Here is a 57,671-nt window from a genome sequence, read left to right on the forward strand (position 1 = left end):
TGTATAACTAGGATGAGTGATCATTTGAGGAAGATTATAAACAAATTGTTCTATGCCTTGAAGGGCATCGAGTGGATCATTGCCATTTCTTAAAATGATATTTTTAAAAGTTTCTGCTAGTTTATGATTGATTTTTAAAACATCTTCATGAAATCTTTCATAATAATTACTCATCAGTTCTAAAAAATAAATTCTAGAAAATTGAAAGAAAGGTTTGCTAGAACAAAAATCAGAAAAAAATTCTATATCTAAAGAACTAGTTTCTAAAATCATCAATCTTGAATTTTGTAATTCATTTGAAAAATCTAAGATATGAAACATCATCCAAATGATCTCTATATCTTTTTCAAAAACAACAATATGCTGATGATTTTTATTTTGTAATAAAGCTTTAAATAAAATTCCATTTCCAAAACCATAAAAATATAATACAGGATAAAGTAGATATTTATCATTATAAGTGTTTAGCATAGTGTTTAATTCATCAATAACATTTTCATAAAGAAAAGTATTATCACTTGTATCTTTTAGATTGATATCTAGATTATCTTTACCTAAGATAAGTTCAAATTTACTAGATTTGATTTCTTTTAAACTTTCTTTTAAAAGAATATTACCTAAAGCTTCAATGTTTTTATTAAAGAGTTCTTTTTGGGTAGGGGTGAAAGTCATCATAAACCCCATCCATCATCTACTACTAAGGTTTGTCCTGTGATAAATTTACTCTCATCACTAAGCAAAAATACCAAAGTTCCGCATACATCATCTGCATCTAGCATACCCTTACTCGCACAACAATTTCTATAAGCTTTTAAAAAAAGTTCGTTTTGATTGTCTAAAATTCCCCCGCTTGCTAGGGTATTAACACGTATGTTTTGATTAAAAAGCTCTTTAGCTAGCCAAGCGCCCATGTGATTAATCCCTGCTTTTATCACGCTATATTCTAAAGAGCTTTGCATAGAAGTGCCTTTATAGTTTTCAAATTTTGGCGCATAAACTCCCATGATGGAGCTAAGATTGATGATATTGCCATGACCTTGTTTTTTAAAAAATTTCACAAATTCTTGAGCTGCCAGCATAAAACCTGCTAAATGTAAATTTAAACTTTCACAAATTTGTTCGTATTTGAGTTCATAATAAGGCGTTTTACCCCAATCTTTACCAAAAGGATAGCTTGAATTGACAAAAGCATCGATTTTACCGTATCTTTCATGGCTTTTTTGAAGGGCGGTTTGTAAGCTTTCTTGTTTGGTGATGTCAAGTTCTAAGCTTAAAAGTTTTGTTTTAAAATTTGTTTCTAAATTTTCTTGCAGTTCTTTTAAGCGTTCTTTGTTGATATCTGCGAGTATAGGGATACCTTTGCTAAGAAGTATTTTTTGACAAAGCGCTTTACCTATGCGTCCACAAGCTCCTGCTACAAAGATGATCTTATTTTCAAGCATTAAAAATCCTTTGGCGATAAATTTTTTAAAGAGATCAAAAACTCTACGATTTTAAAATCAAGTTCACTATCTACATCAAAAGCCGTGCTTTCATCCATCACAAAAAGCCCTGTTTTTTCTCCAAAAACACTATCATTTTCTAAAAGATAATCCCTTTTGAAGATATAAATACTAGCGTTCATATCGTAGCATTTTGGGGCACTTTGGCGGGTAGTAAAATTTCCTTCTTTGGATTTTACTACCTTGTTATTTTGTATTTCTATGAGATTAAAATAAGGATTGCGTCTAGCTGGAACTGCGGTAATGAGATTGGAATTATCATTTTTAACAAAACTTTCATAAGCTTTTTTTATATCAAGGCTTGAGCGTAGTGGAGCTGAAGCATCTAAGTCTATGAGAGTTTCAAAACGCGTTTTAAAGTGCTCTTCACTTCTTAGCAAGGCATCACGCATAACAGGAAGTTTTGCGGCCTGATCATTGGCAAGATGAGCTTCTCTTTTAAAAAAAACTTCAGCACCGTATTTTTGAGCTACACTTGCGATTTCATCACTATCAGTACTTATGACTATGTGTTTAAAAAGTTTTGAATTTTGAGCTTGTATGATGCTATAAGCTATCATTTCAATTTCGTTAATCTTTCTAATATTTTTGTTTTTAACGCCTTTACTTCCACCTCTAGCACAAATGGTGCATAAAATTTCAGCCATTTTTTTTCCTTACTTCATCGCAAAGTTCAAGTACTTTTAAAGCTTGCTTAAGATCGCAAAGTTCTTTGTCTTTTTCAAAGATTGCTTGATGTAAATTTTGAAGAGTTTTTATCGTATCGTTTTCAAAATTTAAGATTTTTTGACTTTGATCTTTGTGATAAATTTCGATTTTATTGTTTATTAAATCGGCTTTAAAGCTTTTTTCTAAAGTATGAATGGTAATTTCTCTTTTGTTAAATTTAGAAAAATAGCCTAATTCTATATGAATTTTAGCTTCTTGTGAATTTTTTAAAACCAAAAAGGCAAAATCATCGCTTGTTATGTCAAGCTCTGAAATTTTAGCATTTTGGGAGTACTCAAGCTCTAAGTTTCCAAAAAGAAAAAAGGCTAGATCGATTTCATGAGAAAGATCGAGTAAAACCCCACCACCTAGCTCTTTTTTAGCGCTGTAATTTTGCCTGTAGTCTAAAGCCCTCCAATGGGGCAAATAAGAATTACAAACCAAACTAGCAAAATAATTTTTTTCCTCTTTTAAAAGCTTTTTTAAAGCCACAATCACAGGATGAAAACGTAGTAAATACGCCACATAAATGTGATTTTTTGAGCTTGTGAAATTTTGCACCTTTTCAAATAAAGGTTTTTCTACGAGTATGATTTTATCTTTTACAAGCTCATTTAAAGTTTTTAAGGTGTTAAAATGCTCTGTAGTGATATTTGCGATGATAAAAAGATCAAATTCGTTTAAATCACATTCTTTTAAAGAGCGATAAATTGGAGTTTTTTCAAACTCTTCTTTTTTAGCACTTAAAGAAAGCAAACTTACTTTATACTTTAAATTTTTTAAGGCTAAAAAATGCTTTTTTCCTATGCTTCCAAGGCCTATGATTAAGATTTTCATTTAAAATCCTCATTGGCTTTTAAAAACTCATCTGGCCTTCCAATGTCAATCCAATAATCATTGATGATATAGGTATTTACCTTGCCTTTTTGTAGAGCGAGTTTGATGAGTTCGGGCATGTCTAGGTATTCGTTTTTAGTAATTAAATTTAAAATTTCATTTTCAAGTACATAAATTCCTGCACTTACTAGAAATTTTTGAGTAGGTTTTTCTTCTATATTTTCTATAAAACCTTGCTTTTGAGTGATCACTCCATAAGGAATTTGTTGCTCAAACTCACGCACGCAAACGCTCATTAAAGCTTTTGATTTTTTATGCGCTTTTAAAAGATCATTAAAATCAAGCTCGGTTAAAATGTCTGCATTCATAACAATAAAGCTTTCTTTAAATTCTTGTTTTATAAGGCTTAAAGCTCCTGCTGTGCCTAGTTTTTTACGCTCTTTAATATAAGAAATTTTAACCCCAAATTTTTGTCCTTTTTGAAAATAATTTTCTATGATTTGTTTTTTATAATTCACACAAAAGATAAAATTTTCAAAATTTTGATTTTTAAATCTTTGGACTATGCTTTCTAAAATGGGTTTTTTGCCTACTTTTAACATAGGTTTTGGAGTATCTTTAGTCAGCTCTTTTAAGCGAGATCCTAAGCCTCCAGCCATGATGATAATGAAGTTTGGATTGGATTTTAAAAGTGATGAGATAGATTTTATAGAAAGGATTTGCTCTTTTTCATCTAAAACAGGAAAGTCATAAATATCGGTTTTAGCAGAAATTTTTAAAAGCTGTTCTTTGCTTGTGTTTTCTTTTATGGTGATGGGATTTTTAGTGTAAATATCCTTGATACTATCTTTTAAAGTTTTGCCACCAATTAAAGCTTTTCTGATGTTTGAATCACTAATGACTCCTAAAAATTTATCCTTTTTATCAACTATAATGCCTAGTCTAACACGTTCTTGCCCGACTATTTTTAAAGCTTCTTCTATGCTTGAATCAGGGGTGAGTTTGAGTTTGTTTATATTCATACTAAGCCTTATAAATCGATGAAATTTTTATGTAAAATTGTATCTAAATTTACATTTTTTAGGTAAGTTTTTATGATTTTATTGGGATTTTTATTATTATCATAAGGGTTTTTGAAATTTTTTAATTTTTGCTTAAATTCTTTGCTTTCTAATTTTTCAAAAGCTTGATCAAGAGCATTAATTTCACAATCAATGATATTTTGAGTTCTTAAACGCCCTTTTTGTCTATCGCCTATATTAATGCAAGGAGTTTTAAAAAAAGGGCTTTCGCTAATACCACTTGAAGAATTGCCTATCATGGCCTTGGCTATTTTCATAAGACTTAGGTATTTTTGTGAGCCAAGATTGTCAAAAATTTTAGCCTTGTGTGAGTTTTTTTGGCAGTAATTTTGCAAAATTTCATTGATTAAAAGTCCATTTTCATCGGCATTTGCTTTGGTAAAAATCAAACTTGCGTTTTTAAGGGTATCAAGTTTTTTAAGCAAGGTTTTAATCTCTTTTTGAGTGTTTTTTACATTTAAGGTTAAAGGATGATAAGTGATTAAGTAAAGTTCTTTATCTAATTTCATTTCTAAGGCTTTTTCTAAGTCTTTTTTGTTTAAAAAACTCATATTTTTTATGATAGTAGAAGCTAAAGAGCCTATGTTAAAAACCCTTTTTTCTTCTTCTCCAAGTTGTAAAAGCCTTTTTTTATAAATTTCATGACTTACAAAATGTAAATGTGACATTTTTGAAATGCTGTGTCTTATACTATCATCAATGGCTCCTAAAGTAAGCTCCCCACCACATAAATGCACTAAGGGTATGTGCATCAAAAGACACACACTTGCTACGCTAAGCATTTCATAACGATCACCTAAAATCACCACCATATCAGGTTTTAAGTCTTCAAAAGCTTGACTAAAAGCACTAAAGGCTAAGCTCATGCTTTTACAAAGGCTTATTTTATCATCACTTGCGAGTAATATAGGAATTTTTTTAGTGATTTTAAATTCTTTTTCTATTTCTTTATAAGTGAGTCCAAACTCAGGACTTAAATGTGCTCCTGTAGCGATGATTTGAAGGCTTAAATCTTTATCATTTTGAATTTCATGACATAAATTTCTTAAAAGATACCATTCAGCCCTTGTTGCACTGACTATACAAATCTTTCTTTTACTCACGGATAAGCTCATCTTCTTTGTAGTTTTTAGTAGCAATCTTACCCAAAAACTCTTCATATCTCATAGCACTTATACCATTTGCGGGACGTTTGGTAGTAAGATTTTCTTCGCTAAAAATTTCTCCTTTTTGTATATCTTTTTTGGCCACTAAACTTTTTCTTACTATGTTGATATTTTTTTGTTCGCTTTTACTTGCTTTTTTTATGCCATCACCCATAGCCTTTTGTATTTGTCTTATTTGAGTGCAAAGCATTTTAAGTTCATGAGGTTCTAGGCTTGCTTTATGATCAGGCCCTGGCATATTTTTATCTAGAGTGAAATGCTTTTCTATCACACAAGCTCCTAAGGCCACAGCAGCTAGAGAAATGTGTATGCCTTGAGTGTGATCAGAATAACCCACATCAAGCTTAAAAGCGTCTTTTAAGCTTTGCATGGCTTTAAGATTGACTTCATCAAAAGGGGTAGGGTATTCTGTAGTGCAGTGCAAAAGAGTGATATTTTGGCGTTTAGCGCCATTTTTGCAAAGCACATTTAAAGCTTCTTCTATCTCGCCTAAATTTGCCATGCCTGTTGAAAGTATGATTTTTTTATTAAGCTTTGCAATTTTTTTAAGATAGGGTAGATTGGTGATTTCTCCGCTTGGAATTTTAAAGATTTTTAAGCCTAACTCATTTAAAAGATCTACACTTTCAAGATCAAAAGGAGTAGAAAGAAAGGCAATATTGCATTTTTTTGCGTGTAGGATAAGCTCTTTATGAGCTTTAAGATCGAGTTCGAGTTTTTGTACCATTTGAAGCTGACTCTCATCACTAGCTGTGGTTTTAAGCTGATAGGGTGCTTTTTTAGCCTTTGTGCTGATACAGTTTTTGGCTTTAAAACTTTGAAATTTAACAAAATCAGCCCCTGAATCTGCTGCGATTTCTATTAACTTTTTAGCTAAATTTAAATCACCATTGTGATTGACTCCTGCTTCTGCGATGATTAAAGTTTTTTTCATGATTTTTTCCAAAAATTTTTTCTTTAATTATAGCATTAAAGCAAGAGTTGTTCCAAATTATTTTAAAGGATTTTTTAGCTTAAATTCTCCAAAATCATTTTTATAAAATAAATCCATATTATAGTGTTTTTCTACTATTTTCCAAAATGTAGTTTTACTAATATCTATGAAGTTGCAAAAATCTTCAACGCATTTATTGTCAAGCTTATGATCTCTTTTTTGTACAAGTTCAATAGCTTCTTTTCTGCCTAAAAGTCCATAACGCACGAAACGAGCTGTGTAATCACTCGCACAAGCATGACCAAATTTAGGGTATTTCATCCAAGCATGTAGGATATAACCTATACTATCAACTTGATCAAAATTTTCTGCACACATTGTTCTATCCCATTCGCCTTCTAGATCAGTAAAACCACGACTTTTAGCAAAAATATAATTGCTATAAGAATTCCATTTTACAAAATAACTTAGATAAATAGGGTCAAGTTTATCGAGCTTATCTTTGTTTGGATTGAAAAAGAGTTGCAAATTTTCTTCTTTGATTTCATCATCTATAAATTCATTTATATCTAAATCACTAGCTGTACCATTTAAAAATATTTCTTTGGCACTAGGAGTTTCTTTGGCATCACTACCTCCATATTCAAAGCTAACATTTTCCCCATAAACCAATAAAGGTGTATTAAATTTTAAAGCCATAGCAAAAGGATAGCTGTAAATCAACCTATCAATAAACCAAGTAGGTTTTCCATATTTTTCAAAGGTTTTTAGCATAACTTTTTTTTGAGTTTTGATATCGGGTTTTAAGCTAATGATATGACAACCAAAAGTTTCACTTAAATTTTTAAGATTTTTCTTACCCGCTTCAGTCATAGTGAAATTATCTTCAACACTAAAAAGAATAGGATTCATTCCAAGTTTTTCTTTCATAATATGCACTTGAAAATGCGAATCCTTACCTCCACTCACAGCAATAGCGCAATCATATTCAAATTTTCCATTCATTCTGCGGTATTTATCGCATAAGGCTTCAAGCTCTTTAAATCTTGCTTTATAGTCAATATTTTCTTTATTTTTATGATTGATACAAGCTGAACAGATATTTTTACCTTCTTTATCTTTTGTAAAATTAATACCAGGTCTAGTATTTGGCATCACGCAGTGATCACAATAAATCATTTCCACCCCTTCAATTTAATAAAAAGGTTAGATTATATAAAATATTAAATTAATATTTACTTATTTTATAAGATATCACTTATTTTTGTTTTATTTTTTCTACCTAAAATTCCTTTTTCTAAGGCCTTTTTAAAGATTTTTGGATGGTAAAAATTTTCATCTTCTTCTTTTAAATTCTTACAAATTTTATCACAAAGTTCTATGCCTATAGTGTCGATAATATTTAACAAATTTCTTTTTTCATAAAGCAAATCATAAACTGTTTGACATTCTTTGAAATTGTAATTGTATTTTTCTATAATTTTAAAAAACGATGAAATTTCATTGAATAAAAGTAAATTTGCTAAAGCTCCTCGATTGCCTTTGCCGTGAATGATATGAAATCCTAATTTTTTAAGATCTTTCAATGGGGTAAATCGTTCTAAATTAGAACCACAAAGTTCTATTAATTTGATATAAATAGGATTGAAAAAATGTATAAAATCGCAGTTTAAATCATCCATACCCAAAGAACTTGAATTTGAAAAAACTATATTATTATTGTCTCTAAGAATTTGTATGATTTCTTTTTTTAAATTTAAATCTTCATTTAAGCTTTCTATAGTCAAGCTATTTTTAAGATCTTCTATATGTTGGTAAATATTTATTTTTCCGGAGTTAAAATTAGAAAAATCTATTTTTCTTTGTAGAAGTTTTATTTGTTTTTCAAATTCGTATATATTGGGCTTGCTTTTACTATAAACACCTATTTCATAACCCAATAAATAAAATAAAGCACTTATTTGCCTACCCATTAAACCAAAGCCTATGATATTAATTTCTTTCATTGTTTTTTCCTTGTTTTAATTATATTTTTATGAAAAATAAGTTGATTGGATGTGTAGTTTTTGCTAATAATGCTACCTGCGCTTACTATGCAGTTATCTTCTAAGTTTACGCAAGGCAACAGGCTAACTCTAGTAGCTAAAAAACAATTTTTTCCTATGCTTGAATTTCCATTGAGTGTAGCATAAGGGCTTAAAATACTTCCTTCTCCCACCTTGCAATCATGAGCTATGCTTGAATAAATATTACAAAGCACAAAATCTCCTATATTTGAATTAGCATTAATGGTTGCAAAAGGACACACTATAACCCCTTGTCCTATTTTAGCTTCTTTTGAAATAAAAGATTGAGGATGTATAAAAGTGATAAAATTACATGATTTTTTTGAAAGTTTTAAAAGGATTTTTTTTCTTAAATTGATTTGTCCTACACCTAAAGCAAAAGATGCTTTTTGAATCAACTTTTTATCGAAATTATCTTCATTGCCTAGGTATTTTAAGTCAAAAAAATTATTTTCTTGTATATCGATATAGCCTATAATTTCGTAATTTGCATCTTTTAAATAAGAATAAAGCTCTCTAGCAAAGCCACCCGATCCTATGATGATGACATTTTTCACGCACTTCTCCTAAAAGAAGAAGTAAAAAAATCAAATCCCCCCCCCCGCTACTCTCATATTTTTTCTTATTAAAATTTTTTTAATGCTTTGAATTAAATTTTGCAACGCATCATTCCTTTTTATTTGCTATTCTAACGCTACTAGGTAAATTAACCAAGTGTTTTTCTAAATTTTTAGTGTTTATAAGCTCATCGCTTTGACAGTTTTGAAAAGCTTTTAAACTCGGTAAGCTTTTCCATACAGGACGGACGAAAATATTATTTTTCAAGCATTCTTCTAAAAAGATATTTCTTAAATTCTCATCCTTAAAAAGCAAGGTATTGAGCCAAAAATTGCTTTTTTCATTGCTTTTTTCGTCAACAAATTTGCATTTATCGTGATTTTTAAAAAAATCCTTGTAAATTTTAGCAAGTTCTCTTTTATTTTCTAAAAAAAGTTCCAAATTTTCAAGTCCTGCAAGCAAGATCGCTGCGTTTATATTGCAAAGACGGTAATTATAAGCCACCCTATCATGATCGTATTCGTAAGGATGAGAGATTTTGGCTGTAGTGCTAAGGTGTCTTGCAAGCTTGGCTAAATTTTCATCATCGCTTAATATCGCTCCACCGCATCCGCCTGTGATAATTTTATTGCCATTAAAACTTAAAATTCCACACTGTCCAAAAGTGCCTAAGGCCTTATTTTCATAAGTGCTTCCTAAGGCTTCTGCAGCATCTTCGATTAAAAGGATGTGATATTTTTCACAAAGCTCTTTGATGGCTTTTATATGAGCACTTAAACCAAAGGTATGCATGATAACACAAGCTTTGATGGGTTTGTGTGTAGTTTTGTTATAGCTAAGATTATCTTTTTGATAAGTTTGATTTTCTAAAAAATGCTCTAAAGCCTTAGGACTTAAACTCAGAGTGTTTTCATCTATATCTAAAAAAACGGGCTTTGCACCTGTATAAGTGATAGCATTGGCCGTGGCGACAAAACTTATGCTTTGAGTGATGACTTCGCAGTTTTCATCGATACCATTAGCTAGTAAAGCGATATGAAGGGCTGCTGTGCCTGTATTTGTAGCGACAACAAAGCGTGTTTTAGTTTTTTCTTTTAAAGCTTCTTCAAAACGCGTTACAAATTCTCCCATGCTTGAAACAAAACCACTATCGATACACTCTAAGAGATATTTTTTCTCATTGCCTATAAAACAAGGCTCATGTAGGGCGATATTTTCTTTATTAAAAAGACTTTTTATAAAAGAAATTTCTTTTTCAAACATTATAAAGCTCACTTTTATAATTTTCTAAATTTTCTTTAAAATACTCTATGCTTTGTCTTAAGCCTTCTTCTAGACTTATTTTGCTTTGCCAATTTGTAGTTTTTTTGAGCTTGCTTGCATCGCAACAAAGTCTAAAAACTTCGCTATTTTTAGGACGCAATCTTTGTTCATCTTGGATGATTTTTACTTTAGAATCTAAAATTTTTTGTATGAGATCAAGTACTTCTTGCATGGAGTATTCCGCTCCTGAGCCTATATTATAAACTTCTCCAAAATGTTTTAAGTTTAAAAGAGAGATAAAACCCTCGCAAGTATCTAGCACAAAATTTAAATCTCTTTTAGGGCTTAAATCTCCTAGTTTGATTTCCTTTGCTCCGCTTAAAATTTGTGTGATAATGGTAGGTATGATGGCTCTTGCGCTTTGTCTTGGACCATAGGTGTTAAAAGGGCGTGCGATATTGAGATTTAAATTAAAAGAATTATAATAACTCAGTGCCATCATATCTGCAGCGATTTTGCTTGCAGAATAAGGGCTTTGAGGTTGCAAAGGGTGTTTTTCATCGATAGGTGCATAAAAGGCTGTGCCATAAACTTCGCTTGTTGAGGTGTGGATAAAATGTGAAATTTCATTTTTTTTAGCTGCTTCGAGCATATTTAAAGTGCCATTGACATTGGTATCCACATAGCTTTGTGGGGCTGCGTAGGAGTAGGGGATAGCAATTAAAGCGCCAAGATGAAAGATCGCATCTATATTTTTGGTGATTTTTTCGCAAAAAAAACTATCTCTTAAATCCCCACTTATAACTTCCATGTCTTTTAAAAAAGGACTTTTTTCTAAATGTCCCCAAAAATTAAAAGAATTATACTGACTTAAAGCTCTGACTTTAAAACCTTTTTTGACTAAACTTTCGCAAAGATGAGAACCTATAAAACCATCAGCACCTGTAACTAAGATATTTTTCATTCAAAATCTCCTTGTTTTAAAGCATCGCCAAATTTTATATCTTTAGTAGCTTTTTTTCCTAGAATTTCTTGATAAAATTTAGGATGTAGTCCAAAAGAAGGACGCACGGATTTTACATTTTCTTCGCTGAACATTTCACCTTTTTTGATATCTTTGCTTGCATACAAGCTTCTTGCAAAAACACGGTTTTTAAGCACCTTTTCATCTAAGTCCAACTTACCATTGCCTAAAGCACTTTCGGTCTGTCTAACCGCATCTACCATAGCTTTAAATTCACCAAAATCAAGACTAAATTTACTATCTTCACTTTCTATGCTTTTATCTAACATAAAATGCTTTTCTATCACTCTAGCACCTAAGCTTACTGCTATAATAGGGGCTAAAGAGCCAAAACTATGATCGCTTAATCCTACTTCAACATTAAATTTTTCTTTTAAACTCACCATAGCTTTTAAATTCATATCTTCTATGGTGGCAGGATAAGCTGAAGTGCATTTTAAAAAGATCAAATCAGGATTTTTTTCTTCTTTAAAAATTTCACATATCCTAAAAAGCTCTCCTTCTGTAGCAATGCCCGTTGAAACGATGGTAGGTTTTTTTTCTTTGGCGATTAAACGCACGAAATTTTCATCATTGGCTTCAAAAGAAGCGATTTTATAAGCCATAGGATCAAAGCGTTTTAGAAATTCTAAATCTTCTTTGGCAAAAGGACTTGAAAAACAAAGTATGCCTTCATTTTGTGCGGTTTCAAAGATTTGAGAATGCCACTCATAAGGGGTTTTTGCACTTTCGTAAAGCTCATAAAGTTTTCTTTTATCCCAAAGCCCTCCTTTGACGATAAAATCTTCTTTGTCACTATTTAGCGTAAGGCTATCTGCAGTGTAAGTTTGGATTTTTATCGCATCAGCACCTGCTTTTTTGGCTGCTTTTATGCTTTTAAGTGCCATTTCAAGACTTCCTGCGTGATTTGCACTCAGTTCTGCGATGATAAAAACTTTTTTATCGGTGTCAAAATTTCCTATTTGCATGATTTTCTTTCTTTTAATAAATTTCCTAAACTAAAATAATATATAATTATATTATATATTTACTCAAATTTTGAATATTTATATAATATAAATATATAAAATCATAAAATAAAATTTAATTATAACGATATATATATTTAAGACTAATTAAAGGAAATTTATGAAATTTTGTAAAAAATGTGTGATGCCAGATACTAAGCCTGATTTACATTTTGATGAAGAAGGTGTTTGTGATGCTTGCCGTTCTCAAGAAGTTAAAAATCAAAATATTAATTGGCAAGAAAGAGAAAAAGAATTTTTTGAGCTTATAAAAAAATACAAAAAACATCCCGCTTATGATTGTGTTATCGGAGTAAGTGGCGGAAAAGATTCTACTTTTCAAGTGGTTAAAATGCTTGAACTTGGACTTAATCCTTTGTGTGTGTGTTTTGAGCCTAGCGTACCTACGAAAATAGGGCGCAAAAATTTAGACAATTTAAATCATCTTGGCGTGGATTTGATCCATATCAAGCGTGATCCAAAAGTTTATCAAAAACTTGCCCGTGAAGCTTTTATAAGAACAGGGGATAATGAGTGGCAAAACCATTTGGGAATTTTTACTTCTGTTCCACGCATAGCGGTAAATTTTGGAGTGCCTTTGATCATCTGGGGAGAAAGTCCGCAGATAGAGTATGGCGGTCCTGCGAGTAGTAAAAATAAGAATATTTTAGGCAGAGAGTGGCTTGAAGAATTTGGCGGACTTTTAGGAAACCGTCCTTCTGATATGCTTGGGGTAAATGGCATCACTGAAAAAGATTTGTTTTTATATACTTATCCAAGTGATGAAGAACTTCAAAGAGTAGGGGTTACTGGGCTATTTTTAGGGTATTATTTTAAATGGGATTATAAAAAAATTCTTGAAATTTCTAAAAAATATGGTTTTTTAACTCTAGATCATCCTGTTGAGACTACTTATGAAAATTTTGAAAATTTAGATTGTTATTCTAATCATGTGCATGATTATTTAAAATACTGCAAATACGGCTTTGGTAGAGCAACGGATAATGCTTGTTTGGATATTCGTTTAGGTTATATCAGCCGTGAAGAAGGGGTGCGTTTGGTACAAAAATACGATGGCAAGCCCCCTAAAAAGGCTATTAAAAAATACCTTGAATTCAGTGGTTTTAGCGAGGAAGAATTTCAAAAAATAGTAGATTCTTTTACCAATAAAAAAATTTTTAAACGTGATGAAAATGGCAAATTTTTAAGAGATTATGATGGTTCTTTGGTAAGAAAAGACGAGTGTGTTTTAAAATGATAGCGCTCATTGATTACAAGGCGGGAAATTTAAACTCTGTTGCTAAGGCTTTTGAAAAAATAGGAGCTATAAATTTCATAGCTAAAAATCCAAAAGATTTGCAAAAAGCAGATAAATTGCTTTTACCTGGAGTGGGATCTTTTAAAGAAGCGATGAAAAATTTAAAAGAACTTGGTTTTATAGAAGCTTTAAAAGAGCAAGTTTTAGTACAAAAAAAACCTATTTTAGGCATTTGTTTAGGAATGCAGCTTTTTTTAGAAAGGGGCTATGAAGGTGGAGTTTGTGAAGGACTTGGTTTTATAGAAGGTGAAGTAGTCAAATTTGAAGAGGATTTAAATTTAAAAATCCCACACATGGGTTGGAATGAACTTGAAATTTTAAAACAAGAACCTTTGTATCAAGGCATAGAAGATAAGAGTGATTTTTATTTTGTGCATTCTTTTTATGTGAAATGCAAAGATGAGTTTGTAAGTGCTAAAGCACAATACGGACATAAATTTGTCGCATCTTTGCAAAAAGATCATATTTTTGCGACGCAGTTTCATCCTGAAAAAAGTCAAAATTTAGGCTTAAAACTTTTAGAAAATTTTATAAGGCTTTAAATGTTAAAAACTAGAATTATCCCTTGTGTGTTATTAAAAAATTCTCAACTTGTTAAAAGTATAGAATTTAAAGATTTTCGCACTATAGGGCATTTAACTTCAACAATGAGAATTTATAATGCACGCAATGTTGATGAGCTTATTATCTTAGATATAGATGCTTCAAAAAGTGGAGAAATAGATTTTGAAAGTATAGAAGATCTTGCTAAAGAATGTTTTATGCCTTTAACTATAGGTGGCGGGATAAAAACCCTTGAAGATATACAAAAGATTTTAAATTTAGGTGCGGATAAAATTTCTATCAATTCTAAGGCCTTAGAAGATATGGATTTTATAAGTAAAGCGGCTAATCGTTTTGGTTCTCAATGTATAGTTTGTTCTATAGATGTTAAAAGAAAAGGAGAGCAATTTTGTGTTTATGACAGGGGAAATTTACTTGAAAAAAGTCCTTTAGAACTTGCTTTAGAATATGAAAAAAAAGGTGCCGGAGAGCTTCTTTTAACTTCTGTGGATTTTGAGGGAAAAGCAAAGGGTTATGATTTAGAACTTTTAAAGATCTTTCAAAATAAACTTAAAATTCCTCTTATTATTAATGGAGGACTTAGCAATCCAAGTGATGGAGTTAAGGCTTTAAATTTGGGTGCTGATGCTTTAGCAGGGGCTTATATTTTTCATTTTTCTAAGTACACCCCTAAAGATGTAAAAGAAGAATTAGCTAAGCAAGGTTTTGCAGTTAGGATTATCTAATACAATATAAAAAAAATCTCCATCTTCTTTTGTGATGATAAAATTATTATTCTTATAAAGTTTTAAAGCCTTTTCATTATCTTTAAAAACACAAGCTTTTAGGGTTTTTATCTTTAAAATTTCAAAGGCGTATTTTTTGATTTCATTCATTAAAATTTGTCCTACGCCTTTTAAATCAGGTTTTGTATAAAGTCCAAATTCACAAGATTTAGTTGTGATATTGACAAAATTAATCACACCAATAATCTGCTCATCTTGAAAAACTAAAAAATATTTTTTGCTAGAATCTTGATGTAAATTTTTTAAAAATCTTAAATGTTCTTCAAAATCGATATGTTTTGTTTTCATAAATTGACTGATATCGGGGTGATTACGCCATTTAAAAATCAGCTCTATTTCTTGAGAATTGAGTTCTGTGAAATTTTTAAGTTTTATCAATGCCTATACTCCACTTCATAGCCTTTTTGAGCTAGCCAATTGGCTAGTTTTTCTTGATTTTTAGCAACACAGATGGTTTTAAAATTTGCTTTTAAAAGTAAGGCTTCATTGACTAAAGAACTTGCACTGATGATGAGTTTATTGCTTTCATTCATCAATTTTGCAATATTTTCATGATCGATAAATAATCTAATATTGCTATGCAATTTTGTAAATTTTTGCAATTTTTTAAGATTAGAATTAGAAGAGCTGGTTGCAATGCTGATGATTTTTGTTTTAGGTAATTCGCTAGCAATTTGTAAAGAAAGGTTTTTTATATCAGTTCCACCCATACAAATGAAAAAATCATATTTTTTTTCTCTATTTTCTTTGGCCTCTTGATAAAATTCTTCCCTGATTAAAGCATAAGAAAAACCACATCTTACTTCGCATTTAAAAGGCACTAAACCTTCATAATCACTTGCTTTTGCATAGGCATTGACATTGAGTAAAATATCACAATGATGAGGCTTTATTTCATCATCAAAGCTTAGAATTTTCACCCCTGTTTCAAGCTTGATCAGTTTTTCATCATCTACGCTGATGCCATAGTGATCAATGATAAGAAGTTCAAATTTTTCTTCTTTGATGAGATTGATAAGCTCGTAGATACTTTCGCTACTAAGCTCATAAACAGGATAAGGAATTTCATCGATCAAAGAGCCTTCTAAAGGCAAGCAAGCAAAACTTACATCATCATATTGTTTAGCTAAGACTAGATCGCGTTTAATGTGTCCAAAGCCTATTTGACTGGAGCTATCGCTTCTAAAAAGCACTTTCATGATTTACCTTATAAAGTATTTTTGCAAATTCCAAATCTTGTATGGTGTCTATATCGCAAACTAAATTTCTTGGTAATACAAATACGCTAGAATGAGGTTTAAACATAAAATCTTCTTCAAGCCAAGCTTTACTTGTGCCAAAATAAAAAGCCCCTGCATCATGATAAGCTTTTGTTAAGTCTTGTGAGCGGCTTTTATAATGTTTTTCATCAAACATATAAACTTGATTGTTCTCATTTAAATGAAAAGCCCTTTGTATAGGATACTCAAACTCAGTGGCGGCAAATAAAAACTTGCTTTCATTTTCTAAAAATTTCTCAAAAGCTTTTTTTAAAATTTCACTGCTAATTAATGGAGCAGTAGCATAAAGACAACAGACATGATTATAAATTTGATCTTGACTTTGTAAAATTTCTATGGCATTTTGCACCACAGCGGTACTTGATGTATAATCATCACTTAAATTTTCATCACGCACAAATGGAGCTTTTGCACCGTATTTTAAAGCTACTTCTATGATTTCTTCATCATCGCTTGAAAGCACTACTTCATCAAAAATACCTGAATTTAAAGCATTTTCTATGCTATAAGCGATTAAAGGTTTTCCTAGAAAATCAATGATATTTTTTCTAGGAATTCTTTTTGATCCACCGCGTGCAGGGATGATGCAAAGATTTTTCATAGCTAAGCCTTGTTTTTTGTGTTTTATTTTACTGAAATTTAAGTATAATTGTCTTTAAAATACAATAAAATAATGTAAATAGGGTGGAATAATGCTCATAAATCAAACCTTTGAAATCGATTCTTGTGATGATGTAGAATTAGGTATTAAAAGAACTAGTAAGCTTGAATACCGTATAAGTTATGATGATGAAAAAGATATCAAAGCTATAGTTTTTATAGTGGGTGGTTTTGGAGCTAATGCAAATATTTCTTTTTTAGATTTTGATAGAGAATATATTGCTAAAAATTTTGATGTTGTAGCAGTGCATGTTTTTTATCATTGTTTTTGTGCAAGACAAAGTATCGATCAAAAGTACAATCCAAAGCTTATTCCTAATCAAGATGATTTAGAGCGTATCAACGGTATTTTAAAAAATATTAATTTAGGGCATTTGTTGGCTAATGAAGATAATTTTGAACAAATTATTCCTCTTATAGAGCAAAAAGTTAATGAAATGAAACAAGCAGGTTTGGTTGATGAAAGCCAAAAAATAGAACTTTTTTGCGATTTTGTCCCACCTAATGGAGACTATCAAAACTATGGCATTATGGCAGCTATTGATCATATCAATGCTTTAAAAGATTTAGTTAAACGCTTTCCAAAATTTGCAGATTTACCAAAAATTTATGGGGGGGGGTCATACGGAGGATACCTATCTTTACTCATAGCAAAAATAGCTCCTTGGTATGTGGATGGCGTGATTGATAATTCGGGTGTTTGCTTGCCATTTTTGGCGTGCATTTTAGGAAGAGAAATGAATCAATGTGAATTTTATTTCGAAGAAAGTGGTCATAGGCTTTATTGTTTTGTGTATAAATATTGGACTAGGAATATAAATTCTTTTTATTATTTTGGGGATGAGAATTATTTAATCAGAGCAATTTTAAATTCAAATCATCTTAAAATTCAAGCAAATATTGATAGTGATATCGTTTTTTCGAGTTATCATAGTTTGCAAGATATAGGTGCGCCAGTGCAAAACAAAATAGAGCTTTATAAGTGTTATCAAGAATTAGGCTATGATGCCACTTTACATTTGATAAAAGATGAAAGTGATGTAGATGGTAGATTTATAAAAAGTTTAGAACATGGGCTTAGAATGACTGATAGAGCTTTATTTAGAAAAGAACTTCCTTTAATGCTTGAAAAATTGCAAGGAAGAAAATCTTTTATGCAAGAAAATTCCATCTCTTATCCTTGTGGAAACAAAGTGTTTACTTTTAAAGATGTGGGAGATAAAATTGAATTAGAGATAATAAACTAAAATAAAGACAAAGGATATATAAAATGACAGCATATTTACATATAGGAACTACCAATACAGGAAATCAAGAAAAACAAGGTTTTTTGATGCAAAATGAAGAAAAGCTTTTGCAAAAAGGTTATATTTACCCAAAAAGTCTTAGAGTGGCAAATAGACACTGGGCTTTGGTGGATATGGTTTTAGAGTTGGTTCAAAAGGAAAATATTTTAAAAGAGAAAAGTGTTTTAAGTCATATCACAAATGAAAGACTTCTTAGAACTATAGAAAATTTTAAAAGTGAAAGTGCTTTACATAAAGATAAAAAATTTATTTTTTCAGCTGAGGGTATAGTTTGGGATTTTTCTACCAAAAAACATGTAGAAATTTTAGAAAAGATTATGAGAGAGTTAGGTTTTACTCAAGTTTATATTATTGTATATTTTAGGGATACTTTGGGTTATTTAAACTCACATTGTTCTCAAGATCATAAAAACAATATGGGATATTATTCTGCTGATTTTGCCCCACAAGATCATCCTAGAAAATATATTTTTGACTATGAATGGATTTGTAAAACTCATACTGAGGTATTTGGAGAAGAAAATTTGATAGTAAGACTTCTAAGGGAGGATTATGTAGGAGGGACTTTGCTCAAGGATTTTGTTTATCATTTAGGACTTGAATGGGATGAGAGTTTTGTTTTAAAACAAACCAAAAATGAAAGTTTTAATCTTTTAGGAATGGAGCTTATGTCAAGATTAAATCAAAAAGATTTAAAGCAGGATAATCTTAATTCTTTGCTTTTTATGGCAAGAAGAAAATTTGAAGGCAGTAAAGAAAAAAGATTAAAATTTGCAGTGCAAAAAGATATTGCCAAAGCTTATGTGGATTATTTTGCTTCTTCGCTTGAATGGGTAAAAAACAAATATTTCCCGCATAAAAATTCTCTTTTTGCTCCTATAAATTGGGAAGAATACGAACAAAATTATACTTTAACTCACACACTAAGTAAAGATTGGGATGATGTGGCGGATTTTATAGCACAAATTATTGTTTCTAAAAATGAAATCATCAGTTCTTTAAAAGAACAGCTTAAACTTGCAAGGAAAGATTAGTCTTTCATTGCAGTTTCAAGCATTTTTTTGATATTTTCAAAGCTTTCAAAATTTTCAGGTGTGATAAATTCTGCTTTTAAGGGTTTTTTGTAAAATTTTTCTATTTCAGCAACCAAAGCCATGATATCGATACTATCGATAAAATCTTCACTTACTAGATTTTCCATACTCTCATTGATATCTGTTCTTTCTATATTGATAAAAAATTGTTTGATTTCTTGCATTTTTACTCCTTTGGTTTTTTGAAATTATAAAATATTTATTTAAACAAGTTCTTTTAAGGATTTCCTATCGATTTTACCATTTTGATTAAGCTTAAATTTTTCGATTTTAATAAAATTTTTTGGGATCATATAAGAAGGTAATTTGTCTTTTAAAAAAGCTTTAAAATTAATCTCTTTTTCACTTTCATAAAAACAAATAATATCTTCTTTAAAAATACAAGTGCTGTTTTTTACACTTGTATGAGAATTTATCACGCTTTCTATTTCTCCAAGTTCTATCCTATGCCCCATATATTTGATCTGATTATCTGCTCTTCCATAGCATAAAAGCTCTCCAAATTCATTATAAGAAACAATATCTCCTGTTTTATAGAGTAAATCTAAATAATTATCATGCAAAGGATTTTGTATAAAAGCTTGTTTGCTTTTTTCTTTGTCATTATAATACCCTAAAGACAAAGAAGTTCCACGCACGTAAAGCTCCCCTTTAACACCTATTTGTTTAGGACTTATGAAATTCATATTTTCATCAAAAACTAAAAGTTCTGTGTTTTTACATGCTTTACCTATAGGTAGAAGTTCTTCATCTTTAAAAGCGCGATTGATGATATAAAAAGAACACACATCAGTGATTTCTGTTGGGCCATAAAGGTTGGCAAATAAAGCATTGGGTAAGTGTTTACGCCAAATATTTAGCTGTTTATTAGGCATGATTTCACCACAAAAAAGTATCTTTTTTAAGGCGTTTAAACTAAAATTATTTAAAGCTTCAGTATTTGCAAAATAAATCAGCACTGAAGGCACCCAAAATATAGTGCTTACTTTTTCTTTTTCAAGGCATTCTAAAATTTTATTTGGAAAGGCAAAAAGATGATTAGGTAAAAGATGTAAAGTCGCTCCTGATTTTACACTTGAAAAAATATCTAAAATGCTATTGTCAAAATAAAACGGTGCTTGATTGGCTAAAATTTCATTCTCATCAAATTTAAAAGTCTCACATACCCAAAAAGTATAATCAATCACACTCTTATGAGCTATACTTACTCCTTTAGGAATGCCTGTGCTCCCGCTAGTAAAGAAAACATAGAGTAAATTAGTATCTATATGTTTTTCTTTTGCAATTTTTATTAAACTCTCATCTATATTAAAACTTTCAAAGTCTTGTGTATAAAGCGTAGGCAAATCTAAGTTAAAATTTAAGTCCTTTGAAGTGATAAAAAGTTTAGGTTTTAAAACTTCTATAACTTTTTCTATTCTTTCTTTAGGACTTTTCTCATCTAAAAGGGTATAAAAATTTCCACTTAATGCCACTCCAAAAAATGAAATCAAACAATCAATCCCTTTGGGTAAGATGATTAAAATAGGAGCTTGAGCAGGATTATCATTTCCTAGGTTTCTTAAAATTTCACTGGCTAGTTTTTTAGAAAAAAGATCAAAGTCTTTGTAAGTGATTTCTTTTCTTTCCTTGGCAAAAGGTTCTATAAAAGCAGTTTTTTCGCTAAAGTTTTCAAGGCTTTTTTCTAGGAAGTTATAGATGTGGGTTGTCATGATTTGCCTTTTTAGTTTTTTGTAATATAATATCGATAAATTAATAAAAAAGGCCTTTATATGCTCATAAACCAAACCTTTGAAATTGATTCTTGTGATGATGTAGAATTAAATATAAAAAGAACCAGTAAACTTGAATATCGCATCAGTTATGATGATGAAAAAGATCTCAAAGCTATAGTTTTTGTCATAGGAGGTTATGGAGCTAATGCAAATATATATTTTTTAGACTCTTATAGAAATTATATTGCTAAAAATTTTGATGTTGTAGCAGTGCATGTTTTTTATCATTGTTTTTGCCAAAGGCGTTCAGATGTTTTAAAATACGATGCAAGTGCAAAATTTTTAGAAGAAGATCTGGAAAATTTTTCTAAAGTATTGAATGATTTTAACATTGATGGTAGAAATTTAAATTCTAATAATGCTTTAGAATATTATCATCATTTAGATCATTGTATTGCTACTTTAAAATCACAAGGAAAACTAGTACAAAATTATCAAGCGAAATTTACTTCAACTTTTATCCCGCCTAATGGAGATTATCAAAATTTTGGCATTATGGCAGCTATTGATCATATCAATGCTTTAAAAGATTTAGTTAAGCGCTTTCCAAAATTTGCAGATTTACCAAAAATTTATGGGGGGGGGTCTTATGGAGGATACCTATCTTTACTCATAGCAAAGATAGCTCCTTGGTATGTGGATGGCGTGATTGATAATTCAGGTTCGGCTTTGCCACCTTTAAATTATATTTTAGGAAGAGAAATGGAGGACGGTTGCGATTATGTTTTAAATAGTTCGCATATTTTAATAGAATGTTTTGTAAAAACCCATTGGACACGTAAAGAAAATTCACCTTATTTTTTTAATAATGAAAATTATTTTATTAGAACATTGTTAAATAAAGATCATTTGATTTTACAAAGTCAAAAAAATAAAAATATTATTTATGTGAGTTATCATAGTAAAGAAGATCCTTTAACTCCAGCAAATTTTAAAGAACAAACCATGCAAATATTAAAAATTTTAGGTTACGATGTAACCTTAAATTTGATAGATGAAAATAAAATTGATGGAAAATTTATTAAAAATTTAGATCATGGTTGTGGTATACCTGATAAAGCCTTATTTAGAAAAGAACTTCCTTTAATGCTTGAAAAACTACAAGGAAAAAAATCTTTTATGCGAGAAAATTCCATTTCTTATCCTTGTGGAAATAAAGTGTTTATATTTAAAGATGCGGGAGATAAATTTGAATTAGAGATAAAAGATTAAAACCTTAAAGGTTTTAATCAAGCTTTGCTAAATTGATTAAATCACTCACTTTTTGACAATTTTTCAAGTCCTCGGCTGTGATTTTTAAAGCAAAAAGATTTTTATAAAGCACCATCACAGATACAAAAGCCAAACTATCCCATTCATCTATATCATCAAGTAGTATATCTTCATTTAAGTCTTCATCTCTATGCATAGCTTCTTTAAGCTCTTCTAAAAATTCAGTTTTTGTCATTATTTCTCCTTTGTGTAAATTAAAATATCTTTTGTGTATAAATCCTTGAAATTTAGCACCGCACTTCCCCAACTAAGCCCTGCGCCAAAAGCACTTAAGCTCGCTTTAAATTCTTTTGGAGTATCTAACTCGCAAAGTAGGGCAGGTAGTGAACAAGCGCTTAGATTAGCGTATTTTTCCATGATGAAATTAGGAACTTTATCATCATTAAGTTTTAATTCTTCTTTAATACAATCAACCAAATACGCATTAGATTGATGAAAAAGATGAAAAGCAATGTCTTTTTCTTCTACCTTGGAAAATTCTAAAATTTCTTTAAAGCTTTTAGGTTCGCATTCTAAAGCCATATTAAAAATATTTGCTCCGTCCATGTAAAGATTTTCTAATTGTCTAAACTCCTCAGTTTGCATGAGCGAATCGTCGTTAAAAATATCTATTCTAGGTATTCTCATCGCACCTTTTGGAATAATGAGTTTATCAAAATGTCTTCCATCGCTTCCAAGTTCAAAAAAGGCTTCATTAAAATCCGTTTTTTCAATCAAAGTTGCACTTACTCCATCGCCAAAAATAGGGGATAAATTCATATTTTTAGGATGGATGAATTTGCTTAAAGTATCCCCACAAATGAGTAAAATTTTACCTAAGCCACTTTGTATCAAAGAATGAGCGACAAATAAGCCGTATAAATATCCTGCACAAGCTTGTCCTAAATCAAAAGCTATGGTTTTAGAGCTTAAATTTAAAAGCTGATGCAAATAACAAGCCGTAGAAGGCATGAAAAAATCAGGACTTTGAGTTACTACGATGAGTGCATCAAGGCTATTTTTATCTATATTTAAACCTTGTAAAAGTGTATTGGCTGCGTGTTTTCCAAGATCGCTTACGCAAGTGTTTTCATCGCAAATATAACGCGTGTTTAAACCTATGACTTTTTTCATTCTTTTAAGGGTTTTAATATCATTTGAAAAAACGCTTTCTAACTCATCATCAATGCAAATTTTATGTTCAGGTACGCTTACGCAAATGCCTGAAATTTTGGCTTTATCAAATCTAGTTTTCATGGATTATAAGTCCTTTAAAGTTTAAATTTTGAAATGAAACAAGGGCTGAGTTTTTTTCAATTTCTTTAGAAATTTGTTCTAAAAAGCTTAAAAATGGCATATTTCTTTCGCCTTTTTGATAGTAAAGCCTTGCATTATTGTTTTTAAGATCAAAGAAATGTAAAGCTAGCTCAAAGGCTTTAAAAAACATTCTAGTTTCAAGTTTTCTACCTAAAGCCCTACAAGAAATACAAAGATCATCGATAAATAAATTTCCTTCTTTGCAAGAAAAAACAAAAATAGCGATAATCCCACTATCGTTTAATTTATCACTCATGCTCACACTTACAATGAGCTCTTTTTGCATGTGTTGTGCGACTTTTTCTTGATTTAAGCGTGTGTAATTAGCGATAAATTGATTGGTTTTGCCTAAAAGTTCGCTAATGCGAGGGATATTTTGCAGATCATTTTTGCTAAAATTTAAGCTGATTTCAAGATTTTGAAAATATTCTTCATCACTTAAGCTTTTAAGCTCTTCTCTTAAAGCATTGGCTGCTATATCTTTGGCACGAATTTGATCTTCTTTGGTATTTGAAAGTTTTAAAAGATTAGGAAAAAGTTTGATTTTATAAAGTATATTTTCATCGCATAAAAGTGTTTTAACGCCTGTAAATTTGGTATTTTCAAGCTCGGCGATATTATCATCTATAAAAAGCATAGCGTTAGTATTTATATTAAATTTTTTAGCAATTTTTAAGATATTTTCACCCTTTGGCTCCCAATTGATCATTCTAGCATCAAAATCATCCCATTGCAAGATGAAATCTTTCCTTATTTCAAAAAGTTTTTTTGTGTCTTTTTCTTCATTTTTTGAAGCTAGGGCAAGTAAAAATCCTTGTTTTTTAAAAGTTTTAATTTTTTCTTGTAAGGTTTTGTGCAAAGGACTTAAATTAAGATTATCTATACCCTCTTCACCTAAAATTCCTTGATACAAGGTATTATCAAGATCAAGTACAAGAGCTTTAAGAGCAGGTTTTATGAGTGCAGGGATGAGGCTAAGTCCTAAAATTTGTGCTAAAAAAATCAAGGCTTTATTATTAAGTTTAGAGCCTGTAAGTTCTTCTTTAGCTAAGTCTAAAATATCTTCTTCATCAAAATACTCTTTTATGAGTTTTTCCACATTAAAAATTTCGCAATTTAAAATTTTTTTATCTGTTTTAAATTCTCCTAAACTAAGGACTAAAATAGGGCTTTGTGAAATTTTTCTTAATGCTAAAAGTCTTTCTTTTAGAAAATTTTGCACATTATTTTTATAGCGGGTTAAATCCAGCCATAAAAGTTCCAAATTAGCTTCTTTAAAATTATCAAAACTTAAACTATCATCATAAGAGCTGAAATTAAACTCAGCTTTTAAATTGGCAAAATGTAAAAAAGGAGTAATGATACTTTGCACTCCTTCAAAAGCATGATTTCTATGGATATTGATAAGAAGATCTTGACTTTTACTAAAGTCTAATTCTTTGGCAAATTTTATAAGCTCATTGCGTTTTAAATGGGGTGAGAAAAGATTCATTATTTTTCCAAAACCACTGCCATAACAATAGCATTTTTTGTTTTTAATGCTTTTTCTAAAGAATAATTATTTGCCATAAAATATTCACATTCTTTGATTTTTAAACCTGCATTTTTAAGCAAATCTTTAACTTCATCAGGATGGGAAAATAAATAAATATGGTCAATAGCAGGAGCGTTGATAGGGATGGTTGCAAAAATTTCTCCACCATCATTAAGTAAAGTTTTCACATCTTTCATAAACTGTAAAGGTTGCTCTACGTGCTCCAAAACTTCTCCCATTACAACTAAATCTGCTTTATTGTTGAAATTGCATTTAGTGAAATCTTTACATATAAAATCACATTTAAAATTATTTTGATTAATTGCTCCAAATTGATTTTCTACCATATCTTTGCTCATTTGACAACTTATAGGAGAAATATCTATTCCATAATATTCTATAAATTTTTGACTTCTTAGTGCTTTAACAAAAAATTCTCCATGACCAGGACCGATTTCAAGATAAGTGCTTTTTCGATCTTGTTTTTTATCTATATATTTAGCAAAATATCTTCTAACTTCAATATGAGCATTCCAAATAAAAGAAGATATAGCAAGTCCCACCATGTATTGCTTCATATAATTTTCATTGAAATATACCATATTTTCTACTTCTGCTAAAGTGCTATATCTATATTTTCCAAATTCTATAAAATATTTAGTTTCTTCTAGAGTGTCATTGAGTACAACTATATAACTTTTAGCTTGTTCTTCTAGATTGATGTTCAATGTATCTTTATAATAGATGATAAGTTTTTCTAAATCATTATACTCTTCATCTGAAAGTTGTAATCCATCTAAACATTTTTTATGCAAAGCATTTTTTTCTTCTATGAGTTTAAATAGTTTTTTAGTATTTTTTAACATAATTTTTCCTTAATAGCTTTTAAAAGTTCATTTTGAGATTTTAAGAGGCTTAAATCTTCTTTGTTAAATTTGATTTCAAATTCTTCTTCTAGGCTCATAATGATATCAATATGAGCTAAAGAAGTCCAGTTTTTACAATTTTCCATGCTTAAATTTGTATTTTCATCTACTTTGATTTCAAGGATATTTTCTAAAATTCCATAAAATTGTTTTTCCATTGTATAGCACTTTCTTAAGAATGTTGAAAATTAATATATTGTATCATAAAATTTTTCATTAATTATAAAATATTTTATTTAGGTTTTAACATGGAAAAGATAATACGATTTATAAATTTCTTAGAGTTAAATAAAGATGATTTTATTTTATTTACAGGGAATTTAATGCAATTTTTGCAAAATATAGATGGAGATAATAGAAAAAAATTAAATTTTTTATTAGATTGTATGAAAGATAATGTAGATACATTAGCTATTCATACTTTTAATTGGGATTTTTGTAAAGGTTTGGCATATGATATTTTAAATTCTAAATCACAAACTGGAGCTTTAGGTAATATAGCTCTTAAAAGAGATGATTTTAGAAGAACAAAACACCCTATTTATTCTTTTGCGGTTACTGGAAAATTTCAAAAAGAACTTGTTGCACTTGAGAATAAAGGAGCTTTTGATAATAATTCTCCCTTTGCTTTTATGTATAAAAATAATACAAAAATGATTATTGTAAATTTGCCTTTGCAAGATTCTTTTACCTTTGTGCATTATGTGGAAGAATGTTTAAAAGTGGATTATCGCTTTAACAAAAGTTTTGAGGCTTTATATACAGATGAAAAGGGATTTACGCAATTAAAAACTTATGATATGTTTGTTCGCAAAGATGGAGTTTTAACGGATGTTAATGGTTTGGAAGATCTTTTTATAAAAGAAAATGTGATGGAACTTAAAAAATTTGAAAATCTTTGCATTAAGAAAATTGATTTATCTAGGGCATATGACATAATTGTTAAGGATATTAAAGATAATCATGCTAAAAATTTAATGAGTTATGCTTAAAAGTTTATATTCTAAGATTTTTACCAAAAGCTCTTTAAATTCATAAGCTTGCATATTTAAGATATTGGCTATATCGATGATATCATTTTCCCCATCACAGTAAGCCAAAAAATTACAAGCCAAAGGAATGTCATTGGCAGTGCTAAGGGTATGATATAGTCCTCTTTTGCCAAGATTAGGTTCGCATACTATGGTGTTTTCATATACAGCGTTGATTTCTAGATTTAAAATCATTTCTTGTATGCTTGAAAGTCCACCCATTAAGCCTTTTTCAGAGATAAAATTGAGATCATCTTTTGAGTTATGATATCCATCATAGTCACCGTATCTTGTGCGACATACCCCTACTATGCCAAGATTTACAAGCGGAGCATTGTATTGTCTTTCATCGCTTCCACGATCTAGAAAACTAAAAGCTTTGAAATTTTTTTTATTTTTAAGCGTATGCAAGGCAACTTTATCACTTAGAGTGTTTTTTTTGGGTGTGTGTATGAGTGAGTAAGCATGATCATCGCCTAAGCAAGAAAGCACAAAGCCTGCTTTAACATGTTTTTTTAAATGCTCTAAATGTTTGCTAAGATAGACTATAGAGCCTATGGTTTCAGGGATGATTACAAAGCGGTAATTATATCTTCTTTCTTTTAAACTCAAAAGCCATTTTGCTAAAAAAATAGCCACCACAGGACCACTAAGCTCGTTATTTGCCATGGAAGGATGACAAAGATAAGTTGAAATTAAAATTTCATCTTTTGAATTTTGTGTGCTAGGTAGGATAAAATCAGCATAGTCCAAAACCCCATTTTCATCATGTTTTGCATCGATATAGACCTTGTATTTGCCTTTTTTAAGTTTTTTTCTTTCATTGTGCGTGAGACAAAATCCCCAACGCCTTTTGTAATAACTCGTTACATAAGGAATAGCATCAGGCATTTCTTCTATGGAGTAAAGATGATCTTGAAGTTCTTCTAGTTCGATTTCTTGATCGATGGCTTCGCTATAGTTTAGAAGGTGTAGATTATGCTTTTTAAAATCACAAATTTTTTCTCCTTCTGGAGTAATGATATAGGCTTCTTTGGCGTTCCATTCATCAGGGACTATCCAGTCAAAAACCTTTGTACCACTTTTAATAGAGTGAAATTTGAGTATACCCCCCCCCCAGAGTTTTATTTAAAATTTTTAAGCTAGCTCTAAAACCTTGCCCTGTGATGCTTCTAGGGATAGGAAAAAGTTCACAAGCTAGTTCATACATAGCCTTTCCAGTTTGGCCAAAATCTTGACTTCTAAAGTCTAGCTTATCCACAATATCCCTTTTTAACTTTTTCAAGAGTGCTAAATAAAGTATCTTTTACAAATTTTGCATCTTTTAGATTCATTTCTTGATGACAAGGTATGCTAAGCTCGGCTTTGTAAAAATTATCCGCATTTTGAAGTTTTATTTCTCCTAAGAGTTTTTTATAAAAACTAAACTCATAAGTCGGTTTATAATGCACCTGTACACCAACTCCTGCATGAAGTAAGTTTTCAAAAAGTTCTTCTTTTTGACAATAAAATTCAGGAAAAAGCAAAATAGGATACAAATGTCTCGAGCTTTTTTTATAATCTTTGATTTTTATCGTGGAGAAATACGGATTTCTTTCAAATTCCTTATCGTAAAAGCTTGCGATTTCTTCTCTTTTTTCAAGATTGCGATCGAGTTTTTTAAGCTGGTTTATCCCTAAAGCACAAGCAACATCACTTAAGCGGTAATTATAGCCAAGTTCTACCATATCACTATCCCAAAGTCTTTTTTTAACAATACCATGACTTCTTAAAAGCTTGATTTTAGCGATAAGCTCTTCATTATCACTCACCACAGCCCCACCTTCAAAAGTAGTGATAGGCTTAACAGGGTGAAAAGAAAAGATAGAAAGATCGGCTTTTTTTCCCACTTTTTCACTTTTATATAAGGCACCTAAAGCATGGCTTGCATCATCGATTAAAGGGATATTGTATTTTTTAGCAAGGCTTGAAATTTCATCTATTTCAACGCTATTTCCCCCAAAATCCACCACGCTAATAGCTCCTATATTTTTACTATCTTTTAAAAGTCTTGCTTCTAGTTTTTTTTCGTCAATATTGCCATCGTTTTTAATGTCGATAAACTCTACCTTAGCTCCAGCTATTAAGGCTGCATTAGCCGTAGCAGCGAAGGTTAAAGGAGTGGTTAAAACGATTTTTTCTTGGACACCTAATGCTGTGTAGGCAAGATGAAGAGCTGAAGTAGCTGAGTTTAATACACAAGCGTGTTTTACGCCCACATATTCGCAAAGGGCTTCTTCAAATTCATCTACCTTTTTACCTCCAGTTAAAATTTCATCTTTTAAAGCTTTTGTAAGCGTATCTATATCGCTTTGATCGATGTTTTGATGAGAATAAGTAAGCATTTTAAAAACCTTCAGTATGATTGATGATTTCTAAAAGTTCTTTTTCGCTTGCCCATAAAGGATTATTATCCGAGCTATAAGAAAAACCATCTTTTACTTTTTGTCCTTTTTCGCCTATGGCATTGATACTAAAGTCATTATCTTTATCTACAAATTTAATACTCGGGCTTATAGCATAGTAGTTTTCAAATTCATAGGTTAAATGACTATCATCGCTTGAAATCATGATTTCATGTAGTTTTTCTCCTGCTCTTATGCCTATGATTTTATGGCTTAAATTAGGAGCTAGAGCATGGGCTAGATCGGTGATTTTCATCGAAGGAATTTTAGGGATAAAGATTTCTCCTCCATGCATTCTTTCAAAATTACTCAGTACAAATTTTACTCCATCTTCAAGGCTGATCCAAAAACGAGTCATTCTCGTATCGGTGATAGGAAGTTCTTTAGCTCCTTCGCTGATGAGTTTTTTAAAGAAAGGCACCACTGAACCTCTTGAACCTACAACATTGCCATATCTTGTAACACCAAAGCGTGTTTGCTTGTTACCTGCTATGTTGTTTGCAGCGACAAAAAGCTTATCGCTTGCAAGTTTGGTTGCACCGTATAAATTTACAGGATTACAAGCCTTATCCGTACTAAGAGCGATACATTTTTTAACCCCATTTTCAAAACAAGCATCTATGACATTTTGCGCGCCGTGGATGTTTGTTTTTATACATTCCATAGGGTTATATTCAGCAATAGGCACATGCTTCATCGCAGCAGCATGTATAACAAAATCCACATCACGCATAGCAGTACTTAAGCGCTCTTTATCTCTTACATCTCCTATGAAATAACGCATACAAGGAGCATTAAAAACGCTTGCCATTTCAAATTGTTTGAGCTCATCACGAGAATAAATGATGATTTTATTAGGTTTATAGTTTTCTAGTAAAACCTTAGTGTAGGTTTTTCCAAAAGAGCCTGTTCCGCCTGTGATTAAGATATTTTTTTTGTTAAACATTTTGCCTTCCTTTGTTTAAGTTTTTTTAAAATTAAAGCAACAAGTGTTCCTATTTTAAAATTCTTGGCAAGGTTATGCCAGTTTGGGCTTGATACTTGCCTTTTTTGTCTTTATAAGTGGTGTCGCATTTTTCATCGCCTTGCAAAAACAACACTTGTGCTATGCCTTCATTGGCATAAATTTTTGCAGGTAAAGGCGTAGTGTTTGAAATCTCTATAGTGATATGTCCTTCAAAACCTGGTTCAAAAGGAGTAACATTGACGATGATACCACATCTTGCATAAGTGCTTTTGCCAAGACAAATAGCTAAAACATCATCAGGCATTTTAAAATACTCTATAGTTCTAGCTAGGGCAAAAGAATTTGCAGGAACTATACATACATCACCTTCAAAATCTACTACATTTTCTTCTACGAAATTTTTTGGATCTACTACAGTTGAATTAACATTGGTAAAAATTTTAAACTCACGCCCTACGCGTATATCATAGCCATAACTTGAAAGTCCATAGCTTATCACTCCTTTTCCTATATTTGCTTCGCAAAATGGCTCGATCATCTTGTATTCTAATGCCATTTTTCTTATCCAGTTATCTGCTTTTAAGCCCATTTTTAACCTTTTAATATTTGTAATTTTTTATAAGGATTATAACCTAAAAAATCTATATTTTTTATGATTTTTTTCTTTTTTAAAGTTAAATTTTAAGTTTTTTTATATAATACAAGATTAAGTTCTTAAATTTTAGGAGAATTTTATGACAAAAGAAGAAATTAAAGAGTTAGTAAACCTTTTTGCTGAAGCAAATATTAGTAAAATTAAGATCAAAGAACAAGATGGTTTTGAAATAGAACTTGAAAGAGATATGTGTTGCGACGTTCCAGCTCCTGTTTGTCCTCCAGTTCCAGCTCCACAACCTATCAATGTAAGTGTTGTAAATGAAGCTCAACCTAGCCAAAATGCAAAATCAAACAAGCCAAGTATAAACAGCCCTATGGTAGGAACTTTCTATCAAGCTCCAAGCCCAGGTGCAGCACCTTTTGTAAAAGCGGGTAGCACAGTTAAAAAAGGCGATACTATAGCTATTATCGAAGCGATGAAAATCATGAATGAAATTGAAGCGGAATTTGATTGCAGGATCGCTGAAATTTTAGTTGCTGATGGTCAGCCTGTAGAATTTGGAATGCCTTTATTTGCGGTGGAGAAATTATAAAATGGAAATTAAAAGCATATTAATTGCTAATCGTGGAGAAATAGCACTACGCGCTTTAAGAACGATTAAAGAAATGGGTAAAAAAGCAATTTGTGTGTATTCTGAAGCAGATAAAGATGCTTTATATTTAAAATACGCTGATGCAAGCATTTGTATAGGAAAAGCAAGAAGTTCTGAAAGTTATTTAAATATCCCAGCTATTATTACAGCAGCTGAAATTGCTGAAGCAGATGCGATTTTTCCAGGATATGGATTTTTAAGTGAAAATCAAAATTTTGTTGAAATTTGTGCTAAACATAACATCAAATTTATAGGTCCTTCTGTAGAAGCTATGAATTTAATGAGTAATAAATCAAAAGCTAAACAAGTAATGCAAAGAGCAGGCGTGCCTGTAATCCCAGGAAGCGATGGGGCTTTAGCAGGAGCTGAAGCAGCTAAAAAACTTGCTAAAGAAATAGGCTATCCTGTGATTTTAAAAGCAGCTGCTGGCGGTGGCGGCCGTGGCATGCGTGTGGTGGAAAATGAAAAAGATCTTGAAAAAGCGTATTGGTCAGCTGAAAGCGAGGCTATGACAGCTTTTGGTGATGGAACTATGTATATGGAAAAATACATTCAAAATCCACGCCATATAGAAGTGCAGGTTATAGGAGATAGTTTTGGTAATGTGATTCATGTGGGTGAAAGAGATTGTTCTATGCAAAGACGCCATCAAAAACTTATCGAAGAATCTCCCGCGATTTTGCTTGATGAAAAAACACGCACTAAGCTTCATGAAACTGCTATTAAGGCAGCCAAAGCTATAGGATATGAAGGTGCGGGAACTTTTGAGTTTTTAGTTGATAAAAATTTAGACTTTTATTTTATAGAAATGAATACACGTTTGCAAGTTGAACACTGTGTAAGTGAAATGGTAAGTGGGATTGATATCATAGAACAAATGATTAAGGTAGCAGAAGGTTATGCCTTACCATCTCAAGAAAGTATTAAATTAAATGGGCATTCTATAGAATGTAGAATCACGGCAGAAGATTCTAAAACTTTCTTGCCAAGTCCAGGCAAGATTACTAAATACATTCCACCCACAGGACGCAATGTCAGAATGGAAAGTCATTGTTATCAAGATTATAGCGTACCTCCTTATTATGATTCTATGATAGGTAAGCTTGTAGTTTGGGCAGAAGATCGCAATAAAGCTATTGCAAAAATGAAAGTAGCTTTAGATGAGTTACTTATAAGTGGGATAAAAACAACCAAAGATTTCCATCTTTCTATGATGGAAAATCCTGATTTTATTAACAATAACTACGATACAAATTATCTTGCAAGACATTAAAATTTCCCTATTAAAGGGAAATTTTAATTGTAATTTTTATCTTAAATATTCTATATTGATTTTAGAGCGGAGTTTATCAAAATAATCCTGTATGAAATTTTGTCTTTGTTCGCTTACATAAGCGTTTAAAACTTCATTTTTAACTTGCTCATATTCAGGAGTTTGTGCTCCATCTTTGCTTTTAACTTCATAAAGTTCATAGCCATTTTTTCCATTTAAAACAGGGGAAAAGCCTCCAACAGGAATTTGCGATAAAAGCCCTAAAAGTCTTGGATCGGCATTGCTTGTGTTTAAAGATGCATTTTGTGGTTTAAGGATTGTTTTTTTTGTATTTTTGATATTTTCTAAAGTTTGAGGATTGTTTGATAAATAAATATTTGCATTAATTTGTGTATAAAAAGTGAATTTATCTTTATTTTGTTCGAAAAATTTTTTTGCTCCATCATCACTAAAATCAGTTTTTGCCATACTTGCGATTTTTTCATAAAGCTTTCTTTTTTCTAAATCTTTTTTTAAATTTGCACGAAATTGTTCATAGCTTTGATTTTTGGATTTTAAATTTGCTTTAAAAGCATTTAAAGTAGTTTTGTTTTGAGCAAGCATTTTATTTATAGCATCATCAAGCTCTAGAACATTGACTACAATACCCAGTTGTTTCATTTGTGAAATTTCCATTTTTTCATTGATGAGTACGCCTAAAGCTTTATTTCTATCAATTTTAAGTGCTTTCATAGTTTGATCTATATCATAAGTCGTGATAGGCTCTTTGTCTACAACTACAGCTATAGCATTAATGGTATTTGCACTAGCTAAACTTGCAAAAAATGCAAAACTTAATAAAATTTTTTTCATTTCAAACCTTTATTTAAGTATAAATATCGCATTATATCAATAAAAATTTAAGAAAAGGCAAAAAATGCACGAAAAACTTACAACGCGTTTTGCTCCAAGCCCAACAGGGTATTTGCACATAGGTGGACTTAGAACAGCTCTTTATAATTATTTATACGCTAGAAAAAATGGTGGAAATTTTTTACTTCGTATTGAAGATACGGATTTAAAAAGAAATTCTAAAGAGGCTACTAAAGCTATTATTGAAGCTTTTAAATGGTGTGGTTTAGAACATGATGGAGAAGTAACTTACCAATCAGAGCGTTTTGATCTTTATAAAGAATATGTTAAAAAGCTTTTAGATGAAGGCAGGGCGTATTATTGTTATATGAGTAAAGAAGAATTAGAAGAATTGCGTACCAAGCAAGAAGCTGCCAAAGAGCGCCCAAGATATGATGGAAGATATAGAGAATTTAAAGGTACGCCACCTCAGGGTATAGAACCTGTTGTGCGTATTAAAGCACCTCAAAGCGGTGAGATTGTTTTTGAAGATGGGGTTAAAGGCGAGGTGAGATTTAAAGCAGAGGATATAATGGATGATTTTATCATTGCAAGAAGTGATGGAACCCCAACTTATAATTTTACTGTTGTTATTGATGATGCTTTAATGGGGGTAAGCGATGTGATTCGCGGAGATGATCATCTTTCAAACACTCCTAAACAAATTGTACTTTATGAAGCATTAGGTTTTAAAATTCCTAAATTTTTTCATGTGGCTATGATACATGGAGAAGATGGTAAAAAGCTTTCAAAAAGACATGGGGCAACTGATGTTATGGAATACAAAGAAATGGGAATTTTACCTCAAGCTTTGCTTAATTTTCTTGTGCGTTTAGGTTGGAGTCATGGTGATGATGAGGTTTTTTCGCTAGAAGATTTGAAAAAACTTTTTGATCCTTATCATATCAATAAAAGCGCATCTTGTTATAATGCTAAAAAGCTTGAATGGCTTAATGCTCATTATATTAAAACTCTACCTTTTGAAGAGATTAACCGTCAGCTTAAAGATCTTGGCTTTGATTTATCTGTTTATGAAAAGGCAGGATTTTTACTTGATTTATTAAGAGAGCGTGCAAAAACCTTGCATGATATTATCAATGGTGCAAAAAGCATAGTTAATGCACCGCAAAATTATGATGAAAATGCAGTGCAAAAATTTGTTAACGAAAATAATTTAGAATTGCTCCAAGCATTTGCTAATACACTTAAAGATCAAAAAACAGGTAAAGATTTTGAAGATTTTACAAATGATTTTTTAGAAAAAAAAGAAGCAAAGTTAAAAGATTTGGCTCAGCCTATACGCATAGCTTTAACAGGGAGTGCGGTAAGTCCTAGTATTTTTGAAGTATTAGAATTTTTAGGGGTTGATGAGTGTAAAAAAAGAATAGAAAATTTTTTAAAAGTTAGAGGAAAATAAAATGAATTTAAAAGAAGAAGCTTTAAAATACCATTTAGGTGGGAAAATTGATATTGTGCCAAGTAAGCCAATGGCTACAAGTCATGATCTATCTTTGGCGTATAGCCCAGGAGTTGCAGAACCTTGCCTTGAAATCGCTAAAGATAATGAGCTTGCTTATACTTATACAAATAAGGCTAATTTGGTAGCTATAGTTAGTGATGGTTCTGCTGTTTTAGGACTTGGAAACATAGGAGCACAGGCTTCAAAACCTGTTATGGAAGGTAAGGCTTGTTTGTTTAAAAAATTTGCAAATGTTAATGCTTATGATATAGAAATTGATGTTCATAGTGTGGAAGAGATTGTAAATTTTTGCAAAGCTTTGGTTCCGACTGTGGGTGGGATAAATTTAGAAGATATAGCTGCTCCAAAATGTTTTGAAATTGAAGCGGCTTTGCAAGATTTAGGAATTCCTGTAATGCATGATGATCAGCATGGAACGGCTATTATTTCAACTGCGGGACTTATGAATGCTATGGAGATAAGCGGTAAAAAATTTAAAGACATTAAGGTGGTTGTAAGTGGCGCAGGTGCCGCAGGTATAGCAAGTGCTAAGATGTATAGAAATTTAGGGGTCGAAAATATTATTTTAGTAGATAGCAAAGGTGTTGTTTCTAAGGATAGAAATGATTTAACTCCTCAAAAGCTTGAATTTGCTGCTGATTCTAAGGAAAAGACTTTAAAAGAAGTTTTAAAAGGAGCTGATGTTTTCCTAGGACTTAGTGCACCAAAAATTCTTGATGATGAAATGGTTTTAAGTATGGCAAAAGATCCTGTGATTTTTGCTTTGGCAAATCCTATCCCTGAAGTGATGCCTGAAGATGTGGCTAGACTTAGAAAAGATGTGATTGTAGGAACAGGAAGAAGTGATTATCCAAATCAAATCAATAATGTTTTAGGTTTTCCTTTTATTTTTCGTGGGGCTTTAGATGTGCGTGCAAGTAAAATCACTGAAAATATGAAAGTAGCTGCTGCTAAAGCATTAGCAGATCTTGCAAAACTTCCTGTAAGTGATGCGGTTAAAAAGGCTTATAATTTAAGCGCTTTAGAATTTGGAAGAGATTATGTCATACCAAAACCTTTTGATGAAAGAGTAAAAGCTGCAGTAAGTACAGCTGTAGCAGCAGCTGCGGTAAAAGATGGTGTGGCTAAGGTAAAAAATTTTAACGAGAAAGCTTATTTTGAAAGCTTAAAATGAAAAATATTCATTGTATCAATCATCCATTGATCGAACATAAATTAGGAATTTTAAGGGCTAAAGAGACAAAGCCCTTTCAATTTCGTATGTTAATCGATGAAATTTCATCTTTTTTACTTTTTGAAGCGAGTAAAGATTTTTCTTTAAAAGAAATTGAAATTTCAACACCTATACAAAAAACTACAGTAAAAAAACTTGATGAAAAAATTATGATTTGTCCTATTTTAAGAGCTGCATTAGGAATGCTTGAAAGTGTTTTTAAGATGATTCCTGATGCAAGTGTTGGGTTTTTGGGGTTTGTGAGAAATGAAGAAACTTTAAAGGCGGATTTTTATTTTCAAAAACTTCCCAAAGATGCAAAAAAACGCACTGCTATTGTTATAGATCCTATGTTTGCTACAGGTGGGACTGCTATAGAGGCTTGTAATTTTTTAAAAAGCCAAGGAGTTAAAAAAATAAAATTTATATCCATACTTGCTGCTCCACAAGGTTTGAAAAAATTTAGCCAAGTGCATGATGATGTGGAAGTTTTCGTAGCTTGTATTGATAAAGGTTTAAATGAAAAAGGTTATATTATCCCAGGGCTTGGAGATGCAGGAGATAGAGTGTTTAACACTCTTTAAAAGAGATGATTTTTGGAAAAATTGATTATATTAATCTTTTACCTTTACATATATATCTTAAGAAATATCCCCTACCTAATGGTTATAAAGCAAGTATGGAGTATAAAAAAGGAGTTCCAAGTAAGCTAAATAAAGATTTATTTTATAGAAGAATTGATGCAGCTATCATTTCAAGCATAGAAAGTGCTAGAAAAAAATATAAAAATTTAGATTTGGGTATTTGTGCTAATAAAAGAGTTTTAAGTGTATTAGTAGAAAAAAATACATCAAATGCTAAAGATCCAAGTTCAGCAACTTCAAACGCTCTGGCTAAAGTATTAAAACAAGATGGAAAAGTAATTATAGGTGATAAGGCTTTAAAGCTTTATCTAAAAGATCCTTCTAAACATATCGATTTATGTGCAAAATGGCACGAAAAAACAGGATTGCCTTTTGTTTTTGCTAGATTTTCTTGTGTGCAAAAAAAAGCTTTATATAAACAAATTTTGAAAAAATTTCCAAAAACAAAGATTAAAATTCCTTATTATATACTGCAAAATTATGCCAAAACAAGGGATTTGGATGTAAAAGATGTTAGATATTATTTAGATGAAGTTATATATCATAAAATTTCTACTAAAGAAAAAACAGCCTTAAAGCGTTTTGTAAAGGCTTGCAAGGCTTTAAATCTTGATTAGTATTCAAATTCTCTAAGTTCTTTAACTGTTCCAAGAAGTATTACAACATCTCCACTATAAACTGTTGTGGTTTCTAAATCAGGCAATATTTCCCAGTCGCTATTTAATTTTTTATAAGAAATCACTTTCATATTTTGTGCTACATGTTTTAAAGAATTTCCTGCTAATTTTTCATCTATATTGATCTTAATAGCTCGTATAGTATTTGCTGAAAGATCAAAAACTTCATAATCGGCATCTTTGGTTAAAAATTCTTTTACTAGTCTTTTAGCGCTTTCTTTTTCAGGATAAATAACCTTTGTTGCACCTAACTTAGAAAGAATTTGACCATGGATATTAGAGGTTGCTTTAGCAATGATGTTTTTAACACCTATATCTTTAAGCGCCATAAGAGTAAGGATTGATTTTTCAACATTTTCTCCTATGCTAACAATAACAACTTCAACATCATGAAAGCCTGCTTCTTTTAGAGCTGAAATATTTGTAGAATCTAAAATATAAGCATAGCTTGGAGGATTTTGTATACTTTTTAAAGTTTCCTCATCTTTATCCGCAACGATAACAGTATGACCTCCAGCAATGAGTTCATCTGCTACAACTGAGCCAAATTTTCCAAGTCCTATAATTCCATAATTAAGATTTTTCACGATTTTACCTTTATAAATTAACCTTTCCTTCAGGGAATTTTAAATGAATAGCTTTGTCTTGTTTGAATACCGAGAGTAAAAAAGCAAAAACACCTATCCTGCCACTTAGCATCATAATGATGATAATCACCTTGCTAGGATCACTAAACAAAGCACATAAAGATAAAGTTCCACCATTTCCTACTGAAATTCCTACGGTTGCAAAAGCTGAAGAAGTTTCAAAAAGCAAGGCTATAAAATCAAAATTTGACTCTAGCAAGGAAAGCAAAATAACAGCTATTACTATATAAACAGCTGAACCTACAGCTATAATAAAAGCTTTAGATATAGTTTCTCTTGGAATTTCATGTCCAAAAATTCTAACTCTTCCATCTCGGATACTCCAATAAGCATAGAGTAATAAAACCATTACAGTTGTTACTTTCATACCCCCAGCTGTTCCTCCTGGTGCACCACCAATAACCATAAACAATGATCCAAAAAATAAGCTCGCATCATGCAAATGTCCCATATCTAAGGTGTTAAATCCTGCTGTGCGGTAATTAATAGCGATAAAATATGAGCTTAAAATTTTATCAAAAAATGAAAAATGTCCTATAGTCTGAGGATTTGAGTATTCAAAAGCAAAAATAATAAGCGTTGAAGAGAAAATAAGAAAAATACTTGCAACAACAACCATTTTTGTATGTAGGCTTAAATTTTGCAATTTTTTTCTTTGAAAAAAGTATAATTCAACCAAAACAAAATATCCAAGCCCTCCAATAATAATCAAAGAAGTGATAATAAGATTAATTGCTATATCATGTTTGTAAGCTATAAGTCCATGTTCAAATATGGTAAACCCAGAATTATTAAAAGCGCTAATAGAATGAAAAATTCCAAACCATAAAGCTTTCTTAAAATTCATTTCAAGGGCAAAACGCATGGTAAGAAGTATAGCACCTATCAATTCTATAGTAAAAATGAACAGTAAAACCTTTTTAAAAAATTTAAATAAACCATCCATTGATGGATAAAATAAAGACTCTTTTAGTAAATTTCTTGCACTAAATCCCACTTTTTTGCGTATGAGTATATAAACAAACAAACCTATACCCATATATCCCAAGCCTCCAATTTGCACCAAAGCCAAGATAATAATTTGTCCTGCTAAGGTAAAATCAACCGCAGTGTTCTTAACTGCTAATCCTGTCATACTAACAGCAGATGTGCTTGTAAAAAAGGCATCTAAAAAATCAATAGGAGTTGTATGTGCCCAGCTTGAATGTAGCAATAAAGCCCCAAACAATGCAATAATAATATAACCAGCTAGTAAAATTTTAAAAGTTCGTCTATCTAGTCCAAATTGTTTCAAAAAATTTCCATTTGATAATGATCTAAAGCGGGTATTCTATCTTATTAAAACTTTAAGGGAAATAAAATTTTATTTTTGTATTTAAACTTAAATTAAAGAAAAAAAGATACAATTACATTTTTACTTTATCAAACTAAGTGGTTGGATAGCTCAGTCGGTAGAGCAGCAGACTGAAAATCTGCGTGTCGGCAGTTCGATTCTGCCTCTAACCACCACTTTATCTTTCAAAAAATCACATCACATATTTTTTTACACAAGACCGAAATATTTAAAGGACTAAAAATTATTATTTTAAAGAGAGAGTCTATAACTTATAATAGAATGGTGGATTTAGCAGGACTCGAACCTGCGACCAACCGGTTATGAGCCGGTTGCTCTAACCAACTGAGCTATAAATCCGCCTAAAGTTGAATTAAAAGATAAAATTATACCTTATTAATGCTTAAAAATATTTTATTTAGCCTTTATATCCGTCCAAAAATATCTAAAAGTGATTAAATGCTGTAAAATTCCAAAAAAAATCATAAAAATAGTAAAAGAACTTCCACCATAACTAAAAAAAGGCAAAGGGATTCCAACTACTGGTGCAAAACCTATAGTCATTGAGATATTTACTGCTGCATAAATAAAAATAAATAATGCAACACAATTAATAGCAACTCTAGTAAAATAATCATCTTTAAGTTTATAATTTAAACTAAGTAGATGAAAAATAAGTAAAATATAAAATATAATTAATGTCAATCCCCCAATAAATCCAAATCTTTCTATCATGTAAGCGAAGATAAAATCACTTGTTGAAATAGGTAAAAATTTAAAATGAGTTTGCGTAGCTTCATCTTGAGATTTTCCAGTTAAACCACCATTTCCAATGGCTATCATTGATTGGGCTACTTGATAACTTGGTTTTTCTGAAATAAAATCATGAATTCTTTGCTTTTGGTAGGGCTTTAAAAGATGTGTATAAATAATAGGAGAACTAACACTTATAGCTATAACAATACTTAACCAAATTTTATAATGAACTCCCATGATAAAAAGAACTCCAAAACCAACAAGTAGTAAAACCATAGCACTTCCTAAATCAGGTTCTTTTGCAATTAGCAAAAAGGGTAAGATGATGTAAAAGCTAAGTTTGATGAATTGTTTAAGTTTGTATCCATTTTTTGGAGGAGGATTTTGATAAATAAGATAAGCAAGCATTAAAATAAAACTAGGTTTAAAAATTTCAGAAGGTTGTATAGTAAAGTGAGTAAAAGGAATTTCAAGCCATCTTTTAGCACCTAATTTTTCAACCCCAAAAATATCTACGCTTAGCAATAAAAAAATATTAATCCAATAAGCAACTGGAATAATCCAAATAAATTTCCTTATGGGAAAGAAGAAAAAAACCATAAAAGCAAACAATCCCACACAGGCATAAACAAACTGTTTTTCTGCTAAAAAAGGATTAGCTTCAAAGATCAAGAAAAATGAAATAAAAATTATGGGTAAAAATAAAATGGGTTGCATATAGTCAAAATGAGTTAAAATTCTTCTATCTAATCTAAACAAAATTTGCCTTCAGTTAGTAATATAAAGCTATAATTATAAACTAAAATTTTAAATTTATCAAAACCTCCAAGGAAAAAATGCAAACTTTTTTAGTGGATGAAAATTCAAGGCTTGATGTGTTTTTGGCTAAAAAATTAAACCAAAGTCGCAATCAAGTTGCTTTACTTATAGAAAAAGATTGCGTACAGGTTAATTATAAAATTCAAGATAAAAATTCATTTAAGCTTAAAAATGGTGATATCATTTCTATTGCAAGTTTAAAGCTTTACGATGAGATAAAACCTCAGTTTGAAGTGGATTTTGATATTGATGTGTTATACGAAGATGAAGATTTGCTTGTTTTAAATAAACCTTCAAATTTAGTCGTTCATGGAGCAAGTAGTGTTAAAAATGCCACTTTGGTGGATTGGTTAATAGAAAAAAAATATACTTTATCAAATTTAGGAGGAGAGATAAGAGCTGGTCTTGTTCATAGATTAGATAAAGATACAAGTGGGGCTATACTAATAGCGAAAAATAATTTCACCCACCAAAGATTAAGCGAACAGCTTGCAGATAAAAGCATGGGAAGAATTTATCTTGCGTTAATTGATTTGCCACTAAAAGAAGATAAAATTATAGTAGAAAAATTTTTAATGCGTTCGCCTTCTAATGCTATTAAAAAAATAGCCATAGATAAGGAAAATAAATTCAGTAAAAATGCAAAATCAGCTTTCATAAATGTAGTAAAAACTGAAAATTTAACTCTGATGGCTGCTAAGCTTTTTACAGGAAGAACTCATCAAATTAGAGCGCATTTGGCTAGTTTAAATCGCCATATTTTGGGCGATAGTTTGTATGGTTATAAGGGTAAGTATGATTGTAGGATAATGTTGCATGCTTATTTTTTGTATTTTATCCATCCAAAAACTAAAGAGCAAATTTTTGTTAAAGCACCTTTGATGGAAGATTTTAAAAACATTATGTTTGAACAAATTAATTTAGGAGAGAATGATGAAAAGATTTCGCTTGAGTTTTTACTTGAGTTTTTTAACTCTTTTGCTTAGCGCTTGTAGTGTTTCGCAAATGAATTCGCTAGCTTCAAGTAAAGAGCCTGCCGTAAATGAAAGCTTACCAAAGGTTGAAAGTTTAAAAAGTCTTAGTGATATGAGTAATATTGCTTTTGAATGGGAGCCTTTATATAATGAAAATATCAAAGGATTTTATTTGTATCGTTCTAGTGATGAAAATCCTGATTTTAAACTTGTAGGCACTATTAAAGATAAGTTTCAAACTCATTATGTAGATACTAAATTAGAGCCTGGTACTAAGTATCGTTATATGATGAAAAGCTTTAATGAGCAAGGACAAATTTCAGAAGATGGTAAGGTTATAGAAGTGAGCACAGCTCCAAGACTTGAAGCTGTTCCTTTTATTCAAGCTGTGACCAATTTGCCTAATCGTATTAAACTTATTTGGCGTCCGCATCCTGATTTTAGGGTTGATTCTTATATTATTGAAAGAACTAAAGGTGATGATAAAGAATTTAAAAAAATTGCAGAAGTAAAAAATCGCTTAAACGCTGAATACATCGATAGTGATTTAAAACCTAATGAAAATTCAAGTTATAGAATTATTGCTGTGAGTTTTAATGGGATAAAGAGTGAGCCAAGTCAAGTTGTAAGTTCTACAAGCAAGGCTTTACCCCCTCAAGTTGAGCATTTAAGTGCTAGCACAGATGGTTCTAATAAAATCATTTTAACTTGGGATGCTCCTACATATGAAGATTTTTCTTATTATAAAGTTTATTCTACGAGCTCAAGCTTCCTTCCTTTTAGTGTTTTGGCAAAGACTGATAAAAATTCTTATGAGGATATAGTAGAAGGAGCAGGTAAAAGCAAGTATTATAAAGTAACAATAGTGGATAAAGATGGTCTTGAAAGTCCTATGCCAAAAGATGGTGTAGAGGGTAGAACTTTAGATAATCCTTTGGCTCCTAGTATTATTTTGGCTCAAAGCACAAGCGAAGGGATAAATTTAGAATGGAGTGATAATGATACTAGAGCTGTTGAATATGAAGTAAGACGCTATGGTGGAGAGCAAAATGCAGTTTTTAAAGGCATTAAAGAAAAGCGATTAAAAGATGTAAAAGCTTTACCAGGGGTGGAATATAGTTATGAAGTTATTGCTATTGATTCGGCTGGGCTTCGTTCAGAACCTTCAAGCAAAGTTAAGGCGGCTCAGTAGTGCCAAATTTTAAAAGCAAAAAGATCAAAGAAATAAATCTGCCTTATAGTAAGGATGAAGTTGAATTTCTTTGGCTTGCTAAGAATGATAATGTTAGTCTTATTTATACAAAGGTTCAAGAAGAGAGTTTTTTTCTGCAGATTAAAAAAGCACAAAATGGTTTTGTGATTAAAGGCGATAAACATACAAAACCTTCTAAAATAGGTTATCTACAAAAGGCTTTAAAAATCTTTAAAGAAGGTTTTTGTGAGGATATTATCAATGAAGCTTTTGGACTTAAAAACAATGCTTTAATTGAAAAAACACCATTTATTGTTGATAGCTTTGATGAACTTTTATCTAGACTTCAAGGTAAAATTTATATAGAAATAGGCTTTGGATCAGGAAGACATTTGCTTTATCAAGCAAAAGAAAATCCGAATGTTTTAATTTTAGGGGTGGAAATTTACAATCCAGCTTTAACTCAAGTAGCTAAACTTGCTAAGGCACAAAATGTAAATAATATTTTGCTAATCCAAAGTGATGCGAGATTGTTATTGAGTGTATTAAAATCAAAATCAGTTGAAAAGATTTTTTTACATTTTCCTGTTCCTTGGGACAAAAAGCCTCATAGGCGAGTTATTGGGAAAGATTTTTGCAAAGAATGTGCTAGGGTTTTAGTTCAAAATGGTCGTTTTGAGCTTAGAACAGATAGTTTTGAGTATTTTAATTTTACTTTAGAACAATTTTTGACTTTTCCTGCTCCAAAATTTAGTCTTAGAAAAAATGAAAATTTAGAAATTTCAAGCAAATATGAAGATAGATGGAAAAAGCAAGAAAAAAATATATATGATCTTTGGGTGTGGAATTTTAACCAAGAGTGTAAAAACTATGAGTTAAATGAATTTAATCTCTCATCGGTTGAATTTTCTAGAGAGGATTTGAAAAAAATAGAGCAGAACTTTAAAAATATTACTATAAAAAAAGATGATTTTTTCTTGTATTTTGAAAGCATCTACAAACAAGATGAGAATTTGCTTTTAAAGGTTGCTTTTGGAGCTTTTAATAAGCCTGAACATTGTTATTTACATCTTGATAAAACGATCGATTTTGCTTTTAAAAAACCATTTAAAATTCAAGAAAATATCAAAGCGATAAATGAATTAAAAGAAATTTTAAAAGTTCAGTTTAAAATATAATTTTTCTTGAAAATTAAGCAAAAATAAAGCATAATTTAAAAATTTAAAAAGGGAAATTAAGGAAAAAGGATGCCTAATTTAATCCAAGCAAATAAACTTACTTTAGGTTATGATGAACTAGTTATTAAAGAAGCGAGTTTTGCTTTTAAGGATGATGATTTTGTTTTTATTACGGGTAAAAGTGGGAGTGGCAAGAGTACGCTTTTAAAGTCTTTTTATGGGGATTTAGAGCCTATTTCTGGTAAGCTTGAAGTATGTGGATCTTTGATGAATAAAATTGGAAATTTAGAACTTTTAAAATTGCGTCAAAGAATAGGGATTATTTTTCAAGATTATAAACTTGTACAAGAATATAGTGTTGAAAAAAATGTTATGTTGCCTTTAATGATTAAAGGTTATAGTAAAAAAGTATGCCATGATCAAGCTGCTAAGCTTTTAAAGCATGTAAATTTAACTTTTAAAGCAGATAAATTGCCTAATCAACTTAGTGGTGGTGAGCAACAACGCGTCGCTATGGCTAGGGCTTTAGCTCATAATCCAAAGCTTTTGCTTTGCGATGAGCCAACGGGAAATTTGGACGAGTATTCTTCTGATATTATATGGACTCTTTTAAAGTCTGCTAGAGAACTTTTAGGAACTTGTGTTATAGTGGTAACACATAGAATTCCTAGCAATTTAAGAGTGGATTATCGTCGTTTTAATATAGAAAATGGAAAAATGAATGAAATTTTTTAAAACACATTTATCTTTAATTTTATCTTTATTGTTTATGATGTTTGCTTTTGAGTTTATTTTGATTACAAATGCAACTTTAAAACATTATGAAGAACTTGTTAATAAAGATTATAATATTATAGTTGTCAGTAAAACTGAACTTGATCAGAATGTGGTAAAAACAAAAGTACCATTTTTTGCTGGACTTGAATCTTTAGATCCTAAGGATTTAATCGATCGTTTGAAAAATGATGTTTCTGAAAAGAATTTGAAAGTTTTAAAAGATTCTCTGCCAAAATTTTATACTTTAAAATTAAATTCTTTGCCTGATCAAAATGAACTAAATTCAATTAAAAATCAACTTTTAAATATTGTAGGTGTTAGCAAGGTTGAAACTTTTTCCAAAACCCATGATAAGATATATTCCTTACTTATTTTGATGAAATTTGTTTTTTGGTTATTTTTGTTTATCATTATTTTACTTGCCTTTGTTTTGTTTTTAAAACAGATGAGAATTTGGCTTTATGAACATACCGATCGTATTGAAATTATGTGTTTATTTGGAGCTCCGTTTTGGTTTAGATCTTTTATGCTTTATAAGGTGGTTGTGGTTGATTGTTTTATTGCTTTTATTATTTTGCTTGCCTTTTTTACCCAAATTTTTGATCTTTCTATTATCCAAGAAAGCTTAAAGGCTGTAGATATTATTTTTCCACCTATTAATTTTATTTTACATTTGACTTTAATTTTTTTAGCTACTTTGTTTATTTGTTTGTTGTGTGTAAATACGGTTATGTTTAAGGTTAAAAGATGAGAAAAAACATTCTTATTCTTTTTTGTTTTTTTTTATTTGTTGATATAAGTTTAGCAAATGCTATAAATGAAAAAACAAAAAGTTTAGAAGAAAATAAACGTATACAAGAACAGCTAAACAAAAAACTTGAAGATTTGGCTAGTGATATTTTAAATGGTGAAAAAAGTTTGAAAGACTTAAGCTTACAAATTGAAGGCTTAAATTCACAAACTTCTAAGCTTGAAGCAAGCGCTAAGGCTCAAAATCAAGAGTTAAACACCCTTACAAGCCAAAATGAAGGTTTGCTTAAAAGTAAATCAAATATGGAAAGTAAGCTTATATCTTTAATGGCTAAAGATTTTGCTTATGATTTACCTATCCCTCAAGGCTATATTGAAAGTGAAGAAAGTTTTATGGCTTTTGAAATTTTAGGAAGTTTAAACAAAGTTTTAAATGAAGAAATTTTTAAAATTTCTAAAGATTATGAGGGAGTAAGCAGGCTTATTGATGATAAACAAGCTCAGATTAAGAAAATCAATGATAGTCTTAAGGATTACAACGCTCAATTAGCTAAACTTCAAAGTTTAAAACAAAAACAAATTAGCGAAATTAATAAACAAAAAACAGATCGAACCATATATGCAAAAAAACTCGATGATTTGCAAGCTCAGCAAGAAGAGCTTAGAAAAACATTAAATCAATTAAAAATTATTAATGATAAAGAAAATGTAAATTCAAGCAAAAATGACACTAAAATAGTAAAAAATAATCAAAAAATAAGACAATTAGGTTCAAGCTATCAAGGAGGTTCAGTCAAGCGTTACACAGGAAAAAAAACCATAGCTCCATTAGATTCTTTTACTGTGAAGCAAAAATTTGGAAATTATGTTGATCCTGTTTATAATCTTAAAATTTTTAACGAGAATGTAGTTTTAAGAAGTAATAAAAGTGATGCAGTTGTTAAAAATGTGCTAGATGGAAAAATAGTTTTTGCCAAAGATACTAGCATGCTAGCTCGAGTTGTTATTGTTGAACATGATAATGGCATACATACAATATATGCACATTTAGATAAGATTGCTCCCAATATTAAAGTTGGTAAGAATATTAAAAAAGGTGCCGTAGTGGGTAGAATAAAAAATGATCTTACTTTTGAAGTAACTCAAAAAAATTTTCATATCAATCCTTTGGAGCTCATTAGCTTAAATTAGCTAAATTTAATGGAATTTAAAATATAATTTCAAGTTAAATAAGGAGAAATAATGCAAGAGAGAAAAAGAGTTTTAGTAAAATTTTCAGGAGAGGCTTTAGCAGGTGAAAATGGCTTTGGCATAGAAAATTCTATTTTAAAATTCATAGCTTCAGAGATTAAAGAACTTATAAAAAATCAAATAGAAGTAGGCATAGTTATAGGTGGTGGCAATATTATTCGCGGAGTAAGTGCTGCTAAGGGCGGATTGATTAAAAGGACAAGCGGCGATCATATGGGAATGCTTGCTACGGTTATCAATGCTATTGCCATTCAAGAAGCCTTGGAAAGCTCTGGGCTTGAAGTGAGGGTTCAAAGTGCTATTCAAATGGAAGCATTTTGCGAAACTTATATCATGAGAAGAGCACAAAGACACTTAGAAAAGGGTCGTGTTGTGGTTTTTGCTGCAGGCACTGGAAATCCTTATTTTACTACAGATACAACAGCTATTTTAAGAGCTGTAGAAATTGATGCAGATATGGTAATAAAAGCTACAAAAGTTAATGGAGTTTATGATAAAGATCCAAAAAAATTTGATGATGCAGTATTTTTAAATACTTTAAGTTATGATGAGGCTATGCAAGATAATATTAAAGTGATGGATGATACAGCGATAGCTTTAGCTAAAGACAACAAACTTCCTATAGTGGTTTGTAATATGTTTGAAGAGGGTAATTTGCTTAAAATTATACAAGGCGATACTAGCCTTTGTTCAATCGTTAAAAATAATTAAGGAGAAAATTATGGATAAAAGAATAGAAGAAGTAGCGGCAAAAGCTTTGGAAAAAATGGGCAATGATAGATATCGCCTTTCTTTAGTGGTGGCAAAAAGAGCAGAGCAATTAGCAAATGGTGCGACTCCTTTAGTGGATTTTGATAAAAATAAAAATAAACTTGCAGATATAGCTTTATATGAAATTGCAGAAAATAAAATCACTTTAGAGGGTTTAGTTGAAACCAATCGATGAAGAATTATTGCTTGAACAATTAATCGATAATGTAAAAAATTGTAAAGATTTAGAAGTTGCTAAGGCTTTACTTTTCGAAATTTGTGGCCATGATGCCATTCTTGAAAAAGCAGTAGATTATTGTATATTTTGCCATGAAGGGCAGTTTAGAAAAAGTGGAGAGCCTTATGCGGTACATCCTATTTTAGTAGCAACACTGGTTGGATTTTTAAGTGAAAATAAAAGCAATATTTTAGCTGCTTTATTGCATGATGTGATCGAAGATACAAACTGCACCGAAGAAGAACTTAGAGAGCAGTTTGGTTCTGAGGTTTTAAAACTTGTTTTAGGGCTTACTAAAATTATAGAAATTAGAGAAGATAATCTCATTTCATCAAAATCTAAAAAAAGTTTAACTAAATCAGCCTTGACTTTCAGAAATATGCTTTTAGCAAGCATTGAAGATGTTGGGGTTTTGATTGTGAAGTTATGCGATAGACTGCATAATATGCTTACTCTTGATATTCTAAGAGAAGATAAGCAAAAAAGAATCAGCGAAGAAACTTTGGTTGTATATGCCCCAATAGCTCATAGACTTGGTATTTCAAGCATAAAAAATTATTTGGAAGATCTTAGTTTTAAATATCTTATGCCAGATGAGTATAAGCTTATTGACAATTATATCAATTCCAATAATCAAGAAATGCAATTAGGTTTAAATGAATTTATTTCCAAAATCGAACTTTTATTTTTGAGTAATGGCTTTAGACAAGGTAGTTTTGAAATTCAAAAACGCATTAAGCATAGTTATTCTATTTATCTTAAAATGCAAAGAAAAGGCATTGGTATTGAAGAAGTTCTTGATTTACTTGGGGTAAGAATTTTGGTTGAAAAAATAAGTGATTGTTACTTAGCTTTGGGAATTTTACATACACATTTTAATCCCTTGGTTTCGCGTTTTAAGGATTATATAGCCTTGCCTAAACAAAATGGTTATCAAACCATACATACCACACTTTTTGATGCTAAAAGTATTATAGAAGCACAAATTCGAACTTTTGATATGCATAAAATTGCGGAATTTGGTATAGCAGCGCATTGGAAATATAAAGAAGATGGCAGCGTGGTTGCACCTCGTCTTGATTGGCTTACAGATATTTCAATGCAAAGTATAAACAATCTTGAAAATGCAGAAGATTATAATGCTATTGAACTTTATGAATATGCTAAAGATAGTCTTTATGTTGAAGATGTTGCAGTTTATTCTCCTAAGGGAGAAATTTTCACTTTGCCTCGTGGTGCAACGGTTCTTGATTTTGCTTATGAAGTGCATACCAAAGTAGGGCTTCATGCAAAAAGTGCTTATGTAAATCGTATTAAAGTGCCTTTGTTAACCGAGCTTAAAAATGGCGATATTGTGCGAGTGGTTACTAGCAATGATAAATTTTATCGCTGTTCTTGGATAGATAGTGTTAAAACAGGAAAAGCAAAAGCAAGTATAAGGGAATTTTGTAAGCAAAAAATCAGAGAGATTAATCTAGCAAGTTCTATTAATATGTTAAGTTTTATTTTTGGAGTTGATAAAAACAGAATTGAAGCTTGGATAGAAAAAGAAAATTTAGTCAGACGTATTAGACAAGTAGCAACAGATAGTGCTTATTTGAAAGATATAGTTAATGGTCTTAAAAAATACGCCAAGAAGTCATATTGGTTTGATAAATATGAGATTAAAGAGCAAAAAATAGGAAATTTTACTCTATATTGTAACCATAAAATTGCTAATGTGGATTTTGATTTTTGTTGCCATCCAAAAAGAGGTGATGCTGTTTTAGCTTTTGTTAAAGGTGGTAACGCTATTGTCCATCATAAGCTTTGCGATAGAGCTGATAAAATGATAGATAATAATCAAGATATGGTATTTATAAAATGGGATTCTAACATCCCTAAATCTTATAAATTGATTTTTTCTTTGGAAAATAAAAAAGGTGTTTTAGCGGAATTTTTGGCATTTTTAGCTAAAATGCAGATAAATCTATTAACAATTAATTTATCAAGTGATTTAAATTCGGCGGTAGATTATTTTGAGATTACAATGGAAATTCCTGATAATATCAACCCAGATAGTGTCAAGGATAGGTTAAAATCTCGTTGTAAGATTTTAGATTTTACATCTTTAAATGATGCTTATAAAGAAGGTTAAAAAGGTTTATTATGGATATAAAAAAAATATTAGCAGAAGTTAAGCGTGGCTGTGCAGAGCTTATTGATGAAGAAAGAATAGAAAAATTAATTAAAAATTATTATGAAAAGGGTGAAAATTTCTTTATAAAGGCAGGATTTGATCCTACAGCACCTGATTTACATTTAGGTCATAGCGTGGTTTTAACAAAAATGGCTTTTTTGCAAAAACATGGGGCTATTGTGCAGTTTTTGATTGGAGATTTTACGGGACAAATTGGTGATCCAAGTGGAAAAAGCGCAACGCGTAAAAAGCTGGATAAAGAGCAAGTTTTAATCAACGCTAAAACGTATGAAACACAGGTTTTTAAGGTTCTGGATAAAGAAAAAACACAGATTAAGTTTAATTCTACTTGGCTTAATGAACTTGGAGCCGCGGGTATAGTAGAGCTTACTTCAACTTTTAGTGTAGCTAGAATGCTTGAGCGTGACGATTTTACCAAGAGATTTAAAGAGCAAAGTCCTATTTCGATTTGCGAGTTTTTATATCCTTTACTTCAAGGATATGATAGCGTGGCTTTAAAAAGTGATATTGAAATGGGCGGAACGGATCAAAAATTTAATCTTTTAATGGGAAGACAGCTTCAAAGAGTTTATAATATAGGAAAAGAACAAGCTGTGATTATGATGCCTTTACTCGAAGGTTTAGATGGTGTAAACAAAATGAGTAAGAGTTTAAATAATTACATTGGTGTTACAGAAAAAGCTAATGATATGTATGCTAAAATTTTAAGTATTAGCGATGAATTGATGTTTAGATATTATGAACTTTTAAGTCAAAAAAGCCTAGAAGAAATCGCGCAAATAAAAAAAGATATAGAACAAGGCAATTTACATCCTAAAAAAGCTAAAGAAAATTTAGCTTTAGAGATTACGGAGCGTTTTCACTCCAAAGAAGAGGCTAATAATGCTAAGTCTGAATTTGATAGAATTCATTCTCAAAATGCTTTACCAAGTGATATGGCTGAGTTTGAAATACAAGGAAAAATTTGGCTTGCTAAGGCTTTGGTTGAATGTGGTTTGGAAAGTTCTACTTCTGCGGCAAGAAGAAGCATTATCGCTAATGCAGTAAGTGTAAATTCTCAAAAAGTTAGCGACGAGCAAATGCATTTAGAACAAGGAGAATACATCTTACAAATAGGTAAAAGAAAATTTGCAAAATTAAAGGTAAAAGAATGAATTTACGACCCTTACAAATAGGAAAACATACTATAAAATATCCCATTTTTCAAGGGGGAATGGGACTAGGCATAAGCTGGGATAGATTAGCTTCTGCAGTTTCTTTAAATGGTGGACTTGGGATCATTTCTTCTGTGGGAACAGGATATTATAAAGAAAGAAAGTATGCGAGTAAAGAATTAAACGCTAAGCCTTATGGAAGTGAAAATTTTTACTCACGCAAGGGTTTGCAAGCTTTAATTAATAATGCAAGAAAAGTTTGTGGCGATGCGCCTTTGGGGTGTAATATCTTATGTGCAAGTAATGATTATGCAAGAATAGCACGCGATGCTTGTGAGGTTGGTTTTAATGTGATTGTTTCAGGCGCTGGACTTCCTACAAATTTACCTGAATTTACTGTAGATTTTCCTGATGTGGCTTTAGTGCCTATTATTTCATCTGCAAAGGCTTTAAAAATTATTTGCAAAAGATGGCAAAGCCGTTACAACCGCCTACCTGATGCAGTGGTTTTAGAAGGGCCAAAAAGTGGAGGTCATCAAGGTTTTACTTATGAGCAGTGCTTAGATCCAAATTATCAGCTAGAAAAATTAATCGCTCCTGTGGTAGAAGAGGCTAAAAATTGGGGATCTTTTCCTGTGATTGCCGCAGGTGGAATTTGGGATAAAAAAGATATAGAAAACGCTATTTCTTTAGGAGCTAGTGGTGTTCAAATGGGAACTCGTTTCATAGGAACTTTTGAATGTGATGCAAGTGAAGAGTTTAAAAGCGTTTTACTAGCTTCTAAAGAAGAAGATATAGAGCTTATTAAATCTCCTGTGGGCTATCCTGCTCGTGGAGTTAGAACCAATCTTTTAAATTTGGTAGATAAAAGAATGGGTCCAAAGATCAATTGTATAAGCAATTGTGTAGCGCCTTGTGGACGCGGAAAAGAGGCGACTAAAGTAGGGTATTGTATAGCAGATAGGCTTTTTGATGCGTGGTCAGGTAAAAAAGAAACAGGACTTTTCTTTACAGGTGCAAATGGATATCGTTTAGATAAACTTATCAGCGTTAAAGAACTTATGGAAAAATTGGTTAATGGTGAATAATGGCTAAAATTTTTGTATTTTTAGTATTTGTTTTCACAACTCTTTTTGGAGCTTATGAAAATGAACTTGCAAATTTCGATAAAAATTTTATCGGTTCTAAAAGTGAAGTACAAGTAAAATTTCACCATCAGCTAAAAAGCCTTTATATACAAAGTGTTATTAATGAAGATGAAAAAACTAAAATTGAAATTTTAAAAAGATTGATCATCAGTTCAAATACTTTAAATTTAGATGACAAGTCATATGCTAATGAGTTAAAAGAAAGTGGTATAAGTGAAGCAAGCATCAATGCTTTAAGAAAAGCTGTTATTAAAGATATTAAGGTTCAAAATATTTCTCAAGACACTGAAAAATCAACTTTTGAACCTATAAAAACAGTTCAAAAAAATGAAAAAAAATCATCTAACGAACAAATAAAAAATACAGAAAAAACAAATTCTAAAACTTCGCAAGCACCAAAGAGTAGTATCGTTTCTAAAGCAAAAAGTGATGATAAAATTTATGTTTTAAAGTCAAGTAAAACAAGTCAAGGTGTAGAGCTTGAATTAAATGCAAATTTAGATAAGAATCAATTAAAAAGTTTTGCTTTAGATGAAAAAGGAAACTATCGTTTTATTAGTGATTTTGATGGGGTTTTAGAAGGAGGTAAAAAAGAGTTTAAATTTGATGACTATCGTTTAGTGATTTCACAATTTAATCCCAAAACCATACGCATAGTGGTTTATGCTAAAGAAAAAATTCCTATTGATATATCTTTTAAAGAAGAAAAAATAATTTTTTCAAAAGAAATTACTAGCCAAAAAAAGACTGAGCAAGTTAGTAAAATTTCAGAGAAAAAGCAAGATCAAAAAACAGAAATTAAAACCAAAGTTTTAGAAATAAAAAAACAAGATAAAAAAACCAATAACGAAAAAGAAGATCAAGGACCTTTATATGTTTTAGATGTGGATAAAATTTCTAACGCTGTGGTGTTAAATTTGAGCGATGATTTGGATGAAAAAGAAATAGCAATATTTGAAACCAAAGATCAAAAATTCCGATATGTTGTAAGTTTTAAAGGTGTGTTAGAAGGTAATAGAAAAAGCTTTACCTTTGGACAAAATACAATTGTCGTTACGCAATATAATCCAAAAATTGTTCGTGTGGTTTTGAGTGCTCCTAAAGAATTTAAACTTTTAAAAAAATTGGATAATAAAAATCTCACTTTAGGTTTTCATGCGCAAACTTCAAGTCAAAGTGTAGATAAAAAAGCAACTCAAAGCTTTAATAAAACCTTAAGTACGAGATACAAATCAGGAAAACTTATAGTTATCGATGCGGGGCATGGTGGAAAAGATAGCGGTGCTCTAAGTGATAAAAAAGGAAGTTTAAAAGAAAAAGATATAGTTTTAAGCGCGGCTTTAAAACTTGGAAATGAACTTAAAAAACGCGGTTATAAAGTGCTTTACACTAGAAGTTCGGATAAATTTATCAATCTTCGCGATAGAACTAAATATGCTAATGATAAAAGTGCGGATTTGTTTATTTCTATACATGCTAATGCAGCACCCAATGCTGCCAAGGCTAAAAGTAGCGAAGGCGTGGAAACTTTCTTTTTAAGTCCTGCAAGAAGCGAAAGAAGTAAAAAAGCAGCAGAAAAAGAAAATCAAGGGGATTTTGAAGAGATTAATTATTTCTCAAAACAAAGTATTTTAAATTTCTTAAATCGTGAAAAAATCGTTGCTTCAAATAAACTAGCCATTGATGTACAAAAAAATATACTCACTCAAACACGCAAAAAGTATAAAATTGTAGACGGCGGCGTAAGAGAAGCACCTTTTTGGGTTTTAGTGGGTGCGCAAATGCCTGCAATTTTGATTGAAATTGGCTATATCACACATCCAAATGAAGGTAAAAGAATCGCCAATAAAGCTTTTCAAGATTTATTGGTTAAGGGTATTGCTGATGGAGTTGAGAGTTATTTTTATAACAACCGATGAAAAAAGCTAAGCTAATTTTTAAGGATAATACTCCTTTTTCTTTGGATTTTGATGATTTTTATTTTAATTCCAAAGATGGCTTAAATGAAAGCAAATTTGTTTACACCCATTCTTTTGAATGGAAAAATCAAGAAAATTTCATTATCGCAGAGAGTGGTTTTGGTATAGGTTTAAATTTTTTTCTTACTTTGAAACGCTTTTTAGAAACCACTCCTTCTAAGCGTCCCAAAAAACTTTTTTATATCAGTATAGAAGCTTTTTATATCGAAAAAGAACAATTAAAAGAAATTTATCAAAAACTAGGATTTTATGAAGAGTTTAAAGAGTTTTTAGAGCAATTTTTAAAATTTTATCCTAAAGCTAAAGAAGGAATTTATCGTTTTTATTTTGAAGATTGTTTTTTAGATCTTGTTTTTGAAGATATTGCTATTTTAAAAGAATTAGATTTTAAAGCTGATGTTTGGTATTTAGATGGATTTTCTCCAAATAAAAACTCGCAAATGTTTGATGAAAAATTAATTTTTGAAGTGGCAAGACTTTCTAAAAAAAATGCACAAATTTGCACCTTTTCTTCGGCAAGTTTTTTACAAAAAAATTTAAAAAAATATGGCTTTAGAGTAGAAAAAACAAAAGGTTTTAGAAAAAGAGAAATGATTAAAGCTTATTTGGAAAATGAGCTTGAGTTTAAAGATAAAGAAGCGTATTTTTCAAGAACATTTTCATCTTTAAAAAATAAAAAAGTAGCTATTATTGGCGCGGGTATATCAAGTGCTGTTTTAGCTTATGAGCTTAGTTTAAGGGGTTTTGAAATAGATGTTTTTGAAAAACATTTAGAATTAGGCAAGGGTGCAAGCGGAAATGAAAGTGGAATTTTAAGCTCTTTAATCTTAAAGCCTAAGGTAAATTTAGGGGAGTTTTCAGAGCTTTCTTTTATAGAGGCAAGTCGTTTTTATAGACAAATTTTAGATTTAGAATTTAAGGGTGTAGTCGAGTTTGCACATAATGATTTGATGCAAGAAAGATTTGACACACAAAGAGAAAATGTTTTGCTTAAAATTTCAAAAAATCAAGCTTTTTTAGAAGATGGTGGAGTGATTTTTCCAAAAAATTTGGTTAAAAATCTTTTTGAAAAAAGTAAAGCTTGTATATATTTTAATCATGAATTTCAAGCTTATAAATTTGAAAATGAGTGTTTTGCTTTAAAATTTAAAAATAATATTGTTAAAAGTGATTATGCGGTTTTGATTTATGCTATGGGTGCAGATACAAAAGATTTTGTTTTTTATGATGAGATGAAATTAAGTAAAGTAAGAGGTCAAGTTACACACCTAAAACCTTTTTTAGACTCTCCATTTCCTTTATCTTCTAAGGCTTATATTTGTCCTATAAAAGGTGATTTGCAAGTGATTGGAGCAAGTTATGATAGACTTGATACAAGTTTAGAATCAAAAGAAGAAGATGATAAACAAAATATAGAAAATATAGCCGAATTTATAGATAAAAATACAAAATTAGAAATTATAGGTTCTAAGGTAGGTTTTAGATCTTATTCGAGTGATCGCTTTATGATAGTCGGAAATGCTTATGATGAAGTGTTTTATAAAGAAGAATATAAAGCTTTATTATGGACAAAAAACAAGGAGCAAAAACCAGCTAAAATGTCTTGTAATTTGTATTTTAATTTTGCTCATGGATCAAGGGGTTTTAGCACAAGTGTTTTAGCGGCAAGGTATTTGTGTGCATTGATAAATAATGAACCCTTGTGTTTAGAAAAAAAATATATCCACGCTATTCACCCTGCGAGATTTTTGATTCGCAAACTCAAAAAAGGCTTATGATTAAACTTTAATTAAGATTGATACTAATATTTGCTTATGAGAGTAAGTTTTTAATTTTATTTTAACTTCCTTTATTTTATTATTATAGAGAATAAATTTCATGTTATAAAGGAAATATAATGATTGATTATCATCAAATAGAGTCGCGTTTATCGGCTCTTGAAAAGCTTCCTTCTTTAAAAGACAATGATAGCATTGCAAAAGCATTAGAAAAGTCAGGTTTTTCTAGAAGGGATTTTATGAAATGGGCAGGTGCTATGACGGCATTTTTGGCTTTACCAGCGAGTTTTACTCCTATGGTAGCAAAAGCTGCTGAGCTTGCTGATAGACTTCCTGTTGTGTGGCTTCATATGGCTGAGTGTACAGGCTGTAGTGAGAGTTTGTTAAGAAGTGATACTCCAACGATTGATAGTTTGATTTTTGATTATATTTCTTTAGAATATCACGAAACAGTGATGGCTGCAGCAGGTTGGCAAGCTGAAGAAAATTTAGAAAGTGCCATTCAAAAACATAAAAATAAATACATTTTAATGGTTGAAGGTGGCATCCCTATGGGTGATACAGAGCATTTTTTAACCATAGGTGCACATGGAAAAACAGGCTATGAACTTTCAAAAATGGCAAGTGAAAATGCTTTGGCTATTTTTGCTATAGGAACCTGTTCTAGCTTTGGAGGAATCCAAGCAGCAAGACCAAATCCTAGTAATGCGCAGCCTTTAAGCAAAGTAACAAGCAAAACTGTGATCAATGTTCCAGGCTGTCCTCCAAGTGAAAAAAATATAGTGGGTAATGTGCTTCATTATTTATTATTTGGCGAGTTACCAGCACTTGATGTATATAATAGGCCAAAATGGGCTTATGGCTTAAGAATTCATGATCTTTGTGAAAGACGCGGACATTTTGATGCGGGTGAATTTGT

Annotated in this window: 56 protein-coding genes, 2 tRNA genes and 2 pseudogenes (1 of these 60 only partly in view); 28 read left to right on the forward strand and 32 right to left on the reverse strand. The window is 30.8% G+C overall.

Annotated elements, in window-relative coordinates; all coding sequences use genetic code 11:
• The 13 genes and pseudogenes from AJN60_RS10065 to pseI all read right to left on the reverse strand — a co-directional run.
• A pseudogene (locus AJN60_RS10065) lies at window positions 1-672 on the reverse strand (motility associated factor glycosyltransferase family protein); the annotation flags it as partial.
• Complete coding sequence (gene ptmA, locus AJN60_RS08485; RefSeq protein ID WP_070286254.1) at window positions 672-1,442, reverse strand: flagellin modification protein PtmA; 771 nt, start codon at window positions 1,440-1,442, stop codon at window positions 672-674. The gene ptmA and the pseudogene AJN60_RS10065, both read right to left, overlap by 1 nt.
• Window positions 1,442-2,149 carry a CMP-N,N'-diacetyllegionaminic acid synthase gene (gene legF, locus AJN60_RS08490; RefSeq protein WP_070261722.1) on the reverse strand — a complete coding sequence of 236 codons (708 nt, stop codon included), beginning with the start codon at window positions 2,147-2,149 and terminating at the stop codon, window positions 1,442-1,444. Before legF ends, ptmA begins: the two co-directional genes overlap by 1 nt.
• Window positions 2,142-3,047, reverse strand: a complete 906-nt coding sequence (gene ptmF, locus AJN60_RS08495; RefSeq protein WP_070286255.1) for an L-glutamine-D-fructose-6-phosphate isomerase subunit — start codon at window positions 3,045-3,047, stop codon at window positions 2,142-2,144. The genes legF and ptmF overlap by 8 nt, the downstream gene beginning before the upstream one ends.
• Window positions 3,044-4,069, reverse strand: coding sequence for a nucleotidyltransferase family protein (locus AJN60_RS08500; RefSeq protein ID WP_070286256.1), 1,026 nt, complete (start codon window positions 4,067-4,069; stop codon window positions 3,044-3,046). Before AJN60_RS08500 ends, ptmF begins: the two co-directional genes overlap by 4 nt.
• An 8-nt stretch (window positions 4,070-4,077) precedes the next feature.
• Window positions 4,078-5,232 (reverse strand): GDP-N,N'-diacetylbacillosamine 2-epimerase (hydrolyzing), encoded by a 1,155-nt coding sequence (gene legG / locus AJN60_RS08505; protein ID WP_070286257.1) that lies wholly within the window; start codon window positions 5,230-5,232, stop codon window positions 4,078-4,080.
• Window positions 5,225-6,229 (reverse strand): N,N'-diacetyllegionaminate synthase, encoded by a 1,005-nt coding sequence (legI, locus tag AJN60_RS08510; protein ID WP_070286323.1) that lies wholly within the window; start codon window positions 6,227-6,229, stop codon window positions 5,225-5,227. The genes legG and legI overlap by 8 nt, the downstream gene beginning before the upstream one ends.
• Window positions 6,230-6,286: 57 nt before the next feature.
• Complete coding sequence (locus AJN60_RS08515) at window positions 6,287-7,408, reverse strand: N-acetyl sugar amidotransferase (protein ID WP_070286258.1); 1,122 nt, start codon at window positions 7,406-7,408, stop codon at window positions 6,287-6,289.
• 65 nt (window positions 7,409-7,473) lie between these two features.
• Window positions 7,474-8,235 (reverse strand): 3-hydroxyacyl-CoA dehydrogenase NAD-binding domain-containing protein, encoded by a 762-nt coding sequence (locus AJN60_RS09480; protein WP_079861573.1) that lies wholly within the window; start codon window positions 8,233-8,235, stop codon window positions 7,474-7,476.
• Complete coding sequence (locus tag AJN60_RS08530; RefSeq protein ID WP_126215107.1) at window positions 8,232-8,852, reverse strand: acetyltransferase; 621 nt, start codon at window positions 8,850-8,852, stop codon at window positions 8,232-8,234. Before AJN60_RS08530 ends, AJN60_RS09480 begins: the two co-directional genes overlap by 4 nt.
• A 109-nt stretch (window positions 8,853-8,961) precedes the next feature.
• Window positions 8,962-10,116 carry an aminotransferase LegC gene (gene legC, locus AJN60_RS08535; protein WP_070286259.1) on the reverse strand — a complete coding sequence of 385 codons (1,155 nt, stop codon included), beginning with the start codon at window positions 10,114-10,116 and terminating at the stop codon, window positions 8,962-8,964.
• The gene (legB, locus tag AJN60_RS08540) at window positions 10,109-11,080 is read right to left on the reverse strand and encodes a 4,6-dehydratase LegB (protein ID WP_070286260.1); all 972 of its coding nucleotides are present in this window, start codon (window positions 11,078-11,080) and stop codon (window positions 10,109-10,111) included. The genes legC and legB overlap by 8 nt, the downstream gene beginning before the upstream one ends.
• Window positions 11,077-12,108, reverse strand: a complete 1,032-nt coding sequence (pseI, locus tag AJN60_RS08545) for a pseudaminic acid synthase (protein ID WP_070286261.1) — start codon at window positions 12,106-12,108, stop codon at window positions 11,077-11,079. The genes legB and pseI overlap by 4 nt, the downstream gene beginning before the upstream one ends.
• Before the next feature lie 160 nt (window positions 12,109-12,268).
• Between pseI and pseA the strand changes: the two genes are divergently transcribed.
• From pseA to AJN60_RS08560, 3 genes are read left to right on the forward strand one after another with little or no spacing between them, the layout of a single operon-like run.
• Window positions 12,269-13,405, forward strand: coding sequence for a pseudaminic acid biosynthesis protein PseA (gene pseA / locus AJN60_RS08550; protein ID WP_070286262.1), 1,137 nt, complete (start codon window positions 12,269-12,271; stop codon window positions 13,403-13,405).
• Window positions 13,402-14,007 carry an imidazole glycerol phosphate synthase subunit HisH gene (hisH, locus tag AJN60_RS08555; RefSeq protein WP_079460151.1) on the forward strand — a complete coding sequence of 202 codons (606 nt, stop codon included), beginning with the start codon at window positions 13,402-13,404 and terminating at the stop codon, window positions 14,005-14,007. The genes pseA and hisH overlap by 4 nt, the downstream gene beginning before the upstream one ends.
• Window positions 14,008-14,754: a HisA/HisF-related TIM barrel protein gene (locus AJN60_RS08560; RefSeq protein WP_070286263.1), complete on the forward strand. Its 747-nt coding sequence runs from the start codon at window positions 14,008-14,010 to the stop codon at window positions 14,752-14,754.
• On the opposite strand, the gene pseH is transcribed toward AJN60_RS08560, so the two are convergent.
• The 3 genes from pseH to pseF are packed head-to-tail and all read right to left on the reverse strand — an operon-like array spanning window position 14,719 to window position 16,695.
• A complete protein-coding gene (gene pseH, locus AJN60_RS08565) occupies window positions 14,719-15,192 on the reverse strand; it encodes a UDP-4-amino-4,6-dideoxy-N-acetyl-beta-L-altrosamine N-acetyltransferase (protein ID WP_070286264.1) in 474 nt (157 codons plus the stop codon). The two genes, AJN60_RS08560 and pseH, sit on opposite strands and share 36 nt — an antisense overlap.
• The gene (gene pseG, locus AJN60_RS08570; protein WP_070286265.1) at window positions 15,189-16,013 is read right to left on the reverse strand and encodes a UDP-2,4-diacetamido-2,4,6-trideoxy-beta-L-altropyranose hydrolase; all 825 of its coding nucleotides are present in this window, start codon (window positions 16,011-16,013) and stop codon (window positions 15,189-15,191) included. The genes pseH and pseG overlap by 4 nt, the downstream gene beginning before the upstream one ends.
• Entirely contained in the window at window positions 15,997-16,695 is a 699-nt protein-coding gene (gene pseF / locus AJN60_RS08575) for a pseudaminic acid cytidylyltransferase (protein WP_070286266.1), read from the reverse strand. The genes pseG and pseF overlap by 17 nt, the downstream gene beginning before the upstream one ends.
• 91 nt (window positions 16,696-16,786) lie before the next feature.
• Between pseF and AJN60_RS08580 the strand changes: the two genes are divergently transcribed.
• Together AJN60_RS08580 and AJN60_RS08585 are read left to right on the forward strand one after the other, a co-directional pair.
• A complete protein-coding gene (locus AJN60_RS08580) occupies window positions 16,787-18,001 on the forward strand; it encodes a DUF2920 family protein (RefSeq protein ID WP_070286267.1) in 1,215 nt (404 codons plus the stop codon).
• Between the two features lie 23 nt (window positions 18,002-18,024).
• The gene (locus AJN60_RS08585; RefSeq protein ID WP_052949187.1) at window positions 18,025-19,095 is read left to right on the forward strand and encodes a hypothetical protein; all 1,071 of its coding nucleotides are present in this window, start codon (window positions 18,025-18,027) and stop codon (window positions 19,093-19,095) included.
• Here AJN60_RS08585 and AJN60_RS08590 read toward each other — a convergent pair.
• Window positions 19,092-19,319, reverse strand: coding sequence for an acyl carrier protein (locus tag AJN60_RS08590; RefSeq protein WP_002777686.1), 228 nt, complete (start codon window positions 19,317-19,319; stop codon window positions 19,092-19,094). The genes AJN60_RS08585 and AJN60_RS08590 overlap by 4 nt on opposite strands.
• Before the next feature lie 39 nt (window positions 19,320-19,358).
• Window positions 19,359-20,867, reverse strand: a complete 1,509-nt coding sequence (locus AJN60_RS08595) for an AMP-binding protein (protein WP_070286268.1) — start codon at window positions 20,865-20,867, stop codon at window positions 19,359-19,361.
• Between the two features lie 60 nt (window positions 20,868-20,927).
• On the opposite strand from AJN60_RS08595, the gene AJN60_RS08600 reads away from it, so the two are divergent.
• On the forward strand, window positions 20,928-22,142 hold the full coding sequence (locus tag AJN60_RS08600; RefSeq protein ID WP_070286269.1) for a DUF2920 family protein: 1,215 nt from the start codon (window positions 20,928-20,930) through the stop codon (window positions 22,140-22,142).
• Between the two features lie 13 nt (window positions 22,143-22,155).
• Here AJN60_RS08600 and AJN60_RS08605 read toward each other — a convergent pair whose 3' ends face one another.
• From AJN60_RS08605 to AJN60_RS08625, 5 genes are read right to left on the reverse strand one after another with little or no spacing between them, the layout of a single operon-like run.
• The gene (locus AJN60_RS08605; RefSeq protein ID WP_070283065.1) at window positions 22,156-22,377 is read right to left on the reverse strand and encodes an acyl carrier protein; all 222 of its coding nucleotides are present in this window, start codon (window positions 22,375-22,377) and stop codon (window positions 22,156-22,158) included.
• Window positions 22,377-23,438, reverse strand: a complete 1,062-nt coding sequence (locus AJN60_RS08610; RefSeq protein WP_070286270.1) for a beta-ketoacyl-ACP synthase III — start codon at window positions 23,436-23,438, stop codon at window positions 22,377-22,379. Before AJN60_RS08610 ends, AJN60_RS08605 begins: the two co-directional genes overlap by 1 nt.
• The gene (locus tag AJN60_RS08615; protein ID WP_070286271.1) at window positions 23,428-24,990 is read right to left on the reverse strand and encodes an HAD family hydrolase; all 1,563 of its coding nucleotides are present in this window, start codon (window positions 24,988-24,990) and stop codon (window positions 23,428-23,430) included. Before AJN60_RS08615 ends, AJN60_RS08610 begins: the two co-directional genes overlap by 11 nt.
• Window positions 24,990-25,898 carry a class I SAM-dependent methyltransferase gene (locus AJN60_RS08620; RefSeq protein ID WP_070283070.1) on the reverse strand — a complete coding sequence of 303 codons (909 nt, stop codon included), beginning with the start codon at window positions 25,896-25,898 and terminating at the stop codon, window positions 24,990-24,992. The genes AJN60_RS08615 and AJN60_RS08620 overlap by 1 nt, the downstream gene beginning before the upstream one ends.
• A complete protein-coding gene (locus AJN60_RS08625) occupies window positions 25,892-26,116 on the reverse strand; it encodes an acyl carrier protein (protein WP_070283072.1) in 225 nt (74 codons plus the stop codon). The genes AJN60_RS08620 and AJN60_RS08625 overlap by 7 nt, the downstream gene beginning before the upstream one ends.
• 90 nt (window positions 26,117-26,206) lie before the next feature.
• Here AJN60_RS08625 and AJN60_RS08630 point away from each other — a divergent pair, with 90 nt between their 5' ends.
• Window positions 26,207-26,950, forward strand: coding sequence for an AAC(3) family N-acetyltransferase (locus AJN60_RS08630; protein ID WP_044780594.1), 744 nt, complete (start codon window positions 26,207-26,209; stop codon window positions 26,948-26,950).
• On the opposite strand, the pseudogene AJN60_RS08635 reads toward AJN60_RS08630, so the two are convergent.
• From AJN60_RS08635 to dcd, 4 genes and pseudogenes are all read right to left on the reverse strand, one after another.
• Window positions 26,933-28,250 (reverse strand): annotated as a pseudogene (locus AJN60_RS08635) (DUF4910 domain-containing protein). The gene AJN60_RS08630 and the pseudogene AJN60_RS08635 overlap by 18 nt on opposite strands.
• Window positions 28,243-29,373: a UDP-4-amino-4,6-dideoxy-N-acetyl-beta-L-altrosamine transaminase gene (gene pseC / locus AJN60_RS08640; protein WP_070286272.1), complete on the reverse strand. Its 1,131-nt coding sequence runs from the start codon at window positions 29,371-29,373 to the stop codon at window positions 28,243-28,245. The pseudogene AJN60_RS08635 and the gene pseC overlap by 8 nt, the downstream one beginning before the upstream one ends.
• A 1-nt stretch (window position 29,374) precedes the next feature.
• Window positions 29,375-30,379: a UDP-N-acetylglucosamine 4,6-dehydratase (inverting) gene (gene pseB, locus AJN60_RS08645; RefSeq protein WP_070286273.1), complete on the reverse strand. Its 1,005-nt coding sequence runs from the start codon at window positions 30,377-30,379 to the stop codon at window positions 29,375-29,377.
• Between the two features lie 49 nt (window positions 30,380-30,428).
• The gene (dcd, locus tag AJN60_RS08650) at window positions 30,429-30,989 is read right to left on the reverse strand and encodes a dCTP deaminase (protein WP_002861983.1); all 561 of its coding nucleotides are present in this window, start codon (window positions 30,987-30,989) and stop codon (window positions 30,429-30,431) included.
• 145 nt (window positions 30,990-31,134) lie between these two features.
• Between dcd and accB the strand changes: the two genes are divergently transcribed.
• Window positions 31,135-31,590, forward strand: coding sequence for an acetyl-CoA carboxylase biotin carboxyl carrier protein (gene accB, locus AJN60_RS08655; RefSeq protein ID WP_052949200.1), 456 nt, complete (start codon window positions 31,135-31,137; stop codon window positions 31,588-31,590).
• A 1-nt stretch (window position 31,591) separates the two neighbouring features.
• Window positions 31,592-32,923, forward strand: coding sequence for an acetyl-CoA carboxylase biotin carboxylase subunit (locus AJN60_RS08660; protein ID WP_070286274.1), 1,332 nt, complete (start codon window positions 31,592-31,594; stop codon window positions 32,921-32,923).
• A 36-nt stretch (window positions 32,924-32,959) separates the two neighbouring features.
• Here the strand turns inward: AJN60_RS08660 and salC are convergent, their stop codons facing one another.
• Window positions 32,960-33,775, reverse strand: a complete 816-nt coding sequence (gene salC / locus AJN60_RS08665; RefSeq protein ID WP_070286275.1) for a peptidylprolyl isomerase SalC — start codon at window positions 33,773-33,775, stop codon at window positions 32,960-32,962.
• 64 nt (window positions 33,776-33,839) lie between these two features.
• Here salC and gltX point away from each other — a divergent pair, with 64 nt between their 5' ends.
• From gltX to AJN60_RS08685, 4 genes are read left to right on the forward strand one after another with little or no spacing between them, the layout of a single operon-like run.
• Window positions 33,840-35,231 (forward strand): glutamate--tRNA ligase, encoded by a 1,392-nt coding sequence (gltX, locus tag AJN60_RS08670; protein WP_070286276.1) that lies wholly within the window; start codon window positions 33,840-33,842, stop codon window positions 35,229-35,231.
• Between the two features lies 1 nt (window position 35,232).
• Window positions 35,233-36,468 (forward strand): malic enzyme-like NAD(P)-binding protein, encoded by a 1,236-nt coding sequence (locus AJN60_RS08675; protein ID WP_070286277.1) that lies wholly within the window; start codon window positions 35,233-35,235, stop codon window positions 36,466-36,468.
• Entirely contained in the window at window positions 36,465-37,091 is a 627-nt protein-coding gene (gene upp, locus AJN60_RS08680; protein ID WP_070286278.1) for a uracil phosphoribosyltransferase, read from the forward strand. Before AJN60_RS08675 ends, upp begins: the two co-directional genes overlap by 4 nt.
• A gap of 5 nt (window positions 37,092-37,096) precedes the next feature.
• Window positions 37,097-37,768, forward strand: coding sequence for an MqnA/MqnD/SBP family protein (locus tag AJN60_RS08685; RefSeq protein ID WP_070286279.1), 672 nt, complete (start codon window positions 37,097-37,099; stop codon window positions 37,766-37,768).
• Here the strand turns inward: AJN60_RS08685 and AJN60_RS08690 are convergent.
• Window positions 37,765-38,415, reverse strand: a complete 651-nt coding sequence (locus AJN60_RS08690) for a potassium channel family protein (RefSeq protein ID WP_002861975.1) — start codon at window positions 38,413-38,415, stop codon at window positions 37,765-37,767. The genes AJN60_RS08685 and AJN60_RS08690 overlap by 4 nt on opposite strands.
• Window positions 38,416-38,425: 10 nt before the next feature.
• Window positions 38,426-39,769 (reverse strand): TrkH family potassium uptake protein, encoded by a 1,344-nt coding sequence (locus AJN60_RS08695; protein ID WP_044778992.1) that lies wholly within the window; start codon window positions 39,767-39,769, stop codon window positions 38,426-38,428.
• 139 nt (window positions 39,770-39,908) lie between these two features.
• Here AJN60_RS08695 and AJN60_RS08700 point away from each other — a divergent pair.
• A tRNA-Phe gene (locus tag AJN60_RS08700) sits at window positions 39,909-39,984 on the forward strand.
• A 107-nt stretch (window positions 39,985-40,091) separates the two neighbouring features.
• Here AJN60_RS08700 and AJN60_RS08705 read toward each other — a convergent pair.
• Window positions 40,092-40,168: transfer RNA gene (locus tag AJN60_RS08705), tRNA-Ile, on the reverse strand.
• 54 nt (window positions 40,169-40,222) lie between these two features.
• A complete protein-coding gene (locus AJN60_RS08710; RefSeq protein WP_070286280.1) occupies window positions 40,223-41,323 on the reverse strand; it encodes an FtsW/RodA/SpoVE family cell cycle protein in 1,101 nt (366 codons plus the stop codon).
• A gap of 77 nt (window positions 41,324-41,400) precedes the next feature.
• Between AJN60_RS08710 and AJN60_RS08715 the strand changes: the two genes are divergently transcribed.
• From AJN60_RS08715 to AJN60_RS08780, 14 genes are all read left to right on the forward strand, one after another.
• A complete protein-coding gene (locus AJN60_RS08715) occupies window positions 41,401-42,369 on the forward strand; it encodes an RluA family pseudouridine synthase (protein WP_070286281.1) in 969 nt (322 codons plus the stop codon).
• Window positions 42,314-43,549, forward strand: a complete 1,236-nt coding sequence (locus AJN60_RS08720) for a fibronectin type III domain-containing protein (RefSeq protein ID WP_074470159.1) — start codon at window positions 42,314-42,316, stop codon at window positions 43,547-43,549. Before AJN60_RS08715 ends, AJN60_RS08720 begins: the two co-directional genes overlap by 56 nt.
• Entirely contained in the window at window positions 43,549-44,727 is a 1,179-nt protein-coding gene (gene trmB / locus AJN60_RS08725; protein ID WP_070286282.1) for a tRNA (guanosine(46)-N7)-methyltransferase TrmB, read from the forward strand. Before AJN60_RS08720 ends, trmB begins: the two co-directional genes overlap by 1 nt.
• A 69-nt stretch (window positions 44,728-44,796) precedes the next feature.
• The gene (locus tag AJN60_RS08730; protein WP_002856386.1) at window positions 44,797-45,462 is read left to right on the forward strand and encodes a cell division ATP-binding protein FtsE; all 666 of its coding nucleotides are present in this window, start codon (window positions 44,797-44,799) and stop codon (window positions 45,460-45,462) included.
• Window positions 45,449-46,255 (forward strand): FtsX-like permease family protein, encoded by an 807-nt coding sequence (locus AJN60_RS08735; protein WP_044779023.1) that lies wholly within the window; start codon window positions 45,449-45,451, stop codon window positions 46,253-46,255. The genes AJN60_RS08730 and AJN60_RS08735 overlap by 14 nt, the downstream gene beginning before the upstream one ends.
• Window positions 46,252-47,445, forward strand: a complete 1,194-nt coding sequence (locus tag AJN60_RS08740) for a murein hydrolase activator EnvC family protein (protein WP_070286283.1) — start codon at window positions 46,252-46,254, stop codon at window positions 47,443-47,445. Before AJN60_RS08735 ends, AJN60_RS08740 begins: the two co-directional genes overlap by 4 nt.
• Window positions 47,446-47,496: 51 nt before the next feature.
• Window positions 47,497-48,216, forward strand: coding sequence for a UMP kinase (gene pyrH / locus AJN60_RS08745; RefSeq protein WP_002861967.1), 720 nt, complete (start codon window positions 47,497-47,499; stop codon window positions 48,214-48,216).
• A gap of 10 nt (window positions 48,217-48,226) precedes the next feature.
• A complete protein-coding gene (locus tag AJN60_RS08750; RefSeq protein WP_002853464.1) occupies window positions 48,227-48,451 on the forward strand; it encodes a DNA-directed RNA polymerase subunit omega in 225 nt (74 codons plus the stop codon).
• Complete coding sequence (locus AJN60_RS08755; protein ID WP_070286284.1) at window positions 48,435-50,630, forward strand: RelA/SpoT family protein; 2,196 nt, start codon at window positions 48,435-48,437, stop codon at window positions 50,628-50,630. Before AJN60_RS08750 ends, AJN60_RS08755 begins: the two co-directional genes overlap by 17 nt.
• 11 nt (window positions 50,631-50,641) lie before the next feature.
• Window positions 50,642-51,847 (forward strand): tyrosine--tRNA ligase, encoded by a 1,206-nt coding sequence (gene tyrS / locus AJN60_RS08760; protein ID WP_070240361.1) that lies wholly within the window; start codon window positions 50,642-50,644, stop codon window positions 51,845-51,847.
• Window positions 51,844-52,935, forward strand: a complete 1,092-nt coding sequence (locus AJN60_RS08765) for a nitronate monooxygenase (RefSeq protein ID WP_070286285.1) — start codon at window positions 51,844-51,846, stop codon at window positions 52,933-52,935. Before tyrS ends, AJN60_RS08765 begins: the two co-directional genes overlap by 4 nt.
• Complete coding sequence (locus tag AJN60_RS08770) at window positions 52,935-54,914, forward strand: N-acetylmuramoyl-L-alanine amidase family protein (RefSeq protein ID WP_070286286.1); 1,980 nt, start codon at window positions 52,935-52,937, stop codon at window positions 54,912-54,914. Before AJN60_RS08765 ends, AJN60_RS08770 begins: the two co-directional genes overlap by 1 nt.
• Window positions 54,911-56,752 (forward strand): bifunctional tRNA (5-methylaminomethyl-2-thiouridine)(34)-methyltransferase MnmD/FAD-dependent 5-carboxymethylaminomethyl-2-thiouridine(34) oxidoreductase MnmC, encoded by a 1,842-nt coding sequence (mnmC, locus tag AJN60_RS08775; RefSeq protein WP_070286287.1) that lies wholly within the window; start codon window positions 54,911-54,913, stop codon window positions 56,750-56,752. The genes AJN60_RS08770 and mnmC overlap by 4 nt, the downstream gene beginning before the upstream one ends.
• Before the next feature lie 119 nt (window positions 56,753-56,871).
• On the forward strand, window positions 56,872-57,671 hold the 5' portion of the coding sequence (locus tag AJN60_RS08780; protein ID WP_002861961.1) for a hydrogenase small subunit. Its footprint extends 340 nt past the window's final position; the window shows 800 of its 1,140 coding nt (coding positions 1-800); it begins with the start codon at window positions 56,872-56,874; its stop codon lies off the right edge, out of view.

Origin of the sequence: Campylobacter sp. BCW_4323, from assembly GCF_001763115.1 — a bacterium.
GTDB classification, from domain to species: Bacteria; Campylobacterota; Campylobacteria; order Campylobacterales; family Campylobacteraceae; genus Campylobacter_D; species Campylobacter_D jejuni.

Excerpts from the sequence above, each read along its gene's own strand:
- ptmA (WP_070286254.1), bottom strand. The coding sequence starts at position 1,442 with ATGCTTGAAAATAAGATCATCTTTGTAGCAGGAGCTTGTGGACGCATA.
- legF (WP_070261722.1), bottom strand. The coding sequence starts at position 2,149 with ATGGCTGAAATTTTATGCACCATTTGTGCTAGAGGTGGAAGTAAAGGC.
- ptmF (WP_070286255.1), bottom strand. The coding sequence starts at position 3,047 with ATGAAAATCTTAATCATAGGCCTTGGAAGCATAGGAAAAAAGCATTTT.
- AJN60_RS08500 (WP_070286256.1), bottom strand. The coding sequence starts at position 4,069 with ATGAATATAAACAAACTCAAACTCACCCCTGATTCAAGCATAGAAGAA.
- legI (WP_070286323.1), bottom strand. The coding sequence starts at position 6,229 with ATGAAAAAAACTTTAATCATCGCAGAAGCAGGAGTCAATCACAATGGT.
- AJN60_RS08515 (WP_070286258.1), bottom strand. The coding sequence starts at position 7,408 with ATGATTTATTGTGATCACTGCGTGATGCCAAATACTAGACCTGGTATT.
- AJN60_RS09480 (WP_079861573.1), bottom strand. The coding sequence starts at position 8,235 with ATGAAAGAAATTAATATCATAGGCTTTGGTTTAATGGGTAGGCAAATA.
- legC (WP_070286259.1), bottom strand. The coding sequence starts at position 10,116 with ATGTTTGAAAAAGAAATTTCTTTTATAAAAAGTCTTTTTAATAAAGAA.
- legB (WP_070286260.1), bottom strand. The coding sequence starts at position 11,080 with ATGAAAAATATCTTAGTTACAGGTGCTGATGGTTTTATAGGTTCTCAT.
- pseI (WP_070286261.1), bottom strand. The coding sequence starts at position 12,108 with ATGCAAATAGGAAATTTTGACACCGATAAAAAAGTTTTTATCATCGCA.
- pseA (WP_070286262.1), top strand. The coding sequence starts at position 12,269 with ATGAAATTTTGTAAAAAATGTGTGATGCCAGATACTAAGCCTGATTTA.
- hisH (WP_079460151.1), top strand. The coding sequence starts at position 13,402 with ATGATAGCGCTCATTGATTACAAGGCGGGAAATTTAAACTCTGTTGCT.
- AJN60_RS08560 (WP_070286263.1), top strand. The coding sequence starts at position 14,008 with ATGTTAAAAACTAGAATTATCCCTTGTGTGTTATTAAAAAATTCTCAA.
- pseG (WP_070286265.1), bottom strand. The coding sequence starts at position 16,013 with ATGAAAGTGCTTTTTAGAAGCGATAGCTCCAGTCAAATAGGCTTTGGA.
- pseF (WP_070286266.1), bottom strand. The coding sequence starts at position 16,695 with ATGAAAAATCTTTGCATCATCCCTGCACGCGGTGGATCAAAAAGAATT.
- AJN60_RS08580 (WP_070286267.1), top strand. The coding sequence starts at position 16,787 with ATGCTCATAAATCAAACCTTTGAAATCGATTCTTGTGATGATGTAGAA.
- AJN60_RS08585 (WP_052949187.1), top strand. The coding sequence starts at position 18,025 with ATGACAGCATATTTACATATAGGAACTACCAATACAGGAAATCAAGAA.
- AJN60_RS08590 (WP_002777686.1), bottom strand. The coding sequence starts at position 19,319 with ATGCAAGAAATCAAACAATTTTTTATCAATATAGAAAGAACAGATATC.
- AJN60_RS08595 (WP_070286268.1), bottom strand. The coding sequence starts at position 20,867 with ATGACAACCCACATCTATAACTTCCTAGAAAAAAGCCTTGAAAACTTT.
- AJN60_RS08600 (WP_070286269.1), top strand. The coding sequence starts at position 20,928 with ATGCTCATAAACCAAACCTTTGAAATTGATTCTTGTGATGATGTAGAA.
- AJN60_RS08605 (WP_070283065.1), bottom strand. The coding sequence starts at position 22,377 with ATGACAAAAACTGAATTTTTAGAAGAGCTTAAAGAAGCTATGCATAGA.
- AJN60_RS08610 (WP_070286270.1), bottom strand. The coding sequence starts at position 23,438 with ATGAAAACTAGATTTGATAAAGCCAAAATTTCAGGCATTTGCGTAAGC.
- AJN60_RS08615 (WP_070286271.1), bottom strand. The coding sequence starts at position 24,990 with ATGAATCTTTTCTCACCCCATTTAAAACGCAATGAGCTTATAAAATTT.
- AJN60_RS08620 (WP_070283070.1), bottom strand. The coding sequence starts at position 25,898 with ATGTTAAAAAATACTAAAAAACTATTTAAACTCATAGAAGAAAAAAAT.
- AJN60_RS08625 (WP_070283072.1), bottom strand. The coding sequence starts at position 26,116 with ATGGAAAAACAATTTTATGGAATTTTAGAAAATATCCTTGAAATCAAA.
- AJN60_RS08630 (WP_044780594.1), top strand. The coding sequence starts at position 26,207 with ATGGAAAAGATAATACGATTTATAAATTTCTTAGAGTTAAATAAAGAT.
- pseC (WP_070286272.1), bottom strand. The coding sequence starts at position 29,373 with ATGCTTACTTATTCTCATCAAAACATCGATCAAAGCGATATAGATACG.
- pseB (WP_070286273.1), bottom strand. The coding sequence starts at position 30,379 with ATGTTTAACAAAAAAAATATCTTAATCACAGGCGGAACAGGCTCTTTT.
- dcd (WP_002861983.1), bottom strand. The coding sequence starts at position 30,989 with ATGGGCTTAAAAGCAGATAACTGGATAAGAAAAATGGCATTAGAATAC.
- accB (WP_052949200.1), top strand. The coding sequence starts at position 31,135 with ATGACAAAAGAAGAAATTAAAGAGTTAGTAAACCTTTTTGCTGAAGCA.
- AJN60_RS08660 (WP_070286274.1), top strand. The coding sequence starts at position 31,592 with ATGGAAATTAAAAGCATATTAATTGCTAATCGTGGAGAAATAGCACTA.
- salC (WP_070286275.1), bottom strand. The coding sequence starts at position 33,775 with ATGAAAAAAATTTTATTAAGTTTTGCATTTTTTGCAAGTTTAGCTAGT.
- gltX (WP_070286276.1), top strand. The coding sequence starts at position 33,840 with ATGCACGAAAAACTTACAACGCGTTTTGCTCCAAGCCCAACAGGGTAT.
- AJN60_RS08675 (WP_070286277.1), top strand. The coding sequence starts at position 35,233 with ATGAATTTAAAAGAAGAAGCTTTAAAATACCATTTAGGTGGGAAAATT.
- upp (WP_070286278.1), top strand. The coding sequence starts at position 36,465 with ATGAAAAATATTCATTGTATCAATCATCCATTGATCGAACATAAATTA.
- AJN60_RS08685 (WP_070286279.1), top strand. The coding sequence starts at position 37,097 with ATGATTTTTGGAAAAATTGATTATATTAATCTTTTACCTTTACATATA.
- AJN60_RS08715 (WP_070286281.1), top strand. The coding sequence starts at position 41,401 with ATGCAAACTTTTTTAGTGGATGAAAATTCAAGGCTTGATGTGTTTTTG.
- AJN60_RS08720 (WP_074470159.1), top strand. The coding sequence starts at position 42,314 with ATGATGAAAAGATTTCGCTTGAGTTTTTACTTGAGTTTTTTAACTCTT.
- AJN60_RS08730 (WP_002856386.1), top strand. The coding sequence starts at position 44,797 with ATGCCTAATTTAATCCAAGCAAATAAACTTACTTTAGGTTATGATGAA.
- AJN60_RS08735 (WP_044779023.1), top strand. The coding sequence starts at position 45,449 with ATGAAATTTTTTAAAACACATTTATCTTTAATTTTATCTTTATTGTTT.
- AJN60_RS08740 (WP_070286283.1), top strand. The coding sequence starts at position 46,252 with ATGAGAAAAAACATTCTTATTCTTTTTTGTTTTTTTTTATTTGTTGAT.
- pyrH (WP_002861967.1), top strand. The coding sequence starts at position 47,497 with ATGCAAGAGAGAAAAAGAGTTTTAGTAAAATTTTCAGGAGAGGCTTTA.
- AJN60_RS08750 (WP_002853464.1), top strand. The coding sequence starts at position 48,227 with ATGGATAAAAGAATAGAAGAAGTAGCGGCAAAAGCTTTGGAAAAAATG.
- tyrS (WP_070240361.1), top strand. The coding sequence starts at position 50,642 with ATGGATATAAAAAAAATATTAGCAGAAGTTAAGCGTGGCTGTGCAGAG.
- AJN60_RS08765 (WP_070286285.1), top strand. The coding sequence starts at position 51,844 with ATGAATTTACGACCCTTACAAATAGGAAAACATACTATAAAATATCCC.
- AJN60_RS08770 (WP_070286286.1), top strand. The coding sequence starts at position 52,935 with ATGGCTAAAATTTTTGTATTTTTAGTATTTGTTTTCACAACTCTTTTT.
- mnmC (WP_070286287.1), top strand. The coding sequence starts at position 54,911 with ATGAAAAAAGCTAAGCTAATTTTTAAGGATAATACTCCTTTTTCTTTG.